This window comes from Pseudomonadota bacterium (assembly GCA_022572885.1).
Classification (GTDB): domain Bacteria; phylum Pseudomonadota; class Gammaproteobacteria; order Steroidobacterales; family MnTg04; genus MnTg04.
Map to the genome: position 1 here is coordinate 1 of JACZVC010000021.1, position 57671 is coordinate 57671.

Here is a 57671-nt window from a genome sequence, read left to right on the forward strand (position 1 = left end):
AGACCACCCAAAAACCACGAAATCGAAGGTCCGCTAACGGCCACAAGCGGCCATCCCCGGCCTCAGCCCTTTCCATGCGATTGTTCTTGGAGCCTCATAGACGGGAACTTCAGGTACGTTAGGGCGCGCCATAGCCACTCCATCGGTCCAAAGCGAAATCGCTTTGTCCACCAAACACAAAACACGATCTGAATCGCAAAAAACAAAACGGCATATCCCGTGACCGCCGCCGGTCCCAGCCAGAAGGCGTTGCCAAAGGCGAAGCCATAGAACAGCGCGCCGAACATGAAGGACCCAGATAGATAAACCGTTAACGCCATTCGTCCAGCAGCCCCGAGCGGGGCCAAAAATTGTTTCCCGCGATGGTGCTGAGCCAAAAGTGTAATGCCAGCCGCATAGCCAAGGGCTAGAACAGTGGAGCCATAGACAAATATGACATCGCCAAACAACTGCGGCACGATTGCAGCCTGCTGCTCACCGAACACCTCATAGCCTGTGGTTGCATTGAGAATCCGTTCCGCGCCCATACAGACAAGCCCAATCGGGAGGCCCCACCAGAACACCTGTCGAATAAGCTGCAAGTGTTTTGGAATGTCGTGGAATATTCGCCGCCGGCCCACATAGAGCCCAAGGAGAAACATCGCAAACCTCGCAAGACTCGACTCCGGACCTAACGGTCGGGTGAATGGATTTTCTATATAGGCATTGTCTGCCATGACCTCACGTATGGAGCCGACCGAATAAACGTGTGTTTGGCGATATTCATCCATCTCAACCGTGGCGGCTTCGAGACGGTCTGCATAGTCGGCGGTTGGTGCGGTCGGTGTTGGCTCCAGGAGCGATGTTGCAGCCCGCCCAATCGGGAATACGGCCAGCAGACAAACAGACAGGACCAATAGCAGCCTTGGCGGAACGTTCCTGAAGATCACGAGAACGAGTCCTAATTCCGCGTACTGCATCAGGATATCCCCGTCGTAGATCAACACGTGCGTGGCTCCAATGACAAAGAGGATAATCAACCTCCTGAGGTAGACCGGCGCAAACTTCGATCCACGCTCTTCAGCCTGAATCAATTGGAGTGCAAAACCGAAGCCGAACAAAAAAGAGAACAGACGCCAGGATTTTGTCTCGAAAAAGAACCGCTTCACCGACGAGGCGAACTCGTCAATAGGTTCGTTCCAGAAAAGCCCGCCACTACCGAAATTGAACATGTTTACGAGGAGCACACCGAAGAGGGCAAAGCCCCGTACCATGTCGACGGCCTCAATACGCCGCCGTGGATCGACTGGGGCCGGACTACGAGCTACTGTCTCGTTGGTGGAACTCATCGCCAATTCCTCAAGTCGATCTGGGACTTTCCGTCCCCGTCTTTAGGCGGGTTTGGCTTTATCGGTGTTGATAGTGACCTAAGTTTAGTAGCTGGATGGTACATCGGTAGCCGGTCACTAATGTCGGCTTTGGGTCGTTAGCGGCCCTTCGTGGCAATATTAGCTGAATGTCCGCTTCTGGGGGTAAAGCGGACGTTCAATTTGAGCAAAGGCCGATTTTTGACAGTCCGGTTTCGGCCAATAGCGGTCGTTCAACTATGGAGTAGCGACCGACAGTTGTGGATGATCGCCGCAGGGGTGTATGGCTTCATTCTGTGCAAGACTGTCCGGTCCCAACCTCATTCGGGGGAAGTACCACCGTGACGGGAGTACTCCGCAGAATTTTCGTAAAACCGTTGACGGTGACGGTGACCGTAACCCACACCGTAGTCGTTTTGTTGGGGTCACACCCAGGTAAGCGCAACGCGCCACTCGTTCTACCCTGCCGATTTTGCTTCACGGTGATAGTAAGGTCACAGTCGCCGCCTTCGCATAAAGGGAAATCGACAGGATCATCAACACACCCTATGTCTTCGATGCGGCATTCAGCGCAGTCATAATTTCCAAAGATATCGTATGTGCCGGGATCAACGTCCTTTAGCTGGAGCTTGAAATGGACATGAATGAACTCTGGGTCCCAGAGGACATTCCCGGACCAGCTGACATGGCCGAACGATGCGCCGGTGTCTGTGGCCCCACCGCATATGAGAACATCCGTAGCATTAATTTCGAACAGGAAGGCCTTGCCTCCTCCACTAGGGGCAGGGTCCGCGACGCAGTGTTTATGGTCTTTGTTCTTGTGGCCAATGCATTCGTGGGCCGCGGCGGGAACAGAAAAGCCTAAAAAGGCCAGCGTAGCCAATATGGCTAAAAATCGAGTTTTCATTAAATTGCCTCCTGTGACCTATTCGGTCGATGCAGTATCGGCAGCCCGGTGATCTTGGGTCCTTCGAGAGGTCTTCCATGGCTTCTCGGAGGAAGCGAGAACCCGTGGCTTTCCGTGCCACGCTTTATATTGGACAGCTTCCTTCATACGCTCATCGCCCAGAAAAATGCTTTGGAAAACCTGAAGTTTTTCCGAAGACTGCGCGTCAATCGGTTAAATTAAAGACTTAGGTCGATGTGCCTCAGCTATACTTCGTAGCTTAGTCAAACGGAACTGGGGGCCGCCATGCCTGACGGGGACGCCAACAAAGATTTTCGACTTGGAACCTGGCTGGTTCAGCCAAGCCTCAATCGTCTGTCTGACGGCGATCAGGTCGTCACAATTGAGCCCCGGGTGATGGATACGCTGGTCTGCCTGGCCAGTCGACGCGGAAAAATCCTGAGCGCCAATGAATTGCTGGACACCGTCTGGCAGGGACGCGCGCACACGGACGATACAATTTATCAGGCTGTCGTCCACCTGCGCAAAGCGCTGGGCGACGATGTCCACCAGCCACGCTATATCGAAACCATCCCAAAAAAAGGCTACCGACTGCTGGCTCCGGTCGTATTCCCCGAGGATGACGAGACCGGTAAGAGGACGGTGGCACCGCCGCGCCTGGTTCTTATATCTGCAATCGGAATCGCTGCTTTGCTCACTGGGGGCACCTACTTGCTGTGGCATCAGCAAGAAGTGACGGTTTCACAACCACATGCCGCGCCCCAGCAAACCCACCTCAAATCCATCGCGGTCCTGCCCTTCGTCGATATGAGCGACGATCGGAGCCAAGCATATCTTGGCGAAGGTATCGCGGAGGAACTGTTACATACGCTTTCGAATCTTCCCAATATCCGGGTCGCGGCACGGACGTCATCGTTTAGTTTCAAGGACAAGGACGAGGATATTCAGACGATTGGTAAAAAACTCAATGTAGACACCATACTCGAGGGCAGTGTTCGCACATCAGGCAACCGATTACGCGTTACGGCACAGCTGGTGGACGTAGCCGATGGCTATCATCTTTGGTCCGAGACCTATGAGCGGGATTTTGATGACGTGTTTGCAATACAGGAGGACATCGCGCACGCAATTTCTGACGCACTAAATATTGATATCAGCGTAGACCGTGCATCTAAACAAGTAATTACAACCAACGCCGAGGCCTACAAACGCTATATGCTCGGACGCCATCATTGGGCTAAGCGCACCGAGACATCATTTAATCGGGCGATTGATTATTTCCAGCAAGCGATTGACCTGGACCCCAGCTATGCATTGGCCTATACCGGCATGGCCGATACGTACATGGGGCTGGGAAGCTACGGGACACTGTCCTATGAAGAAATGTTGGCGAAAGCAGAGCCGGCTATTCAAAAAGCTCTTGAGCTGGGCCCAAACCTTGCCGAAGCCTACGTTTCTTTGGGCATGATGCGACAAATGGAATCCGACCATTTATTGGGCACCGGACAAGTAAGAAAAGTTGACATGGATTCTTCTGCCGCCGAAGCAGCATTTCGACGGGCCATCGAGTTGAATCCCAATCACGCAATGGCCCATGTCCGCTATGGACAGAGTCTCACCACTCAGGATCGCAAGCAGGAACGGCTGCTCATACAACAGCACGCGCTGGCGTTGGACCCATTATCGCCCTTCAACTATATCGCGGTGGCCTCGTCCCTGGGGGGACTGAAGCGCTTCCCGGAAAAAGAATTCCATCTCAAGAAAGCGATCGAGATCGATCCGGAATTCTGGTTACCGTATTCGATTCTCGCACAAGATTATTGGCTGTCCGGACAGTTAGACGAATCGGTCCGCTGGTGGAAGAGAAAGATCGATATATTATCCAACGACCCCCGGCACCAAGCAGAAGTTATCAACACGGTTAATCGCGTCTACCTTGATTTGGGCGACTACGAGGCGGCGGAAGAGTGGCTCAACCGTGCGGTGGAACGGAATCCCGATGGATGGTCGGTTATCAACTCACAGGCCCACCTGTCTCTCGCGCTTGGACAATACGCGGAAACCCACAAGCTCGTGGACAAAATGCTACAGGTCGATAACCCTCGCCGCCCCCGCGCAACCACGTTATGCCTTGTTGCCTTGTATGAAATGGTGACAGGTAATGACGAGTACGCACAGCAGCTCTATGAACAAGCCGAAGCGGCGTCAACGGCCGGCTGGGCCAGGCACCGGAACGACTTGTACTATGGGCAATTCTTGGACTTTGGATACGTTCCTGCCGTTAACCTCGCCCACCTCTATTACAAGTCAGGCGATGCCGATCGCGGCGACACCGTATTGGGACACGCGAGGGTCTATATTCAATCACAGCGAGAATCTGACGTTGACACGCCGGGACTCGACTATGTTGAGGCCGGGGCGCACGCCGTAAGCGGAGACACAGAGGAAGCTATAAGGTTTCTTCGCAAGGCCGTTGACGGTGGCTGGAGTAAACACTGGTTCGCCGAGCGCGATCCCAACTTGGTTTCGCTGTACGACGATTCGGAATTCAAGCAAATCCTCGCCGACTTGAAGGCCCGTGTCTCAGAGATGCGCGAGCGGCTGCGGTTGGCCGAGGCCGAGGAAAAACAACGGCTTTTTTCGGCAACTGAAGAATAAACTCCACCGGTAGTACAGCCTCGCAGGGATGCGCGAACGCAGTAAGGTCCTGACCTCGAATTGACCGTAAAATAATGGGTTCCAACGGGGATCACTATGTCCGCTTTGGGTCGTTAGCGGCCCCTCACAACTCTACCTCCCAACGGCCGCTTTGGGTTGCGGTTTCAACCGGTCGATGCAACATCTAATCTCTAACTATAGAGAGGCGGATGTTGTAGATGAAGTACAGACCGTACGATTTACTACAGCGAATCGCAGCCACATGTCACGCTATCCGTCTTCGGTCGGCTCGGTCTCTGCGGCAGGTTCCAGTGCCTCCGTGTCGTCGCCTTGCACCGGTTCTCCATCCTGCCGCGGATCATCAACCTGCTCGGGTTCGGTTTTCGAACCCGCATCATCGGCCTGTCCGCAGGTCCAACCCCATCCCCGGAGTTTGGCGATCAGCTCCTCGGTCTTCCTTTCGCAATAGCCGGTTTCGTTCAGGGCGCGCCAAAGCACCTGCTGTTCGCCTGGCGCCTCGGTATCCTTGTAATAATGCACCTCACAGGGAACGGTCACACCCGCTTCGTAGAAGATTTCGACACGCCTTTGCAGATCTCCATAAGTACATTGGTAGGCTTGGGGGCTTTGTCCGAGGGACAGGCCTGGTAGCATTGCCGCGAACAAGACGGCCAGGATTTTATTGCTCATGTCGGTCACCTGCATCGATTAACAACAGATTCCCAAGTGTATCAAAGTGGATGCCTTTCCGAGGCCTGATTTACGGTCGCATCGTGATTTTGTTTCCCGGACGGTCTGCACTCTTTGCTGGAAATGTCCGGTCGGGGTTGACCTCATCTTAGCCTGAAGGATCGACTTCGGGCTAAGATGAGGCCAGATTCTATTCCATGCGAATCGGAGGCTGTGCCTTTTTGATCTCGGCACGTTTTTCAATGCGACGGGCACCTTTGTTCATCTGGCTGGGGGTTACTCTTCACCTGGTCTTCTTCGTCCTGATGCTGATGGGCGTGGAACCCTTTCTGCACTTCTTTTACCTGTTCGCGTGGTGGACCTTCATTCCGGTCATCGGGGTCATCAATGCCCGGCGCGGCGGCAATTCCCTGATTGTTGGCACGAGCCAGCAACTGGCGTGGGTGACCGGCTTTTCCGTGATCGTGTGGCTGTTCTTCGAAACCTGGAATTTCTGGCTGCACAATTGGTTATACGTTGGCGTGATAGAACTGACCTGGTTGCGCTGGCTGGCTTACGCGGTCTCCTTCGCCACCGTGCTGCCGGCGATCCTCGAGGTGGACACGCTACTCGGCAACCTGGGGCTCGTCCGGCGTGTTTCCGGACCGGTGATCCGGGTTTCCCCGCGGTTGCTGAACGGCTGTGTGATAGCCGGGCTGCTGATGTTGACACTGGTCGTACTGCTGCCGCAGTACTTTTTCCCACTCTTGTGGGTGGGGATCGTTTTCATCCTCGACCCGCTGGTTTACCGGCGCGACCGTGTCGCTTCGCTGCTGGGCCAGGCAGCCAAAGGTTCCTATGCGCGCATGCTGCGGCTCATGCTGGCGGGGCTGCTGTGCGGAGTGTTGTGGGAATTCTGGAACTACTGGTCGGGCGCGAAGTGGATTTACGCGATACCGCTGTTCGATTTCTGGAAAGTGTTCGAGATGCCGTTGGCCGGCTTCCTTGGCTTCATGCCTTTTGCGCTGGAGTGCTATCTCTTCTGGCAGCTTCTGCGTCTCGCCAGGGAGACTCATGCCGCGACGGATTGGCGAATCCTGTCGATCATCGCTGCCCTGGCCGCGATTTACTGCGCGCTCGTTTTCAGCGGTATCGACAACATCACCGTGATCCGGACTTAACCGACTTGTAGCGCTTTTTGCAGGCGCGAAGGCCAGTACACGCGTCGAGTCTGGATCGACCCGGCTATTCGTCAGTTTCCGCTGGCTCCGTGGTTTTTTCTTCGTCGCCTTGCCGCAATAAATTCTCGCGCATTTTTCTGCGTTCCTCGGGATTCATTCCTCGCAAACGCTCGCGCATCTGCTGACGTCGCTCGGGTGTCATTTGCTCCATGCGCTCGCGCTTGGCGCGCTGCCGTTGCTTCACCCGTTCACGTTGCTGTGGCGACATCTGGTCCGTTCGCTGGCGCATCCGTTCATGTTGCCGGCGCATTCGCTCGCGTTTCTCCGGCGCCATCCGTTGCATATGTTGCCTCATCTGCCGACGCTGTTCCGGCGAACTTCTTTGCATTCGGTGTCGTAAAGCGTCCCGTTCCGCAGGTCGCATATTCTTGAATCGCTGTAAATTACGCCGGGCACGCTGCCGCTCAACTGGCGCCATATCTCGCCACTTCCGGAAGCGCTCTTTTGAATTTTCCCGCTGCTCGGGCGTTAACCGGGACCATCGCTTCGACCCGTCGTACAAGCGCCGACGGCGCTCCGACGGCAGCGAATCCCACTCGCCTTCAAAGCGCTGCAACAATTCCTGCTGTTCCGGCGCCAGCTCATCCCAGCGGCGGGGATCGTCCTGATCGGCAAGCGCCGTCTGCGGACAGACCAGGGCCAGCAACGCCGTCAGAAAGAGCCCCTTGCTAAACCCGCCCATTCGCCTGCGCACGTTCATCCATCAATCCCCCCGTCGTCTCACCCGGTTCGCTATCCAGCTCATCGAGCAAGAGCTCTTCTTCAAGTTCGGCCCATTCCAGGAATTCCAGGTCCCGGTAAAACTCGATACTTTCCTCCGCCACCATCAAGTCCATGCTCTCGAGCAATTCCATATCAGGCACTTCCGGCTGCGGCCAACGGTACCAGGCCAGCGCGACGACGACGCTGGCCGCTAACGCTGCTACAGCCAGCCAGGGCCTTTGATTTCCATGGGGCATCTCGAGCATCGCTTTTTCACGGGCCTGCACTAATCGGGACGTTGTTGCTTCGTCCAGCAGCTCGTCCTTGCTACGCAGCGCGGCGCGGGCTTTCTGCACGAATCTGTCTACTTTGTTTTCGGCGTCGTTCACCATGCCTCTCCAAGTTCTTCACGCAGCGTTTTCAGCGCCCGGAAGTAATGCGTTTTAACGCTACCGGCGCTGCAGCCCATCGCGGTCGCCGTCTGCTCGGTACTGAGATCTTCCAGCATGCGCAGCAGGAATGCCTGGCGTTGACGTTCCGGCAACCGCCCTATAGCCGCGTCCAGCATGCCCAGCGCCTCGTCTGCGCCAGCCCGGTTTTCCGGGCCTGGCTCCGCAGGGTCAGGCGCGGCTGCAACGGGATCCAGTCGCTGCGAGTCGTCCGCGCCCGGGTAAAGGCTCATCACCGTCCCCCGCACAGCCTGCCTGCGATACCAGTCCGTGATTCCATTATCGAGAATCCGGTAGAACAGCGGCGGCCATTCGGCCGCTGTTTTGTCCGCATAGGATCTGACCAGTTTCAGCATGGCGTCCTGCACCAGGTCCAGCGCATCGTCCGCATTCCCCGTCGAATAGCGCGCGATCCGGAAAGCCCGGCGCTCTACATCCTGCAAAAAAGACTCCATTCGCCGTCGTTGGTCCAGCTTGCCATCTCCTGAATTTACCGGGCCGGTCCCTGGCCTCCGCCACCATCCGGCAAAAGCCGTCTTTCCATTAACAGTAACGCATCCTAAGTGCTTCGGTTGACAATACGGGAGCCCCATCCAACCATAGGCCTGCGTCTGATACGGTCATACGATAGCAATACCACAAAACAACGTGCCACCTTCCTCCAATCAATCTGTCAAAGCGATGCCGGGTAACAGGCCAGTGATTTTACGAGTTGCCGTTAATGTGCCGCTAAACCGGTACTTCGATTACCTGTGCCCGGAAGGATACCCGCCGGATCGACTGCTGCCCGGCATGCGCCTCAAAGTTCCGTTCGGACGCGGCAAGACCATCGGTGTGCTGCTTGAAACTACTCGCACCAGCGAATTGCCGCTATCGCGTCTGAAACGGGCGATCGCCGTAATCGATGACGAGCCGGTTTTTGACGGGGTGTTGATGAAATTGCTGAGCTGGTCGGCGGACTATTTTCATCACCCGCCCGGGGAAGTCTTCGCGACGGCGCTGCCGGCGCTGTTGCGGGGCAGCCGGCCACTGCCATCGGCGCCCGTACACTGGCGTCCGACCGGCATGGGGCAGGCTGCGGAACCGCTCGCACGTGCGTCGCGCCAGCAGGCCCTGCTGGAACTGCTGCGCGACCACGGATCTTTGTCAGAATCCGAGTTACCGGCACTGTTCAAGGGCTGGCGCCCGAGCATGAGGGCTTTGCACGAAAAGGGGCTCGTGGAGCATCGGGAAATCGAGCACAGCGCGCCCCTTCCTTGCGGGGAACCCGCCGACGATATTTCGCTGACCGGGCCGCAACAAAAAGCGGTCGCTGAGATCGGCGCACACGATGGCCGCTTCGCGACTACCTTGCTTTTTGGCGTCACTGGCAGCGGCAAGACAGAGGTCTATCTGTCGCTGATCCGCCGCCTGTTGGCCAAGGGCCAGCAGGCGATGGTGCTGGTTCCGGAGATCGGCCTGACGCCGCAGCTCATTCAACGCTTTCACGAACGCCTGCCCGGGAAACTCGCGGTGCTGCACTCAGGACTGCCCGATGGCCAGCGACTGGAAGCGTGGCGCATGGCCCGTAGCGGTGAGGCGGCCATCGTCCTCGGCACCCGCTCGGCGGTATTCACGCCGATGTCGCGGCCGGGTTTGATCATCGTCGATGAAGAACACGATAGTTCCTTCAAGCAACAGGACGGCTTTCGCTACTCCGCGCGCGATCTGGCCATCGTCAGGGCCAGGCTGCATGGGATACCCGTCGTGCTGGGATCGGCGACCCCGTCGCTGGAGTCTTTTCACAATGCGCAGACCGGTCGTTACCACCTTTGCGAGTTGCCGGAGCGTCCTGGCAATGTTGCACAACCGGGCATGCGCATCGTCGACCTGGGCGCACATCGCGCCGACCATGGGCTGGCAACACCGAGCCTGATGACGATGCACGCGCATCTCGACCAAGGCGGCCAGGTGCTTTTATTTTTGAACCGGCGGGGCTTTGCACCGGCCTTGTTTTGCACGGAGTGCGGTTGGGTAGCCGGTTGCGGCCGCTGTGACGCGCGTATGACCGTCCACGCCGCAAACGGTCAGTTGCGTTGCCATCATTGCGATCAACGCTGCGCTATTCCGGATCGCTGTCCGCAATGCCGGGAGCAACTGATCCCGGTTGGCCAGGGAACACAGCGAGTCGAGGATTTCCTGCGCAAACAATTCCCGGGTGTCGGCGTTACCCGAATCGATCGCGACAGCACGCGCAGAAAAGGCAGCCTGACGGACAAACTGGATGAAATCAGGTCGGGTCGCTCGCGCATCCTGATTGGCACCCAGATGCTGGCCAAGGGGCATGATTTTCCGGATATCAGCCTGGTCATCATCATGGATGCAGACCAAGGCCTGTTCGGAACCGATTTCCGCTCCAGTGAAAAACTCGCCCAGACCGTGACCCAGGTTGCGGGCCGCGCCGGCAGGGCTCAGCGACCGGGCGAAGTGCTGATTCAGACGCGCTTTGCGGATCATCCATTGTTGATCGACCTGATCCGGGACGGCTATGCGGCTTTTGCCCGCGACGCACTGGCCGAACGGCGCGAGGCCGGTTGGCCCCCCTATTCACACCTGGCCCTGTTGCGCGCCGAGTCACCGAGCCAGGACGATGCGAGAATATTTCTGGAAGCGGCAAGGCGCGAGGCGGAAAAATTCTGCGATGGCGAGACCTGCCTGCTGGGTCCGGCGCCCGCGCCAATGGAGAAAAGGGCGGGCCATTTTCGTGCGCAATTGCTACTACAGGCTAGCAAGCGCAGCAGCCTTCGTAACTTACTGGGGCCATGGATAGCAAAACTGGAAAATCTGCCGCAACGGCGCAAGGTTCGCTGGTCGCTGGATGTCGACCCGGTGGATATGTTCTGAGCGGCCACCGGCCTCCTTTGGTTTATTTTTCCCGGCAAGACGTTAGACTTGCTTCCTGATTGTCAGGACCTCTGGCCCGCCCCGTGAAAAATCGAATTCAGTCTTTGTTTGTACAGGCTTTGCAACAATTGCCTGCGGAAACCCTTGAAAAAACCGGTCAGTTGACAGTCCCGGAGATCGAACGAACCCGCGATCCCGCGCATGGTGATTTTGCCTGTAACCTGGCGATGAAACTGGCCAAGCCTTGCCGGTTGAACCCACGCGACCTTGCGGCGCAATTGATCGCGGCATTGCCGGACTCTCCGCTGATCGACAAGGCCGAAATCGCCGGCCCCGGGTTCATCAATATTTATCTCTCGGCAAACGCTTATCATCAGCAGCTTCGCGACATCGTCGAGTCGGGCGATACCTACGGACGCCAGCCGTCAAGCGGCAAGAAGATCATCGTCGAATTTATTTCCGCGAACCCGACCGGACCGTTGCATGTTGGCCATGGCAGGCACGCAGCATACGGGGCCAGCCTGTCCAATCTGTTGGCGGCCGCCGGCAACGAGGTTTTCCGGGAATATTACGTCAATGATGCCGGCCGGCAGATGGCCATACTTGCCACCAGCGTCTGGCTTCGTTACCTGGAGTCTCATGGTGCGGTTTTTGGGTTTCCGCAAAACGCGTATAAAGGTGACTACATTGCGCGTATCGCCGATGACATGAAGTCAGAGTACGCGGACAAGTTTGTCTTGGATACGGCTGCCTTGTTCGCCGATATGCCCGCGGACGGTCCCGATGGCGACAAGGACCAGTTTATCGATGCGTTGATCGAGCGGGCGCGAGAGAAACTTGGTGAGCAAGGCTTCGGACAGGTACTCGATTTCGGGCTGAAAAAAATACTCGACGATATCCGTGATGACCTGGAGGAATTCGGCGTCCACATCGATCGTTGGTACGCCGAACGTGACCTGCACAGCGGCGGAACGATCGATCAAGCGTTAAAGCTGTTAAAGGCCAACGATCATGTTTACGAAGAAGGCGGTGCGATCTGGTTTCGCGCCACCGACTTTGGCGATGAGAAAGACCGGGTCGTGGTCAGGGAGAATGGCCAGAAAACTTATTTTGCCTCCGATATCGCCTACCATCTGGAAAAACGCCAGCGCGGGTTCGACCTCCTGCTTGACGTACTCGGAGCCGACCATCACGGCTACATCGCCAGGGTCCGTGCGGGATTGGAAGCGATGGGCCAGCCCGGCGAATCGCTGGAGGTCAGGCTGATGCAATTTGTTGCACTTTTCCGGGGGGGCCGGAAAGTGCAAATGTCCACCCGCTCGGGTGAGTTCGTGACCTTGCGTGAGCTGCGCAGGGAAGTCGGTAATGACGCGGCCAGGTTTTTTTATGTTTTGAGGTCGCATGACCAGCATCTGGATTTCGATCTGGAACTGGCCAAATCGCACTCCAGCGACAATCCTGTCTATTACATTCAATACGCCCACGCGAGGATCTGCAGCGTGTTGCAGCAATTGAACGACAAAGGTTTCGACTGGCAGGCAGAGCGGGCCTGGGATCACCTGGAAAGGCTGAACGAGCAGCACGAGAAGGCATTGCTCGTCAGCTTGAGCCGGTATCCCGAAGTCATAGCATTGGCCGCCCAAAACCGCGCGCCGCACACACTGGCGCATTATCTGCGGGACCTGGCCAACGATTTCCATACCTACTATAACGCGCACACTTTCTTGGTCGAAGATCAGGATCTGCGCGACGCGCGTATTGCCTTGATCGTCGCGGTACGGCAGGTTATTGCCAACGGGCTCGCAATACTGGGCGTTTCCGCCCCGGAGAGCATGTAAACAATGACAAGGGACTACAAGCGCCGTCCCAGCCGGCGCAAAAAAAAGAGCGTACAACCGCCTGGGTGGATCTGGATGCTGTTTGGGCTGGGCGTGGGTTTGTCCGTCGCAATATGGGTTTACCTGTACGACCGGCAGGTGAAGCCGCCCACGCCGCAACCGGCGGCGAGCACGCAGCAGGAACCGGCGCCCGCGAAAGCAGGACAGGGATCGAGCAACCAGCCAAAAAGGTTTTCCTTCTACGAAGTGCTGCCAAAGTTTGAAGTCGTCATTCCTGAAACGGAGTCATCGGCACGAGCAGATACGCACCCTGTTCCAATCACCGAGCCAGGTCAATACGTGTTACAGGCCGGTTCATTCAAGAACTTCGCGGATGCCGATCGCATGCAGGCGACACTGGCAATGCTGGGTCTGGAATCCCGCGTGCAGAAAGTCAGTATCGATCACGATACCTGGCACCGAGTTCGTCTCGGGCCATACAGCGACCTCGATATTCTGAACAGGAACCGGGAACTCCTGCGCCGAAACCAGATAGAAGTGATCCGGATTCGTGTTGGCGATTAGGCGGCGATGGCCGGGCAGGCTGCTGGCCTGCGCGGCGCTGCTGTGCACCGCATTGCCGGTCCCGGCCGGCGTTGGTTGTCCCGGCTCGGAATTAAAAGCCGAGCCGCTGCTTGTTATCGCCGTCGGCGATATCATGCTGGGCACCGATTTCCCGCTGAACCACTTGCCGGACGATGACGGCGTTTCTTTCTTCGAGGGGGTCAGCGAAATACTCCAGTCGGGGGATATTACTTTTGGCAATCTCGAGCAGATCCTGATGGATGGCGGAGAGCCGGCAAAAACCTGCACTGATCCGAGCGTTTGCTATTTGTTCCGAAGCCCGGCCCGCTATGCCGCACATTTGCGCAACGCCGGCTTCGATGTCATGAGCCTGGCCAACAACCATGCGCGTGATTTTGGCGAAGAGGGCCGCGATGCAAGTATGGCGGCGCTCGACAAGGCGGGGATTCTTCACTCGGGGCGCGAGGACAGTTTTGCCAGCTGGCAGGTCAACGGTCGAAAAATCGCGCTGATGGCATTTGCCCCGTTCAAGGGCTCAAGCTCGCCGCTGGGGCCCGACATAGAGCGGGCCAGAATGAACGTTTCCTCATTGGTCCAAAACCATGACATCGTCATCATCTCCCTGCATGGCGGCGGCGAAGGCGTGGACGCCAACCGGGTTCCCTTTATGGAAGAGTATTACCGTGGCGAGTTGCGCGGCGATGTGGCGGCCTTTTCACGGGCAATGATCGATATCGGCGCTGATCTTGTCCTTGGCCACGGTCCGCACGTGCCCAGGGGAATGGAAATTTACAAAGGCAGACTGATTGCCTATAGCCTTGGCAATTTTGCGACTTACTACGGTATCAGCGTCGCGGGTATGAAAGGAGTTGCGCCGATACTGATAGCCAGGCTCAGCCCCGATGGCAACCTGCTCGAAGGCCAGATTATCTCCGCGGTTCAACGACGCCCCGGCGGGCCGTATCCCGACAACAGAATGCGGGCGTTTCGGGAAATCATGAGACTGAGCAAACTGGATTTTCCGGATGGCGGCATAGAATTCCACGAAGACGGCAGCTTCACGCCGCAAAAGACCAACGACTAGTCGTCGCGGCCTTTACTGAACTCCACGCCAAGCGTGCGCAATTTGCGATATAAATGGGTCCTTTCCATGCCAACCCGTTTGGCCAGCAATCCGACCTTGCCACCGCAGAGTATCAGTTGCTGTTGCAAGTAGGCTTTCTCAAACTGCTCGCGCGCCTCACGCAACGGCAAGGCAAGGAGATCCTGCTTGACCAGCGGTTCGTTGCTGGCCGGTTGCGCGGCAATGTCATTTTCTATTTCCTCAAGACTGATTTCTTCCTCCTTGCTCATGATCAGGTGTCGCTGCACCAGGTTGCGCAGCTCCCTGACATTGCCCAGCCACGGGTAGTTGCGTAGCCGGTTCTGCGCCGCGACGCCAAATCGCCGGTATGGCAACCCCTCGCTATTGACCAGCTTATCGACGTAGTAGCGCAGCAGATCCGGCACGTCCTCGGCATATTCTCGCAGTGGCGGTACATGCAACTGGACGACGTTGAGCAGAGCAAGCAAATCGGTTCTGACCGGCCCGTTTTTTGATAAGTCAAGATTGGAATCGGCGGAACTCAACAAGCGTAACGACAACGAGATGTCGGTGTCGTTGCCGATGCGCTGAAAACTGCCCTGCTCCAGGACGCCCAGCAGCAAGGTCTGGACATCCGGGTCAAGGTCACCGAGTTCATTGATAAACAATGTGCCGCCGTTCGCTTTTTCGAACGCGCCGGCCGACACGTTACTGCCTTTCTGATTGCCAAAAAGCTTTTGTGCAGCCTGATCCGGTTGCAGGGAGCCTCCGCTGATGGTAACGAACGGCGCAGCGGCGCGCGGGCTCATGGCGTGTATATACCTGGCGAACGCCTCCCGCCCGGTGCCCGCTTCGCCAAGCAACAGCACTGGCGTGTCGTGTGGCGCCAGTTTTTGCGCCTGGTCGCGCAATGCCTTCATTTTCTTGCTCTTGCCAATCGGCGCCACCATGTCCGGCACTTTCATTTTACTGTACGGCCGGGCGCTCTGCCCCTCGTTTATCGCTCGCTCCACCGTCCTCAGGAGCTCAGCCAGAGACAAGGGTTTCTCGACAAAATCGAAGGCGCCAAGGCGGGTGGCCTCGACCGCGGTTTCCACCGAGCCGTGACCGGACATCATGACCACCGGACAAGCCAGGGGCTTGCCGTCCGACCATTCACGCAACAAGGTGATGCCATCCGTACCGGGCATCCAGATGTCCAGAAGCACAAGATCGGGCTTGTGATCGACCCAGGCCGCCCGCGCTTCGTCGGCATCGGCGGCCACCGTGACCTGGTAGCCCTCCTCGCTGAGAATTTCCTGCAACAATGTCCGGATATCCAGTTCGTCATCGACGACCAGAACCTGCGGATTACTCATGCGCTTTCTCTCCTGACCTCAACACGCCGTTGCTCCATCATGGCCTGCCGGGCCGTTTCATTAACCGGCAACAAGACTCTCACTTCCGCGCCGCCTTCTTTATAGTTGCCGGCTTCTATCCTGCCGCCGTGTTCCTCAACAAGTTTTTTGACGATGGCCAGGCCCAGGCCAGTACCCTTGGGTTTACTGGTGACATAAGGGTCAAAAACCCGACTGACCAGGTCCATCTGAAATCCCGGCCCATTGTCGCGAACCAGGATTTCCGCCACCGGACAATCGTCTTGATCGTGAAGCCGCGAAAAAACCTCTACCTTGCCGTTCGGATCACCTTCCAGTGCCTCGAAGGCGTTGCGGACCAGGTTATGCAGAATCTGCCGCAAACGCCCGGCATCCACTTCGATTTCACCGAGCTCAGGATCCAGGTTCTGCCTGATTTCCACACCCATCTCGCGCGCCCGGTATAACTCCAGCACCTCGCCGATCAGCTTGTTCAGGTTGACCTTGCTGACCTCCAGATCGGGTGCCCTGGCATATTCGCTGAAGGCATTGACCATATCCTTCATCGCCTCAACCTGCTGCACAATCGTGTGCGTGGCGCGCTCCAGAAACTGAGAGTCCTCGGCGTTCATGGTGCCCAGGTATCTTCGTCTCAGCCGCTCAGCCGAAAGCTGAATCGGGGTCAATGGATTCTTGATCTCGTGCGCCAGCCTCCGCGCCACCTCACCCCAGGCTGCGTCTCTTTGTGCCTGCAAAAGGGCTGTGATGTCGTCAAAAACCAGGACAAAACCACCAGGCTGATCGCTGCCACCGGGCAGGGGCGTGCAGGCACACATCAGGACCCGCGAACCCAGTTCCCCACGCAGGACAAACTGTTCACGCCATTCGAAATCGTTCTGGTCAAGATGGCCGCGAGTGAACTCGAGGAACTGGACAAGCAGCGGCTGCCCGATCGAAACATCTTCGAGGGTTTCGCCGACTCGCGATCCAAGCTGGGTGCCGAGAATCGCGCCGGCGGCCTCGTTGGCGGTACGGATGCGAAGCTGCTCGTCGAGGGAAATAACGCCGGTCGAGAGGCGGGCCAGAATAATCGCCAGGTTCGCCCGCTGGGACTCCACCAATTGCTGACTGCGGGCAGCGGTTTCCCGCGCTTTTCCCAGGCGGCGGGTCATATCGTTGAATGAATTAATCAGAAAACCGATTTCATCGCGGCTGGATCCCGGCGGCAACTGCGTATCGAAATCACCTTTGGCCACGGCGCGGGTACCCGCCACCAGTTGCTGAATCGGCAACACCAGGCGGTCGGCGAAGAAGATGGCGCCATATACCGCGCCCAGAAACGATAACAACAGGACCAGGGTCAAGGTCAGGGTAAAACTCTGTTTGAGCGGTTCGCGCAGATACATCAGGCCGCGGTACTTGGTATAGGTCTGGTCCACTGTATCGGCCAGACGCCCCAGTCTGGCGACCACCGGGAACTGGCCAAGCAATGCACGCTGTTGCATCAGCGGCGACTGTAGCGGGATATCGACTGCGGTTATGACCCGGTACCCCCCTTCCCCGGTCGGTTCCATCCGCACATAGGGTCTGCCTTGACCAATCTGCTGGAGCAACTCTTCGCCCGGCAGCAGCGCCTGGATATCGCGTGGCTGATCCTGGCTGGTCGCGATAATGCGCCCGCTTCGATCGACCACGGTAAGCGAAGTCGCGCCGACGGTGCGTCGCAGGCGGCCAACCACACTGACCATGCCGAGATCGGGCCAGCCAACAAGACCGGCCGCAGCCTCTTCGGTTCGCGCCAGGTACTCTCGCTTCCGAATATCGAGCACTGTCTGGGTAAGGCTCAGCGCATCCTGCAGGCCTTCTTCGACCTCGACGGTGAACCAGCTGTCGATACCGCTATTGAGAAATTGCACGGCGAAGTAATAGACCACCAGCAACGGCAGGACCACGAGGATGACGAACGACAGCAACATCCGCGCCCGCAGTCTCGAACCGGGGATGTGCCTCCTGTAATCGCGAATCAGCCGGCTGAGAGCGACGCCGATAACAACCAGCAACACCATCACGCCGACGGCATTGATAAAAAGAATCAGGCTGTGGAGTTCCCCGAAACGCTCGGAATTCTGGGCGGACTGCGCCAGCAACAACAAAGCGGCAATCCACAAGACCGCACCGACGGTCAGCAGCACCTGGAAAGCGACTCGTTTTATGGCTGCAGAGGCCATGTGTACCACTCGCTCGTCAAGCGCCAGTCGTCCAGCCAGAACGCCAGTAACTGTATCGGTGCGGGCAGGCGCCTGACATCCAGTTCAGCCTGCAGTTTCAAAATGTATTTCCTGCCGGGTTGCAGCAGCGCTTTATCGAGTATGGGCAAATTGGAAACCCGGCCCAGAAAACCCATTGCAGCCTCCAGCGAGGCAAAGGACTGCTGTCCCCCGCTGTTGAGGTTTCGAACGACATAACGATTAACCAGTGCATTGAAGTGTAGCTGGTAACGTTGCAGGAGGGTCGCCACATTGGCATCCGGAATGTAGCGGCGAACGCGGTTGACTTCGATGCGTAACTGGAAGTTCAGCTCTACTCCACTTTGCAGCGCTTCCAACGCCTGCTTGCTGAGCGGATAATTGATCCTGGCATGCAGGTAATACACCGCGTTTTCCAGTTCAGCATAAGCTGAACGAATCTCGAAGCGGGGTGTATCCCTGGCGGCATCGGCAACCCCCACAGGCAGGACGCAGCAGCAGGCCAACGCCAGGGACGCCAGCCAGACTCTATCCGGTGATGTTGTGCCGCTCACGCCCATCAGTCTGTCGCTACACTCGATTTCCTCAATACTGCGTAAAAGAACCCGTCCATTTCCCCCTCACCGGGGAATACCTGAAAACCGGGGCCCCGACCGTCGCCAAAACGGCCTCTAAGCCTATCAGATAGTGGCAATAATTCTGCATCGGAATTGCTATTCACGAAACGATCGATCTGTTTCTGGTTCTCCTGCCGAAACACCGAGCAGCTGCAATAAAGCATAAGCCCTCCACGATCCAGCGTGGACCACAATCCGTCGAGCAGAGCCTTTTGCCGGACGGCCAGATCGTCGATATCGCTGCGCCTGCGCAATAGTTTGATGTCTGGATGCCGGCGGATAACACCGCTACCGCTGCATGGAGTATCCAGCAGAATCCTTTGAAACGGTTTGCCGTCCCACCAATCACCGGGGCTCGCAGCATCCGCCGTCCGCGTCTCGGCAGCCCACCCAAGCCGCTCGAGGGTTTCGTCAACCTTGCGTAGACGCTGTGGGTCACGGTCCAGCGCAAGCAGGTCGATATCCCCGCCGGCAAGCTCCAGCAAGTGGCCCGTTTTCCCGCCCGGCGCGGCACAGGCATCCAGGACCCGCTGCCCGGCGACTGGCGCCAGCAGCTGGCTGGCCAACTGCGCCGCCCCATCCTGGACCGAAACCCGGCCTCGCCCAAAGCCTGGCAACTCGTCGACAGCGCAGGGCTTATCCAGGCGAATCCCGCCATCCACCCATGATGACAGGGTTGCTGTATGGCCACGGTCACTTAGCTCACGCAGGTAATCGCGGGCGCTGGTCTGGGTCCTGTTCACCCTGAGCCACATCGGCGCTTGCAGATTGCCACCGGCGACGATCTCTCTCCAGTGCTCCGGCCAATCCTCGCGCAAGACATCCAGCATCCAGCCCGGATGCGCGCTGGCCGCAACCGGGTCCTGATCCAACTCTGCCTCGAGCGTATCTCGCGCACGCAGGTATTTACGCAACACCCCGTTGACCAGGCCGGCAAGTCCAGGCTTACCGAGATCCCGCGTGGCATTGACTGTTTCGGACACCGCGGCATGGTCCGCTGTATCCATTATCGACAACTGGCACAGGCCTACCTGCAACAAGGCATCGATGACGCGGTCGCGGTCCCGCAATGGCCTGTCCAGCAAAAGACCGGCCAGCCGCGACAGGCGCGGTTGCCAGCGCACGCTGTGATAGACCAGCGCCTTGTACAGCGCCGCCTGCTCGACCGACGGCCCGAACCTTAACATCGCGGCATCCAGCGATCGTCCGTCGAGTACCGCGGACAGTGTCCTGGCAGAGGCTGCGCGGATCCTCGACGATTCGCTCAAACCATCACCATCGGGCTAGTACAGCCGCAGGCCACTGAGATCACAGGCGTTACAGAAATCGGCAGCAGCCTGGGGTTTGCGGCCCGGCAACTGCAGGCGCTCGGCGATCAGATCGCCGGCGACGGTCGCAATCCTGATGCCATCTTTGCTCGCGGAAACGACCGTACCCGGCGGCAAGCCACAAGCAGCCGGCAAATCGGCTTTCGCTTGCCAGATTCGCAAGCTGTGTTCCGGCTCCGTATCACCCCGGCGCCAACGGCACCATGCGATTGGCCACGCGTTGAAAGCCCTGACCATGCGCTCCAATTGCCCGGCGCCAAGACTGAAGTCCAGGCGGGCATCGCTCTTGGATATCTTGCCTGCGTAGCAAGCCTGTGCCTCATCCTGCGCCTGCGTATTGCCGTCAATGATACTCGGCAACGCCGCCATCAGCGCCGTCGCCCCCAATTCAGCCAACCGCCGATGCAAGCTGGCGCCCGTCTCATCAGGCCGAATGGCCAGCTCCCGGCTCAGATACAGCGGCCCCTCATCCAGGCCTTCGCTCATTTTCATGATGCTGACGCCGCTGCGTTCATCGCCGGCAAGAATTGCCCTTTGTATCGGCGCGGCTCCTCGCCAGCGAGGCAGCAAAGAGGCGTGGACGTTTACGCAGGCGAGTGTCGGCACTTCGAGCACGGCTTTCGGCAATAACAGGCCATAGGCGACCACGACGATCAGATCCGGCCCAAGGCCAAGCAATGTTTTCTGCACGGCGGGCAATTTAAGCGTTTTCGGTTGCTCGATTCTCAGCCCCGCAGCGATCGCGGCTTTCTTGACCGGGCTGGTGCTGATCCGGCGCCCGCGCCCGGCCGGCCGATCCGGCTGGGTATACACGGCGACTATCTCCATTGCCGAACGATCGCTGTCCGCGAGCAAAATTTCCAGGACCGGCAAGGAAAAATCGGGGGTTCCTGCAAAAATAATGCGCACGATCGGATACCTTTCGAGAAGCTGTTGCGGTGGTCAGATCACCGGTGCCTTATGCGACTGATCTCGGTCCAGGCGACGGGCCTTCTGCAGGCGTGTTCTTATTCTCTGGCGCTTCAGTTCGGACAGGTAATCGACGAACAATTTGCCATCCAGATGGTCACACTCGTGCTGTATGCAAACGGCAAGCAGACCATGTGCTTCCATCTCAACGCTATTGCCATCACGGTCCAGCGCCCTGACTGTAATGTGCTCCGCCCGTTCCACTTTTTCATAGATACCGGGTACTGACAGACAACCTTCTTCAGTGACTTCGACCCCGTCGCGAGACAGGATTTCCGGGTTGACCAATACCAGCGGCGCCGATTTGTCTTCAGATAAATCGGCAACCAGTACCCGCTGGTGCACATCGACCTGGGTGGCGGCGAGGCCAATACCCGGAGCGTCATACATGGTCTCCAGCAAATCGCCGATCAGCGTACGTATTTTTTCGTCAACCAACTCGACCGCCACCGCTTTGCGACGCAGTCGCGGGTCTGGAAACTCGAGAATTGTCAGTATCGCCATCGATATTCAGCCAAATTTTCTTGTATTTTCGTATATAATGCGACTAACTGCATGACATTATTGAAATTGATGTCGGTAATACACGACAGTTGTGTCCGCGACAGAACCGCCATGGATGGATGGGGCAAGCGTGACGCAGTTTGTTGCGTCATGGGCGTATAGCGATTATAACAGCCCAATTACCGCAACCGGCACCAGCTAGCAAAAGGATGAATGGATATGTCCCGGCCCATGCGTATCGCCCAGCAAATCTCCCTGGTCTTAATTTCCGGCAGTCTGCCACTATTGGCTGCCTGCGCCGGCAACCCTGTACCGGCCGCGCAGGCGAGTACGGCTCAATCTCCCCAACCGGTCCAGGTGGCGCAGTCCCAGCCCGTGCCCAGACCCTATGGCCAGGTCACAAGCACTGTGCCCGATCCCACACCGGTTCGGCTGGCATCGAACCACCCGGATCAGTATGAGGTGAAAAAGGGTGACACCTTGTGGGACATCTCGACGATGTTCCTGGAAGACCCATGGTTCTGGCCGGAGATCTGGTTCGTCAATGAACAAATAGAAAATCCGCATCTGATCTACCCGGGCGACATCCTGAATCTGATCTGGGTCGACGGGCGGCCAAGAATTGCAGTCACGCGGGGCGTGCAGCGCGGCGACTCGGTACGAGTTTCGCCCCGGATTCGCTACGAAGAACTGGACGAGGCAATTACCACGATCCCGTATAGCGCCATCAAGGCCTTCCTTTCCAGGCCTTCTGTGCTGTCGGCCGACCAGGTCAAAAAGATGCCATACATCCTGTCATCGAAAGACAAGCATCTGATCAGCGGCTCCGGCAACACGATCTATGCCAGGGGCTTCAGTGTCCCACCCGAGATCGGCGAAGTGTTTAATGTAATCCAGATTGGCGACGAATTGCGCGATCCAGACGACAATGTCTTGATTGGCTATGACGGTGTGTATGCGGGAGAAGCCCGTACAACGCGCACCGGCGATCCAGCGAGCCTGGTCCTGGTCACAACTACGCGAGAAGTGCTAAACGGGAACCGTTTGTTGCGCGACAACCAGACGCTGCCGTTGAATTTCTTTCCGAGCGCACCAGCTCGACAAATTGACGGCAGCATCATCAGCATACTGGATGCCATCAGCGTGACCGGCAGCAATCAGATCGTCGTAATCAATCGCGGCGCCAGGCACGGAATCGAGGAAGGCAATCTGCTAACCATTCTTCACAAGGGCGAGACGATTCGTGACCGCTTTGAAGGCGGTATATTCGACGAGAAAGTCACCTTGCCCGACGAGCAAGCCGGCACGATGATGGTGTTCAAGACCTATGATCGCATCAGTTATGCATTGATCGTCGAGGCAACCAGCGAAATCAGGAAGAACGACCTGGTTCGCAACCCCTGATACGCGGCGGAATTTCCCGCTTTCGTCCATTGGGAGACTGTGCGGGTGACCTCTATGTCCGACCCCGGCCTGTGGCTGACGCTGCTCCAGGCGCCAGGCATCGGCGCCAGAAGCGCTGCCGGACTCATCCAGCATTTCGGTAGTATCAGCAAGGTTTTCTCAGCCGGCAATCAGGATCTGCAAGCGTTGGGTATATCGGCTGAATCGCGTCGCGCTATGCGCAATCCCGATAGCGGCACCCTGGAACGCAACCTCGAGTGGCTTGGCCACGATCAAAATCATTTTCTGGCTCTCGACGACGAGGCCTATCCTGCGCTGCTGAAGGCCATCCCCGACCCGCCGATGCTGCTGTTCATCCGTGGCAATAAAGACTGCCTGGGGTTGCCTCAGCTGGCGATGGTCGGCAGTCGCAACCCAACGCCGGCGGGCCTGGATACGGCGAGAATGTTCGCCCGCCATTTGTCGGTCAGCGGTCTCGCAATTACCTCCGGACTGGCGCTGGGTATCGACAGCGCCAGCCACCACGGCGCACTGGATGCCGGTGGCGTCACGATCGCGGTCTGCGGTTGCGGGCTTGACCGGGTCTACCCGGGCGGGCAGGAATCGCTGGCGGAATCGATCATTCAAGACGGCGCGCTGATCAGCGAGTTTCCACCGGGCACCCCTCCCTCCGCGAAAAACTTTCCGCAACGAAATCGTATCGTCAGTGGCTTGTCAGTGGGCACACTGGTCGTCGAGGCGGCCAGGGCCAGCGGCTCGCTGATTACGGCCAAGCATGCAGCCGAGCAGGGCCGTGAAGTCTTTGCGGTTCCCGGATCCATACACAGCCCGCAGTCGCGAGGCTGCCATCAGCTGATTCGCCAAGGGGCGAAGCTGGTCGAATCGGCGGCCGACATATTCGAGGAGCTTGGCCCGATGGTCGGCGTCCTGGCCGGAACAGCACACCAGGACGAGCCGCAGGAACCGGCGACACCGGCGGCGGACCAGGATCAAAGTCACCAGCAGCTTCTGATTACGCTTGGCGAAGAGACACTACCCATCGATACGCTGGCGGAACGGAGCGGATTGACGGCACGTGAGGTTTCCTCCATGCTTCTCATACTGGAGCTTCAGGGTCTGGTACAAACGGCGCCTGGTGGGCGTTACTGCAAGACGACGAGGCGCTAAAGGATTTGGGAATGAGAGAAAATGTGCTCGATGTGCTGATGTACCTATTCGAGACCTACATGGACAACGACATTGAAGAAGAGCCGGACCGAAATGAGATGCGTGACGAACTGGAGCAAGCCGGTTTTGGCGACCTGGAGATTGACCGGGCGCTGGAGTGGCTGGATGGCCTGACCAGCGGCCAGGAAGCCGCGGCAAAAAGCGCTCTCACCGAGCGCGCAACCCGTATTTTCGACTCTGTAGAGTTGACCCGGCTGGATTCAAGCTGTCGTGGATTTTTGCTCTACCTGGAACAGCTGGAAATTCTTTCCACAAGCCAGCGGGAGCTGGTGATCGATCGACTAATGGCATTGGGCAACCCGGATATCGATGTCGAGCAGATAAAGTGGGTGGTCCTGATGGTGTTGTTCAGTCAGCCGGGCCAGGAGTCCGCCTATGCGCGCATGGAAGACCTGGTTTTCGATGAGGCTGCCAGCGCCCTGCATTGATTCAATGCAAGGTCACCGTATCAGTATATGCCGCGGATCGGTCGCGGTATCTTTTTTTATTCCCCCGGAAATGGCTACAATCCGCGGCGAGTCCGAATCAAGCGTTCGGCGAACGTTAACAAAGATCAAAACCAGGCATCGAACATCAAGAAATGAGTAAATACCTGATCATCGTAGAATCTCCGGCCAAGGAAAAGACCATCGAGAAGTACCTCGGTGAGGAATTCAAGGTGCTGGCCACTTATGGCCATATCCGCGATTTAATATCAAAAGACGGTGCGGTTGATCCTGCCGAAGGTTTCAGCATGACCTATGAGGCCATCGACCGGAACAAGAAGCATGTCGACGCGATAGCAAAGGCATTGAAAAAAGCCGACGCGCTCTACCTGGCGACCGACCCCGATCGCGAGGGAGAAGCGATCTCCTGGCATCTTTATGAATTGCTCAAAGAACGCAACGCGCTGAACGGCAAGCCGGTTTACCGCGTCGTTTTCCACGAGATTACAAAAAACGCGGTGCGCGAGGCGATCGAGAACCCGCGCGATCTGGATTTCAATTTGATAAACGCGCAGCAAGCCCGCCGGGCGCTGGACCACCTGGTCGGTTTTAATCTGTCGCCGTTGTTGTGGAAAAAAATCCGTCCGAAGTTGTCTGCCGGCCGCGTACAAAGTCCGGCGCTTAGATTAATCGTAGAACGTGAAAAAGAGATTGATGCGTTCAACCCACGCGAATACTGGACTGTCGCAGCATCGCTGAGCAAGGAGCAACAAGATTTCACTGCCCGGCTCACCGAGTACAACGGCGAGAAAATCGAGCAGTTCAGCATCACCGGGCAGCAGCAGGCCGGCGGCATCGGGGCCGCATTGACTACCGCGGCCAATGGCCGGCTCAGCGTGCTCCAGGTGGACAGCAAACAGCGCAAACGAAACCCGGCGCCGCCGTTCACCACCTCGACACTGCAACAGGATGCCTCGCGAAAACTCGGTTTTGGTGCGCAGCGAACCATGCGCGCGGCACAAAAGCTGTACGAGGGTCTGGATATAGGCGATGGGCAGGTTGGCCTGATTACCTATATGCGTACTGACTCGGTCAATCTCGCCAGCGAGGCGATCGATGGGTTGCGAACGGTAATTTCAGAAAAATATGGCAAGGACCAGGTGCCCGGTCAGGCGCGCCTGTACAAGACCAAATCGAAAAATGCGCAGGAAGCGCACGAAGCGATACGGCCGGCCAACCCGCAGGTTCTGCCGGAACATCTTGCGGGCAGAGTCGAGGATGATCAGCTAAAACTTTATCGCCTCATTTGGCAGCGCACATTGGCGTGTCAGATGGTGCACGCGGTTTACGACACGCTGGCAGTCGACCTGGCAGCCGGAAACAGCCCCAGCCCGGTCGGCCGCTTCAGAGCCAATGGCTCGGTGCTGGTGCAGCCGGGATTCTTGGCGGTCTATCATGAAGGCCGCGAAAACTCCGTGGACGAACAAGACCGGTTGTTGCCGCCGCTGGCCGAAGGCGATGTAGTGAAATTGCTGGAGATAACCCGCGACCAGCATTTCACAGAGCCAAAGCCACGCTACAGCGAGGCCAGCCTGGTCAAGGAACTGGAAGAATATGGCATTGGCCGTCCATCGACTTATGCCAGCATTATTTCCACGCTGCAACGCAGAGAGTATGTGGAAATCGATCGCCGCCGGTTTTTCCCGACCGACATCGGAAAAATCGTCAGCGACTTTTTGACGGCCCATTTCGAGCAGTATGTTGACTATGACTTCACCGCCAACATGGAAGACGATCTCGATGCTATTTCCCGGGGTGAGAAACAGTGGGTGCCGTTGCTGGAGAGTTTCTGGGCCCCGTTCAAAAAGCGGGTCGCGGAAAAGGAGGAATCGGTAAGCCGGGCCGATACGTTGAAAAAACGGATACTCGGGACCGACCCCAAGAGCGGTCGCGAGGTCAGTGTTCGCATGGGCAGGTACGGGCCGTTCGCGCAAATCGGTACGCGCGAGGAAGAAGACAAGCCGAAATTCGCCGGTCTTCGCAAAGAACAAAGCCTGGACACCATTGTCCTGGAAGATGCGCTCGAGCTTTTCAAATTACCGCGCGACCTCGGTGAAACACCGGAGGGAGAACCGATGTCGGTCAGTATCGGCCGCTTCGGTCCCTATGTGCGTTATGGCGGGAAATTTGTCTCCCTCAAAAAAGACGACGACCCATACACGATCGCACACGAGCGTGCGCTGGAACTGGTTCGGGACAAGAAAGAATACGATGCCAACAGGCTGATCCAGGATTTTCCGGACCACGGAATACAGATTCTGAACGGCCGGTGGGGTCCATATATCACCGACAAATCCAAAAACGCGAAGGTTCCCAAAGACCAGGACCCGAAGGCACTGACGCTGGAAGAATGTCAGACTCTGCTGGCCGAAGCGCCAGTCAAGGGCGCGCGCAAGAAGGCCACGGCCAAGAAAAGCGGCGAAAAAAAACCCCCGGCGAAAAAGAAAACCAAAAAGAAGCAGGCCGCGAAACAGCAAACGGACAAAAAGATAACGGCCACAGGCCAGGGCGATGATTAGCCAGCACACTCTGCGCCGGGCGACCAGGGTGCTTGCAGCAGGTGGAATCATTGCCTACCCGACCGAAGGCGTCTTTGGCCTTGGTTGCCTGCCGGAAAACGCCATCGCCATCCAGCGCATACTGGAAATGAAAAACCGCAAGCCAAACCTTGGTTTTATCCTCGTGGCCTCATCCATCGATCAACTCCTGCCGTATATCGGCCAGTTTGGCGACAAAACCCTGGCCCGCCTTCTTGCGCGGGAAAATTCGCCGGTGACCTGGGTGGTTGCCGCCAGTGCAGAGGCGCCCCGGTGGATCACCGGCGACCGCGATACCATCGCCGTCCGCATCAGCCAGCACCCGATAGTACGAGCCCTGTGCGAAGCGGCTGATTCAGCCCTGGTATCCACCAGCGCCAATATTTCCGGCCGCCCGCCGGCATCAAGCCGGCTCGCGGTGCAACGAATGTTCGGCGACCTGGTTGACATGATCACGCCCGGCGAGACCGGCGGCCTTGGCGGGCCAACCGAATTGCGCGATGCTGGTACCGGAAAAGTGCTGCGCGCGGGACCATAATAATGAAAAGCGATATCGATGCAGTTATCGACTACCTGAGATCTTTGCAGGACGATATCTGTGCCGGGCTGGAGAAACTGGATGGCAAATCGCATTTTGCCGAGGATCGCTGGGAAAGAGGCGGGCATGGCGGTGGCGGCGTGACCCGCGTCATGAAAGACGGCGATGTGTTCGAGCAAGCCGGCGTCAATTTTTCTCATGTGACGGGCGAGGGCCTCCCGAAATCGGCGACGGCGCTACGGCCGGAGCTGGCAGGCGCCAGTTTTCAGGCCACCGGCGTCTCCCTTGTCATACACCCGAAGAACCCATATGTGCCCACCAGTCATGCCAATGTCCGCTACTTCCAGGCTGCGCAACCGGATGGAGAAATTGTCTGGTGGTTTGGCGGCGGATTCGATCTGACCCCGTATTACCCATACCATGAAGATGTTGTTCAATGGCACCGGCAGGCCAAAGCCGCCTGCGAACCGTTTGGCAAAGAGGTATATCCGCGCTTCAAGAAATGGTGCGATGAGTATTTTTATCTGCCGCACCGCAACGAGACGCGCGGCGCGGGGGGGTTGTTTTTCGACGATTTGAACGAATGGGATTTCGACACCAGTTTTGCTTTTCTGCGCAGTATCGGCAACAGCTATCTTCAAGCCTACGCCCCGATCGTCGAACGACGCAAAAATCATCAGTACGGTGAACGTGAGCGCCAGTTCCAACTCTACCGCCGGGGCCGTTACGTGGAATTCAACCTGGTTTATGACCGCGGCACTTTGTTTGGCTTGCAGTCCGGCGGCCGTACCGAATCCATCCTGATGTCGTTGCCGCCGCTGGTGCGCTGGGCCTATGACTGGAAACCGGATCCGGGCAGCCCCGAACTCGATTTGTACGAGAATTACCTGAGGCCGCGCGCCTGGCTGGGAGAATATACAGATGACTGAGCTGACTCCTTTTCACCTGGCGTTTACCGTCGACGATATAGAACAGGCCAAAGCCTTTTACACCGGCGTCCTGGGATGCTCGCTCGGGCGCACGGATACCCGGTGGATGGATTTCAACCTGCACGGCCATCAGATCACCGCGCACCTGGCTATATCAAGGAATGCCGAAGCGAGCAACCCGGTCGATGGCGACCAGGTGCCGGTACCCCACTTCGGCCTGATTTTGCCGTGGCCGGAATGGGAGGAAATGGCGGAGCGCATTCGCCAGTCCGGGGTTTCATTCCTGATCGAGCCACGGATTCGATTCCAGGGTCGACCCGGTGAACAAGGTACCTTCTTTGTTCGCGACCCGGCAGGAAACGCCCTGGAATTCAAAAGTTTTCGCGACCACGATAAAATCTTTGCACGCAGCTGAAGGGACTACGCAAGGCGTCAAGTCCTTTCCACGGAGGAGATGGAAATGGCAATACATGCCACGATGGCGACCAATTACCGTTGCCCGAAATGCAGCCGTAATAGTTATTCCACCGGCGAGATTCGAGCAGCCGGCGGCTTCTGGAGCAAAATCTTTGATGTGCAAGGTGCAAAATTTACCACTGTCACCTGTGATAACTGCAAATACACGGATCTTTATAAGGCCGATAGCAGCATGTTGGGGAATATTTTCGACCTTTTCACTAACTAGCTTTAAGCGATTTAAAGCTAGCGGAGACCAGTTATGGCCTGGATAAATGAGATTGAAGAGCAGGATGCCGATGGCGAACTGCGCACGGTTTATGACGAGTTGCTGAAAAGCCGCGGCAAACTGGCCAATATTCTGCAGGTACAAAGCCTCAACCCGGGCGCGCTGAAAACCCATGTCGATTTATACCTGCATCTGATGTTTGCCAAAGCGGGTCTGAGTCGAAAGGAGCGTGAAGCTATTGCGGTGGTTGTTTCTGCCAATAACGAATGCGCCTATTGTGTAAATCATCACTACGAACCACTCGCCCGCTACGAAAAGGACGAGCAGGTTTTGTCAAATATCCGCAACGCGGACGCGCTGGACACCCTGGACGACCGGCTTGCCGGGATCTTGCAACATGCCGCGAAACTCACGACGGACCCGCACCAGGTTAGCGCTGACGATGTACAGAAACTGCGCGATCTCGGTCTGTCGGATCGCGATATCCTGGATATCACGCTGATCACCGCCTATTTCAATTTCGTTAACCGGATAGCGCTGGGACTGGGTGTGACCTACAGCGAGGAAGAGATCCAGGGATATGAAAGCTGAGCCAGGAGTTTGCGGAATGGCGGCACGCCGCCCTTTTTTAATCGCGATTCTTCAGGGATTTTCCGGCCAGCGTTTTTAGTAAAGCCCGGGCCAGTTCTTCGGCGCGGCCATGTTCGCGAACTGGCATCATCTCCGCCGCTTCCACCTGGTAGACCCGCGCGTGCATATTTCCTCTTTTCGCCGAGACCGTAAACCAGGCAAAGGCTTCCGGTGGGTCCAGGGTATAACCGGTACGAGTGACCATTCCGCGCGGTAACAGGAAGGTCCTGCCGAGGTATAACTGACTTGCAGGGTCGTCTTGCCAGGCAGAAAGTTCGAGCATAATGCGCGCATTGTCCATCGCAACGAAGAAGAACGGTTCGTCGCGCCGCGCTTCGGCAAGCATATAAGCCGCAACCGCATTCCCCTGGTCGACCATTAACCGCAGGAGCGGCGTTGACTTGCGCCGCAATGACAATGCCGCGCTGGTCAGGTTGCCGATGTCATTAGGTCTGTGCTGTCCCCAGCGTTCATCCACGAGCATGATGTAAAGTTCGGCCAGATGGTGCATCGCACGGCCGTCGCCGGCATCGGCCGCCCGGCGGTAAAGTGTAACCGCCTTGGCGACATCGAAGTACAACGACTGGTAATACTTGCCTGATGGAAGGCGGTGAAAGGCCGGGTCATGCAACAGGCCAAGCAAGTAACAGGCATCGGGATCGCCGGCGTTTGCCAGTTTGTCGATCTCCGATATTGCCTTGTCGTAATCCATTTCATTGAATGCGGCCCAGCCTTCCGCAATATCGGAAAATGCCCGGCCAGGAAAAGCCAGAACGAAGAGAAAGAATATTGTGGCGACGTAATTGGTGAGTCGCCTTCTTGTTTCAGCCGTATTCATGTCGGGTTTTCGTTGCTCGCTTGCATATTGACATTCGACCTGGCTAAAAGTTGCTGTCCCTCCATTGCGTCCGGTGTCCTAACTGATCCGTCAAAAGCCTGAATTCTGAACCGTCACCAACATATATAGGAAATAAATCACCAGCAGGAACACCCCTTCAGATCGCTCAAGCTGGCGCCTGGAAATGACCAGTGGGATCAGGATCAAAGAAACCGCCAGCATGACCACCAGGTCAGGCCATTGGATCGCCCCCATGTGCAAAGGCCCGACCAGCGCGCTGATACCGACGATGGCAAGTATATTAAAGATATTGGAGCCAACCGCGTTGCCTATCGCTATATCGCCTTGCCGCCGGTATGACGCCAGCATCGCGGTAGCGAGTTCCGGCAGACTGGTCCCAATGGCGATGACTGTAAGAGCAATAAGCGCTGGCGCTATCTTGAAGCTTTGCGCCAGTTCGACCGCGGTGTCGACCAACATCGAGCCGCCGAAAATCAGCATCCCCATGCCAACGACCACCAGCAGTATTTCTTTCCACCAGGCCAGCAGGTTATCCCGTACGACTGTGCCGAATTCATCCTGGATTTTTTTCTGCTCGCTGCGCGCCAAATAGATCGAAAAGAAAATATATGCGGCGATTCCGCTTACCAGGAAGACTCCATCAAGTGCCGAAATCACGCCGTCCATCAATACGAGAATCAACAGCGCACTACAAAAAATCATTACCGGGATATCCAGTCGCACCAACTGAGACTGAATGTTGATCGGCCGAACGAGCGCCGCCGCGCCCAGTACCAAGGCAATATTGCAGATGTTGGAACCCACGGCGCTGCCGATGGCCATGTCGCCAAGACCTCGATATGCAGATTCGACGCCGACCGCAAGCTCGGGGCTGCTGGTGCCAAAAGCGACAATGGTCAGGCCAGCCACCAACGGTGTAATCCCGAGCCGCAGGCCGATCGACGTCGCGCCACGCACGAGGAGATCCGCGCCGAACAACAACAGCACCAGGCCGACGCTGAAAAGAAAAAGCAGTGTGACCACTAGGCCCCGTCCGGTTTATGACCGAATGCGGATGATTTCTTGGCCAGACCGAACGGCAAACACGACCGCATTTTTTTGCTTATCAGCATGCGGGGATTTTAGCATGCTGTCATGGCGCGCACTGTTGCGGGAATATACTGATTTTGATCCCTGCATTCTGCCGGACCCGGGCTATTGTCGCGAGGCAAGTGGGAATCGAGCCAGGATTTTCGATCATTCCAGGCAAATAGCGATCCTGCCCATCGGTCTCACTACCTGGCGAGCTCCGCACCGAGACCGGCCAGCACCGCCGCATAAACCTCAATTGCATCCCATAGATTCTGTATGCGCAGATTCTCGTTCGGGCTATGCTGGTTATTGTCATGGTTCGCCATGGGCAGCATTACGATGGGTACGCCAAGCCCTTGCCGAATCACGTGCAGCGGCAGGCTGCCGCCCATCGTCTGCATTCTGATCAGTTCGCCGCCCCGCGCCTGCAGCAGAATCCGGCTCAGGGCCCGCGCACGAGGATCATTCATGTCCATCCAGACAGCCGGGTAACCTGATTCCCGCCACTCGACCAGCGCGACCTTCTCATGCTGCCCCAATGTTTGCGAATCCGGTGGTTCCCGCACTATGGTATAGCCTTGTTTCCGGATATGGGCATCGACCAGCGCCTGCACTTTTTCGGGCGTGAGATCCGGGACCAGGCGAAATCCCAGCGATACGGTGGCCTGATCCACGATCGCGTTGCGTGCTGTCTTGCCCACGCCGCCGGCACTGATTCCCCGGACATTGATCGCCGGATTCATGATCAGTCTCTCAAGACGCTGACCATTACCCTCCGTCCATCCCAGGGCGAGGTCTTTTCGCAATAACGCGTCGACCGGTGGAGCCACTGCGATCGCGGCCAAGGCTTCCGCGCTTGGCTCAGCTACCGCATCGGCAAATCCGTCGACCAGAATTTCCCCATCCGGGGCACGCATGCTGGCCAGCAGATGCACCAGCATCATGACCGGGTTTGGCGCCCAGTTCCCGTAATGCCCGCTGTGCAATTGGCGCAAAGGGCCATAGACGGTGACATCTGCCGCGGTCATTCCGCGCACGCCAAAACTGACCAGTTGCCGGCGGGTCTGGTGCACCGGCCCATCGCAGAACAACCAGAAATCGGCCTGCAACAGGTCCGCGTGCCGCCGAATCATGTCCGCAAGATGAGGCGAGCCGGCTTCTTCTTCGCCATCGAAAAAGAATTTGAGATTGACCGAAACGGGAATATCCGCCGCCGACAGCGCATCGATTGCGCTCAGTAGGCCAATGATCGGCGCTTTGTCGTCACCGGCCGAGCGCGCGTACAGACGCCATTCGCCGGGGATTTCGACTGGCAAGGAAGCAAGATCGACTGTTGCCGCATGGTCTTCGAGTCTTCCTTTGCGCAGCACCGGCTGCCAGGGATCGGACGCCCACAACTCACGTTGCACAGGCTGGCCATCGTAGTGGGCGTAAATGAGTACCGTATGCGCAGCACCCCGGTTCAATTCGCCAAAAACAACCGGCGGGCTGCCCGGCGCTTCCAGCAGACGTGACTCGATGCCTCGTCGCCGCATCATCCCCATAATGAACTCGGCATTGCGACGCATATCAACGTGATTCGACGCTACGTTCCGCAGAGCCAGCAAATCCGCAAACTCACGGATGATGCGGGTCTGGTTGGCGCTGCTGTGGGTCCGTGCCGCAGCTACGGCCTGGACGACCAGCGACTCGGAGCCTTCTGTCCCCGCCATCGCAGGCGGGCAGAAAATCAACAGTGCGCTACACAGCCAGTGCTTTGCATTCCCGATAACGAAAACAAGCTGTTTCATGATCGTTAACCATCCCGATGGCCTGCATATGTGCGTAAATAATGGTGCTGCCAACAAACTTGAAGCCCCTCTTTTTCAGGTCTTTCGACAATTCGTCCGATTGAACGGATGTCACCGGCAGCTGTGCCGAGGTTTTCCAGCGATTTTGAATCGGTTTGCCGCCAACGAAATCCCAGATGTAGCGGTCGAAGCTGGCAAACTCTTTTTGTACGGCCAGGAACGCCTTTGCATTGCTTACCGCCGATCTGACCTTGAGCCGGTTTCTGATTATCGCCGGGTCGGCCAGGAGTTTCTCGATTTTTACATCATCGTACCGGGCAATCTTGTTGGGGTCGAAGTTGTCGAATGCCTTGCGGTAACCATCGCGCTTTTTCAAAATGATCTCCCAGCTCAGGCCCGCCTGCGCGCCCTCCAGCACCAGAAATTCGAAATGCAGCCGATCATCGTGTACCGGCACACCCCATTCCCGATCGTGGTAGGCGTGAAAGATATCCTTTTGCGCCCACTTGCACCTGGTGTCTTGTTGCTTTTTCCCCGCCATAAAAATCGCTTTTGAAATCTGTGAATAATGGTGCCGCTCTGTAAGAGTAGTCCGGGTAACAGGGTCTGGCTAGCGCGGTTTCATTATTTCTCCGGCAAAAATAAAAAGGCCCGCTTGCGCGGGCCTTGATAGAATTCCGAAGAATTCCATGCAGTGTTATGAACGCGTTACAGCGACTCGCCGCATTTGCCTTCGCCACACTTGCCTTCTTCACCTTTGTCTTCTTCACCTTTGTCTTCTTCACCTTCGTCTTCACCGCAGCTTCCTTCGTCGCCTTTATCCTCGCCACAGCTGCCTTCGTCGCCTTTATCTTCGCCGCAGCTGCCTTCGTCGCCTTTACCTTCACCGATATCGGCAACCATGTAGCCGGCACTCAGCGCGCTCGCCATGAACGGGCTGTTGTCGGCACTCGCGGTGCCAGCGAAAGCGAACGAAGACGCCAGCGCGACGCCAACGGCTATAGCCAGAGGTTTCTTTAATTCAGACATGATGCAGGTCTCCTTAGTATCCCATAGGGAATTAACGGCCTTTCCGGCCTTTATTATCCGCTTCGAATGTGATTCAGAGCGGCCTCAAAGTAGCATAGACCCCGGACCGAAATGCCGCCACTGTCTGAATTTTGCGACAAGTGGAGATTAATCGGAGCCGGGCGGTCTCAGACCGCTGGTACACATTGTTGCGCGGCGGATTCATTGAAGCCCATATAGAGCGGGAAGAGTGCCTAACCACAAAAAACCAGATCCATACCACCATTACTCAATCGCCCAGTCGGGCTTAATCAACTAGACAGGGCCTCGGCCAAAAAAATTACACGCTGATACGATCAAATATCCCAGCGCAGCGATTGCACAATCGGCTCGGACACCTCTTCGAGATCTCTTTCCTCGCCGCCAATAATAGCAATACTGCCTACGGCCGCGGGCAAAATGGTTCCGAAAAAGCCTTGCTCCGAGAAACTTGTTGGCCCGGCGACTTCCAGATCGGGCAATATCATCACCGTTACCGGTCCTTTCTCTCCCTGGACCACCAGGTGGGGTACCAGCCGGCCTCGGAAAATGCAGCTACGCGCATAGGAAACCCTGGCTACACCATCAGGCATCGTCATCCTCGACCTTCGAAGTACCGCCTCCAGCCGTTGATACGGCACGCGTTCATCGGTAGACACCAGGGAGATCTGCTCATGCCGCAGATGAGCAAGCAAATCCTGTGCAATGTCGCCATGCGGCGCGCTCCACCAGCTTAACAGCCCCACGCCCAGTCCTAGGACCAGGCTCGCGGCAAGTCCGATCCACTCCCGGCCCTGGGCGGGCACCGGGTAGGAACCTCCGCGATCCACTCCGTGATCCGCAATGAACGGGACACGCAGCGCCAGGACCAGCCTGCGGTCAAAATCCTGAACTCGAGCCGCAAAACGGGCGCATGCCGGACAAGCCTGCCGGTGCGCCAGCAATTGCTGGTCCTGGCAGGCGGGGTCAGCGCCAAACTGTTTGCGAAATTCCAGGCAATTCATAACTGGTGACTCATTCCTCAAAAGATTTCATCAGCATCTTGCGAGCCCGGTACAGCCTCGTTAGCACCGCGCCTTGTTTGATTTCCATCAGCCCGGCGATCTCTTGCGTGCTGAATCCCATCAAAACCTGCAAAACCAGGGGTTCGCGATAACCGGGCTCGAGTCTGCTCATCGCCTCCCTGAGGTCTGCCAGATCCGTATCCGGCGTATTCGCGATCAATCCCTTTTCAGCCGGTGTCAAATCATCGATATCCTGAGTGGGATGCCGCTTCCTTTCATACATCCTGGCATTTTCCCGCCGCAAAATGGTGATCAGCCAGTAGCGGGCTGCCGATTCGTCCCTGAGGCTGTCGAAAGAGCGCCATGCCCTCAGCAAGGTCTCCTGGACCAGGTCCTGGGCGATCGAATGATCACGGCAAAGCCAGTAAGCAAATCGGAACAGGTCCCCCTCGTGGGTTCGCGTCATGTTCTCAAATCTGCGGTGTCTGGATTCCTCGGTATTTTCCTGCTTCATATATTCAGACCGGAGACATTGATTGATTATTACCGGGGTTTTGGCCAATTTTTTGGACAGGCCGCCCTTTTCGGGCGAAAATCTACCCTATCTCTTGACGAGTAAGGAATCCAGCATGGCCAGTACAATCAGAGGCCGATTCCCCGGCACACGAATGCGACGGATGCGGCGAGATGATTTCAGCCGCCGGCTGATGCGCGAATGCTCACTGAGTTCTGCGGATCTGATTTGTCCGCTGTTTGTTACCGAAGGAAATAAACAGTCACAACCGATACTCTCGATGCCCGGCGTGGACCGTCTCAGTATCGATCTGGCAGTCGAAAAAAGCCGGGAACTGGCCGATCTCGGCGTACCGGCAGTGGTCCTGTTTCCGGTCGTCGAAAACGATGGCAAGAGTCTGGACGGCAAGGAGGCCAGCAATCCAGGCGGCCTGGTTCAGCGCTGCATCAAGGCATTGAAAGTTGCTCTCCCGGAGCTCGGGGTCATTACGGATGTAGCGCTCGATCCATACACTACGCACGGACAAGACGGCGTTATCGATGACTACGGTTACGTTGTCAACGATGAGACTGTGGCAATCCTGGTTCGCCAGGCACTGTCGCACGTAGAGGCCGGGGCCGACGTGGTATCGCCGTCCGACATGATGGACGGGCGGATAGGCGCAATCCGGCAGGCGCTCGAAGCCGAAGGCCATCACACGACAAAGATTCTTGCCTATTCGGCAAAATACGCATCGTCTTTTTATGGCCCCTTTCGCGATGCCGTGGGTTCGGCGGACAATCTTGCCGGTGGCAACAAGTACACCTACCAGATGGATCCGGCCAATATCAATGAAGCACTGCGCGAGGTCGCGCTTGATCTGGAAGAAGGCGCCGACATGGTTATGGTCAAGCCCGGAATGCCCTACCTGGACGTCGTTCGAAGGGTAAAGGACGAGTTTGGCGTGCCCACATTTGTCTACCAGGTAAGCGGTGAGTACGCGATGCTCAAAGCGGCGTCCCAGGCCGGCTGGCTGGATGAAGAATCAGTGGTTATGGAGACCCTGCTGTCGTTCAAAAGAGCTGGCGCGGACGGTATATTGACGTATTATGCCGGCCAGGCCGCACGCTGGCTCAACCAATAACCATACATGCGAAAACCAGGGGGCTAGGATGGCAAATTACCTGTCGGGGATATTCGGTTCATCTCCGGTCGCGCCGTTGCAGCAACATATGGATATCGCCTACCGCTGCGCGAGACAATTGATACCGCTGTTCGAAGCGGTGGCCAAAAATGACTGGGCTTCCGTCGAGGAATCTCGCCAAATCATCCGCGACCTGGAAAGCGAAGCCGATGAAATGAAACAGGAAATTCGCTCCAGTCTGCCAAAAAGCCTGTTTATGCCGGTACCCAGGGAAGACCTGCTCGAATTGCTGCTGGTTCAGGACCGGGTTGCCAATCGCGCAAAGGACGTTTCGGGGCTGGTGGTCGGGCGAAAAATGGAGTTGCCCGAACCTATAGCGGAACTTTTCATCAAGTTTGTTCGCTGCAGCGTCGCTGCAGCCAAGCAAGCGCGCAAAAGCGTCCGTGAACTCGATGAGCTGTTTGAGACCGGCTTTCGCGGCGCCGAAGCCAAGCTGGTCGGGTCGATGGTCGCGGAACTCGACCGGCTCGAATCAGAGTCCGACCAGTTGCAGACCGAACTGCGCGCAGGACTTTTCAAACTTGAGTCCGAGCTGCCACCAATCAATGTGATGTTCCTGTACAAAATTATCGATCTGACCGGTGAAGTCGCCGATTATGCCGAGCGCGTGGGCCGGCGTCTCGAATTGCTGCTGGCGCATTAATCATGGCAGATATGCATATTTATATTGGCCTGGCGGCCATCTTTGGTTTGTTCATGGCCTGGGGAATCGGCGCAAACGATGTCGCAAATGCCATGGCGACATCGGTCGGATCCAAAGCGCTGACCATCAAGCAGGCAATTTTCGTCGCCGCCATTTTTGAATTTACCGGCGCCGTGCTGGCCGGCGGCGAAGTCACATCGACCATCCGCAAAGGCATTATCGATGCGGCCAGTGTATCGGATTCCCCAGAGTTATTGATTTACGGCATGCTGGCGTCCCTGGCGGCCGCCGGATGCTGGCTGTCGATTGCGTCAAAAATGGGCTGGCCGGTTTCCACAACCCATTCGATCGTTGGAGCGATCGTTGGTTTCGCGGTGGTCGGTTTAGGCATAGACGCCGTTCATTGGGGCACGATCGGCCAGATCGTAGTCAGCTGGGTTGTCACGCCCATGATCGCAGGCTTTGTTGCCTACTTGATCTACAACAGTGTTCAATGGCTGATTATTGGACGGGAAAACCCGCTGGAAAGAGCGCGCCGCTATGTTCCCGTGTACATATTTCTGGCGGGTTTCACGATTACGCTGGTCACGATTTTCAAAGGCCTGAAACACGCCGGCCTGTCGCTGAGTACGCAACAGGCCTACTTGGTGGCGACCGTCTTCGGCATTCTTATTGCGCTCATCGGTAAGTTTTTCATCGACCGGATCCAGGTCGACGAGAAAGCAGATCGCGAGTTCCACTTCGCAACGGTCGAAAAAGTATTCGGTGTCCTCATGATCGTTACGGCCTGCGGGATGGCTTTTGCCCATGGATCGAATGACGTGGCCAACGCGGTCGGGCCGGTTGCCGCCGTTATCAGCATCGCCAAGTCCGGCGTCGTCGGGCAGCAATCCCCATTGCCGTTGGCAGTCTTGGTTCTCGGTGGTATCGGAATCGTTGTCGGCCTGGCAACTTTCGGAAGACACGTCATCGCAACCGTCGGCAGTAAAATAATCCATCTCACCCCAAGCCGCGGTTTTGCCGCAGAGCTTGCCGCTGCGTCCACTATTGTCATGGCCTCCGGCACCGGAATGCCCATATCGACGACCCAGACCCTCGTTGGCGCGATCCTTGGCGTCGGGATGGCCCGCGGTATTACTGCGATCAATCTCGCGGTGGTGAGCCGGATATTCATATCCTGGGTAATCACGATTCCTGCTGGCGCGATTCTGGCGATTATTTTCTTCTACATACTGAAGGCTGTATTGTAATCGACCCGCTTTTTGGTGCGAACAATGGAAAACGAGAGCGAGACAGACCAATATGGCGTAATGGGTCACCCGGTGGCTCACAGCATGTCACCGTTCATCCATGGTGTTTTTGCCAGACAGACGGACCAGAAGATTTCCTATCGGCTGCTTGATGTCATACCGGAGAAATTCGCAGCCGAAGTCAGAAAATTCGCTGCCCAGGGCGGTAAGGGGCTCAATATTACGGTCCCACACAAGGTCGCGGCTTTCGAAATTACCGAAACCAATACGCGCCGTGCAGAAGCCGCACGCTCCGCCAACACCCTGGTGCTGGGCGAGGATGGAGAAATCCTGGCAGACAATACCGATGGCGCCGGTCTCGTTACCGACCTGGTTGAGAATCTCAATTTCAAACTGGAAGACCGCCGGATCCTGATTCTGGGTGCCGGCGGTGCGGTAAGGGGCTTGCTTGGGCCTGTTATCGCGCAGAATCCGAAACTGGTAGTGATTGCCAACCGTACGCCGAACAACGCCCTCGAATTGGTTGACGAACTCGGGATATCCAGCTTTGTTGAGACCACCGGTCTGGACGAATTAACCGACAATACTTTTCATCTGATTATCAACGGAACCTCCGCCAATCTTTTTGACAAGCGACCACCAATATCGGCCGACCTGTTTACCCGGCATACCCTTTGTTATGACCTTAATTACGGCAGACAAGAAACGCCGTTTACGCGCTGGGCGGCACAAAACGGGGCCCGCGCCACGATGGGCTGGGGTATGCTGGTGGAACAGGCTGCGGAATCTTTCTATATGTGGCGAGGCGTAAAACCGAACACTATCCCGGTCCTCCAATCCCTGCTCAAACGACCCTGACGCACAACTTGGCTCCTAGTCCGGCTTATTCATGAATAATACGGGCTAGCGCATCGTTACCAGTTCCTCTGCGCTGGTCGGGTGAATGGCGACGGTGTTGTCAAAATCTTCTTTTGTGGCGCCCATGCCGACGGCGACAGAAAACCCCTGCATCATTTCGTCGGCGCCAACGCCAATAATGTGGACACCGACGACTTTCTCATGCTCGCCGGCAGTGATCAATTTCATCGCGGCACGACCCTTGCTCTGCAAAACCGCGTAATACATCGGCACGAATGCAGAGTGATACACCTGCACAATATCCCCATATTCCGCCCGTGCCTCGGCCTCGGTCAGACCCACGGTCCCGATCGGCGGGTGGCTGAACACAACCGTCGCGATGTTGCTGTAATCCAGGTGCCGGTCGTGCTGGTTATCGAACAAGCGGTCAGCGAGACGGCGTCCGGCTGCAATAGCGACCGGCGTTAAACTCACCCGCCCGGTGACATCGCCAATGGCGTAAATGCGCTCGGCGCCGGTGTTTTGAAAATCGTCAACCAGCACGAATCCTCTGCCATCGACATCGACGCCCGCCTTGTGCAGAGCCAGATGCTGGGTATTCGGATTGCGACCGACTGCCCACAACAGGCAATCGAAATCATTGAACACTCGCCCATCGCTGGTTTCCAGGAAAAGCCCGCCCTGCTCGGTACCCGCTTTCGACGGTATCGCCTCGGTGACGACCGTTATGCCGTCTTTCGCCATGGCCTCGCCAAGTTCCTGCTGAATCATGTCGTCGAAGTTACGCAACACGCCATCGAAGCGGACAAACATACTGACTTCCGACCCAAGCGCGCGAAACATGGCCGCCAGTTCAACCGCTACATAGCCACTGCCAACGACTGCAACCCTTTCAGGCCGTTCCTCGAGTTCGAAAAACCCGTCCGAAGTAATACCGTACTCGGCACCGGGGATCTCGGGCCGCGCCGGGTAGCCGCCGGTAGCAATGACGACGTGTTTACCCTGGTAGGTTTTTCCGCCCGCGGAAATTGCATGGGGCCCGGTGAATCTTCCGTTTTCGGCAATATGGGTGACGCCTTTAGCCTCGATGTTTTTGGCGTATATCGAATTCAGCCGCGCAACATATGCATCGCGCCTGGTTTTTATCGCACCCCAGTCATGGCGCCAGGAATCCAGGTCAAAGCCATAGTCGCTTGCATCGGCCAGACCATGCGCCAGTGCCGCGGTACTCCACATGACTTTTTTCGGCACACAGCCGACGTTAACGCAGGTGCCGCCGAGCGGTTTGGGTTCGAAAACCGCAACGCTGGCGCCGTAATCGGCTGCGCGTTGCGCTGCTGCCAGGCCGCCGCTGCCGCCGCCAATGACCAGCAGGTCAAAATTCAAAGACATGAACTGCTCCTCAAAAAAGCGTCAGGCACAATGATATACTGATTGCACATTCCTGACGGCGTATCAAAATGATCGGTCTGGTTATTTTTCTCTCGGTTGTTCTCGTCCTGTTGTTGTATTTCACGAAAATCTACAACAACCTCGTATCGCTCAGGGAAAACGTCAAGAAAGCCTGGTCCAATATTGACGTACTCCTCAAGCAACGGCACGACGAATTGCCAAAACTGGTTGAAACCTGCAAGCGGTACATGCAATTCGAGCAGGAAACGCTGGAACGGGTCATGCAGGCGCGAGCGGCTGTAGCGACTGCCCGCGAGCAGGGAGATGTCGCCGGAGTGGGTGCCGCCGAAGGAGCCCTGCGCATGGGCCTCGGCAAGCTGTTTGCAGTGGTCGAAAACTACCCGGAACTGAAAGCCGACCAGGGTTTCGAACACCTGCGCCAGCGGATCACCGGGATCGAGGAATCGATCGCCGACCGCAGGGAATTTTATAACGACGGCGTCAATCTGAATAATGTTCGCATTGCCCAGATTCCCGATGTCATCATCGCCGGCATGTTCGGTTTCAAAGGGGCCGAGTTGCTCGAATACAGCGAGGCAGAGACCGCCGATGTCGATATGAAGGAGCTGTTCGAATAGCTTCATGAACCTGCCCGGCCTGACTGAAATTACAGCCCAGGTCCAGGCCTGGGATGCGGCCGAGTTTTGGTTCTGGTCTCTGGCCGCGCTGGGTTTTTCGGCGCTGAGTTTCATCAAGGCCTTCAAGGGCCTGCACAAATCCAGGCTGCTGGAAGATACGCCAACGTCACTGATTCGTTCCGCCAGCCAGGGTTACGTTGAATTTGAAGGCACCGGCAGGCGACTTGACGGCGAACCGGTTATCGCGCCGCTGACCGGAACCGCCTGCACCTGGTGGTCCTTTACGATTGAGGAGCGCAAGACCTACCGCGTCAACAAGACCCGCCATACACACTGGCAAACCATCAACAGTGGCAGCAGCGATGCGTTGTTCGAACTCGAAGACACCTCCGGTCGCTGCATAGTCGACCCCGAAGGCGCCGAGGTATTCCCCAGCGCTACCCAGAGCTGGCGCGGGAGCAATGCATGGCCAGAAAAGCACGGGCGCGGAGTTTTCGGTCGTTATCGCTATACCGAGAGACGAATGCATACCGGCGATCCCTTGCTCGTCATCGGCTACCTGACCACCCACCGGGCAGCGGAAACTACCAATTTTGCCGAGGAAGTGCGCGTATTGCTGGCCGACTGGAAGTCCCGCCAGAGCATGCTGGTCAGGCTTTACGATAAGGACAACGATGGTGTCCTGGATCTCAGGGAATGGGAAGAAGCCCGCCGGGAAGCTGAGGCGCAGGTTCGCAGGGAGAGCGCCGAGGAGTTTCGCCACCCGGGCATTGCGGTGATTGGCGCACCACCCGATGACCGCAGCTTCCTGATGGCGGCGAAGAACCAGGCACAAGTCATCAAGCACTATCGGCGGGGCGCGGTTTTCGGGCTCAGCCTGTTCTTCCTGTTGCTGGCTGTGGGCGTCACGTTGATCAGTATGCGGCTGGGCTGAATCCATGACTCCAGCCTGCTAAGATTCACCGATTTTGCGGCTGTTGCCACGCATGAGATCAATCGACATCGTCACCCAGAAACAGAGCAGTTATTCGGGTCTGCCCATTTTTTCTTCACTAAAGGCCGAAAAAGTAGTGCCTGCGGTCCGTGAAATGCTCGCAGACGCCCGCGAGAAACTGGAGATGATTCGCCAGGCGGAACCCGGCTGGGAAACCACGGTGCTGCCGCTGGAGCTACTCAATCATCAGATTTCAAGAGCCTGGTCGCCGGTCAGCCACATGAACAGCGTAGTCAATACGCCCGAGTTGCGCCAGGCCTACAACCAGTGCCTGCCGTTGCTAAGCGATTTTTTTACTCAACTCGGTCAGGACCAGCTCCTCTACCAGGCCTATTGCAAGACCGAGCGGGATGACGAAGATCTGAGCGCGGAACAAAGGCAGGTACTAAAACTCGCGATTCAGGACTTTCGCCTGGGCGGCGTTGGTCTGGAACGCGACAAGCAACTGTTGTTTGCGGAGAACACCAGCAAGCTGGCGACACTGCAATCCAGATTCGAGGAAAACCTGCTCGATGCCGGTAATGCCTGGAAAAGGCAGATCAGCGATCCGGCTATTGTTGCCGGTCTGCCTGCCAGCCTGCTGGAATCGGCCGCAGCGACCGCTCGCGATAATAATGTCGATGGCTGGCTGTTGCGGCTGGACCAGCCGACCTACCATGCCGTTATGAGCCACGCGGACAACCGTGAGTTGCGGGAAGCATTTTACGAGGCCTGGGTTACCAGGGCATCCGACCAGGGACCGCATGCGGGACGCTGGGACAACTTCGAAATCATGGAAGAAATCATGGGCCTGCGACATGCGAACGCCCGCCTGCTCGATTTCGATAATTTCGCCGCTTACTCGATGACGCCAAAAATGGCGGATTCGGTTGCGGAAGTTTCTTCTTTCCTCACCGACCTCGCGCAGAAATCAGCCCGCCGAGGCAAGGAAGAATTAGCGGAGCTGGTGGATTTTGCCGGAAAACCACTGGCGGCATGGGATCTCGCTTATTACAGCGAGAAACTGAAGCAATCACGCTGCGGAATCTCTGAGGAAGAACTGCGGCCTTATTTCCCGGTCGATCGCGTCCTGCCAGGTTTGTACTCGCTCGCAACCCGCTTGTTTGGAATTCACCTGGAGCCCCGTAACGACATCGATACCTGGCACGACGACACCGTCTTTTACGAGCTGCGCGCCGCGGATGGCGAGCTTATCGGTGGCCTCTACGTTGACCTGTACGCTCGGCCCGCCAAGCGCGGCGGCGCGTGGATGGATGAGTGCATCGGCCGAGTCAGGATCCGCCAGGTCTGCGAGCAGCCGGTAGCCTACCTGGTCTGCAACTTTATGCCGCCGCTGAACGGGCGCCCGGCGTTACTCACGCATTCCGATGTAGTCACATTATTCCACGAGTTTGGCCATGCTTTGCATCACCTGCTGACACAGGCGAGTTACCCAAGCGTAGCCGGTATCAATGGGGTCCCGTGGGACGCTGTCGAACTCCCCAGCCAACTGATGGAGAACTTCGCCTGGGAACCCGAGGTGCTGTCGATGATTTCCGGTCATTGCGAGACAGGTGAACCGCTGACTCAGAATATCGTTGACCGCTTGCTCGGCAGCCGGCAATTCCAGTCGGGTTTGCAAATGCTGCGGCAGCTCGAGTTCGCGATCTTCGACTTGCGCCTTCATGCCGACTATGACCCGGCCAGGGGGGCGAGAATCCTGGAAACACTACGCGATGTACGCGACGAAATTTCCATCGTCCCCGTGCCGGACTGGAACCGTTTTGCCAGCGGCTTTTCCCATGTCTTCGCGGGCGGCTACGCCGCTGGCTATTACAGTTATAAATGGGCCGAAGTCCTGGCGGCAGACGCTTACGCAGCATTTGGCGAAGAAGGATTATTCAATCATGAGGTTGCCGACCGATACCGTCAAAGCATTCTTGCCCAGGGTGGCGCCAGGGGAGCGATGGAAAATTTTGTCGCCTTTCGTGGCCGGCCACCCCGCCCCGACGCGCTGCTTGAGCAGGCAGGAATTTTAGATCATGCGGCAGCACCGAGCTGAATTCGGATGAAGATCAGTACCTGGAATGTCAATTCCCTGCGGGTCCGGATAGAGCATGTTTGCGACTGGTTGCAGGAAAATCAGCCTGACGTGCTTGCTTTGCAGGAACTCAAAATCACCAACGACCTGTTCCCTTTCGAGCAGATTGCGGAAAGTGGTTACCGGGCAGTTGCCAACGGCCAAAAGACCTACAACGGTGTGGCGATCCTCAGCCGCGAAGAGCCGGTTGACCTGGTCCACGAGTTACCGGATTTCGAGGATCAACAGCGCAGGGTACTGGCGGCTACAATTGGTGATTACAGGGTAATCAATTTGTATGTACCCAATGGCCAGATCGTAGACTCGGACAAATACAAATACAAACTGAACTGGCTTGACGCGCTGCATGACTTTTTGCAGGAGCAGATTTCCATGTTCCCGAATCTTGTGGTTCTGGGTGATTTCAATATTGCCCCCGACGACCGGGATGTACACGATCCGGAAGGCTGGCAAGGAAATGTCCTGGTCAGCGACAAGGAGCGCAATGCGCTGAAAAAGATTCTCGACCTGGGAATGGTGGATACCTTCCGTCAATTCGAGCAGGCGGAGAATATTTTCAGCTGGTGGGATTACCGTGCCGGCGCTTTCAGGCGCAATCGGGGTCTTCGAATCGACCTGGTGCTTGCCAGTAAAAGCCTGGCCGGGAAATGCCTTTCCTGCGATGTCGATATTGAGCCACGGACCCTGGAACGCCCATCCGACCACGCGCCGGTGAGTGCCGTTTTCAGCGCCAAACCTTCAATCTGGCCCCGGAAAGTGTGAACTGCGTCACAAAATAATCGCCTACTGCTGCTCTTTTCCCCTATTTACGCTTCATCGGTTGATGTATACGACCACCTTTAATTAGACTCAGATAGTCTTTAGGCCCGAAACCGGGTTTTGAAGCAGGCGAGCGTCACCAATATGCAGCCATACAGACAAAGCGATTACGATGTAACGAACACAGTGCAGGTCAGTTCGCCGGCAGCCGTAACGACGGCGGTGTTTGAGACGCTCGCCAAGGCATTCCCCGACGAGGATTTTATTCATGCACGCCAGGCGTACGTGGATTTCGAAAGGCTGTTTACCGGAAAGTGGCCCGGCTTCCTTGGCTGCGACACGGTTTATCACGATATTCAACACACGCTGGATATGTCGCTGGCAGTTGCGAGAATTCTCACTGGCCATGATCTGAGTGTTCCGTCAGATGAGCGCCTTGGCGCCAGGCGGGTGGAGCTTGGCATTATCGTCGCGCTTTTTCACGATGCCGGCTTCATCCGGAAAGATAAAGAAAATACGATTTATCGTCATGGGGCCGAACTGACTCAGTCGCATGTTGGGCGCAGCGCTGAACTTCTGAAATCATATCTGCCAACCATCGGCCTGGCAAACCAGGCGGAATTGGCCAGCGTTATTGTCCATTTCACCGGTTATGAAATTCCACTTGATGAAATCCAGGTCGACGATCCTCTGGACATGAGACTGGGTCATCTGGTCGCGACCGGGGACATGATTGCGCAAATGGCAGATCGTTGTTACCTGGAAAAATGCCGGGATCGCCTGTTCCCGGAATTTGTGCTGGGTGGCGTCAATTTGCTGGACAGCGACGGGCCTGACGAGCCTGACTGGACACCCGAGGAGTTGCTGCGCCGAACCCCGATGTTCTTCGACCAGGTAATGAAGGAGCGCCTGGACGGCACATTTAACAGTGGCTACAAATACCTGGAAGTGCTTTTTGAGGGAAAAAATCCATACCTGGAGTCGATCAAGCAGAGCATCGATTATCTCCAGCACATTATCGATACCGGGAAATGGGACCTGCTAAGACGCGAGCCGCCGGTTTTTTCCTGGCAACCGGATGAGGACGACGCGATCACCGTCATCCAGAAACTAGCGGCCGCAGATCTCAAGAAACTCGCTCGTTAGCAGTCTGTGATATTCGCCATCAGGGAGGGTCACTGACATTCAGTACGTATTGTGAAAATATTTCCGCCAGCTGCCCCGAAATAATATCCAGACCCAGCACATCGCTGCCGGCCAACGCCTCTTTCAGGATCTCTACAGTCATGGATTGCAACGCCTGCACCGACACCGGCGCAAAACTCAGATGCCACGGTTCGCGTTGAACACCATCATTGGACCCCGTGTAGGGCCGATAGAAATCGGTCTCCGGCAGGCGCCTTTCGAGCCACTCGCCTAGCTTCCAGAACACGCCGTCGCTTGCGAACTCCTCTTTTACCAACCGAACCCGGTAGCCTTCGGGAACCGCGGCCCGGTCGATAATATCCAGCTCGCTACCCCAGTGATGCCTGCTCGCGCCAGGCAAAGCCGACCAACGAAGAATGGCTGTCACCAGTTCACCCTTGTTCAGCACTGAGTGTTCCAGCTCGATGCCGTCTGCATCGAACAGCGGTCGCTCGCCCCTGTATTTCGCATTCCAGATTTCAAGTTGTGTTTTGAAGGTTCGAAAAGCGCTGACCGCTTCCAGTTCTATGCCGTCATCGGCCGCCATCGCTGTCAACGCCAGAAATGCCTGTGCCGCCAGCGGGTGAAGCTGCATGCCCAGTTCCTCAACCGGCAGCACGTGGCTGTCCTTTTGGCCCGTCAATTGTGCGGCAGTTAGCATCCGGTCAGCCCGCGTGCGCAGTCAAGGTTCCATCGCGGTAATCGCGCATGGCCTGCTCGACCTCCTCGCGCGTGTTCATCACGAAAGGTCCTTGCTGTACAACAGGCTCTCCCGTTGGTATTGCCGAGAGGAACAAAATACCCGCCCCCTGATCACCGGCTTCGACCCGCCAGTGATCGCCATCGCCAAGCAATGCTGCCCGCCACCGAGCCACGCTGCTGGCCTGGCCAGGCTCTCCCGAGTGTACCTGCCCGTCATAAACATAGAAAAAAGCGTTGCGATCGGGCGCCACCTCACATTCGAATACCTCACCGGGCACCAGTTGCATATCGAAAAAATCGACAGCGGTCGCATTGCCGGCTACCGCGCCAACCGTCCGTTTGTCCTCAGATCCGAAATGGCCGGCGATAATTTTCGCCATACCCCCACCTGGCAAACGGACTTGCGGTATGTCTTCCGGCTTGATATCGCGATAGCTGGCCGGCGCCATTTTCAACGAACCGGGCAGGTTGATCCATAACTGGAATCCGCGTAGCAAACCATCCTGTTGCTGCGGCATCTCGGAATGAATAATACCACCGGCCGCATTCATCCATTGCACCGCCCCCGGTCCCAGCTCACCCCGGTTTCCCATGTGATCCTCATGCAGCATGCGACCAGCCAGCATATAGGTAACCGTTTCAAAACCCCGGTGCGGGTGCGACGGGAAACCTCCAATGTAGTCATCCGGATCGTCGGAGTTGAATTCGTCGAGCAGGAGAAAGGGATCCAGGCGCGCCCACTGGGACTGGCCCAGGCTGCGCCGCAATCTGACACCGGCGCCGTCACTGGTCTCCAGCGCGGTTATGACTCTTTTTACCGGTTTGATGCTCATAAATGATCGTGGTTCGCCAGCGCAAACATGGCTTGCCACTTCCTGCGAGGATAGTTGATAGGGAGTCGAATGTCGTCATATATTGGCCAATTCAACGGTCCCTTTCGGCAGGGGTTTTGTACCGCAAAGCCGAAATCCTCGGCGGCGCCACGGGTCACAAATAGACAGGAGGCCCTTCATGGTCAATATCGCTCGGTTTTTAACGCTGGTTTCGATTTCTCTAATTGTTCTGCTGCCCGTTACTGCCGCACAAGACCTCGGCCAACCCGGCGAACCGCCGGCCGCGGGCGGTGTACCGATGACACTGGACAGAATAGATGAACTGGTCAGGCGCATCGATGCGGATGCCATTCGCAACGGCAATTCGTGGCAAATCAACTACCGGGATATGCCCATTTATGTGATCGCCGACGATAACGCCGACCGGATTCGCATTGTGGCGCCGGTTACTAATGCGGCGATCCTGAGCGAAGGGCAACTGCTCCGCCTGATGCAGGCGAATTACGAGTCCGCACTGGACGCCCGTTACGCGATCGCACAAGGCACGTTATGGGGCGCATTCATTCATCCCTTATCGATCCTCGACGAACGGGAGTTTTTTTCGGGAATGGGGCAAACGATGTCGCTGGTGGTCACCTATGGGACGACTTTTTCATCCGGTGCACTGACCTTTAGCGGAGGCGATTATTACGACGACGGTGAAGACCCGGATGAAACGGATGTCTTTGGCGACATAATGGAAAAAGGAGAGCAGATATAGCCCGGTGGCGGAGCAAAATGAACCGCTAGAAATACCGCTGAATTTTTTTGACGCGCCGGTTGAAAGCTTTGGTACGCGTTTTCGGGTTGTTATCGACCGGCGACGGCAGTGTGGCTGCCAGCTCGATGGCCTGCCAGTTGGAAAGTCTGGATGCGGGAATTCCCCAGTAATAACGAGCGGCCGCATCGACGCCGTAGATGCCGCGGCCAAACTCGGCGACATTGATGTAGTGTTCGAGTATGCGCTTCTTGCTCAGGCTTCTTTCCATGCCGATCGTCAGAACCAGCTCGTGCCATTTGCGCAGGGGATTACGTGAGGGGCTAAAAAAAACATTTTTTACTGTTTGCTGGGAAATCGTGCTGGCACCGTATACCAGACGCTTCTCGGAAAGGTTGTATTCCATGGCTTCCTTGAGCGCATCGATATCCACGCCCTGGTGAGAGTAAAAGTTGGCATCCTCGGCAACGATCAATGCACGAATCATGGCGCGCGGCACAATTTCGATGCGGACCGGGTTCCAGCGGAGTCTGGGCCAGTCTTTATGGCGGTGTCGCTCGAATTCATAACTGCTGATGAAACTGGATCTTTGAATCGGGCCTTCCGCATATAAATCCCAATCCGGCCAAATGCCGATCAGGTAACCCAGGTCCATGATGATCAGTATAGGCACTACCCGGATGCCGATGCGCAGCATGCGGATGACGAATGGAATGCGAAAAAACGCAGGAAACTTTTTCGATCTTCTCAAAACATTCTCCGCAAGCCGGATCGGGTCTGAGACACACTTGCATTGGCCGAAAACCACTTCAACGACCTGTGTCCCGTCGCAAGGTCCTGCGGATCGCCTGGCAAAACGCCGATACGATCAGAATTGCGCACGAAGGCTTACCCGCTAAACGCTGGCACCATGGTTAATCTACTGGCGGAAACCCAGCGCGGGCCTTGCTTTCAAGCGCTTCAAGCCACAGCTGGTGGTACTTCTGCATTATGTTCGGCATGAATATATTTCCGAGCCTTGCCAGCCAACCGTGTTGCGTCTCCTCGGTAAATACGCGGCATCCACGATGGAAAATAGGTCGTATTTGACCGCGGCGGAGCCATCGCCAAGAACCCGCCCCCGCGCTAGCTCGGCGCAAGTGACGTGCGTTGTAGCGTCGAAGTAGCGACACGACACTACGGCTTGACGCTCTGTGACTCGCAGTCGACCCGCTTCATGGGAAAATCGACTGTTCTGATTCCACCTTCGACCTCACCCTCAATCCTCGCCACGAGATTTCCCTCGGCTTTCAGGCTATAAATGATTCGCTGAGGAAAGTCGTGAGCAAGATTTTCAAAGATGACTTCACCATCAGACAGCCGCACCATGAGGAAGGTTGCCTCGGCCTGTCCCGAAGGATTGGCAATGTACTCGATCCCGCCAGCCGCGGTTTCGCGAATCCGCAAGAACTCGTACGCCACTGTCCTGGAGTTTTTGACCGTTCGGCTAACACCGAGCAAAGTTTTGCCAGCGGGAACGGTCCATTGCTCGCCCGAGCCGGCCTCCCCCCGAACACTCGCCCAACACCCGGCCAACCAAGCTAGATCCTCGACAGAAACCGGCTCCTGTGCTGACGTTACCGAGGGAAGGCCCACAATCAAAGAGACCACTAAAGCGATGCAGACTTTCATTTGCTGCCTCCAATGCATGGATCGTCGGCTAACCTTGTGGTCGGGGTCGCAAAATATCAAGGTGCGCCTATAAAGCCGAACAGAGACAAGACGTTCGTGAGCATAGCCCATTTTCCGAAGATAGTGCTGCTGCGCCCGGAAGATGTCTGTTTGGCGATTTTCTTGTGCAAGCAAGAAAAATGACGGGTAGGTTTGCTCGCTTCATTGACTGGCTATGCTGCATTTAGCTTCTTGACCTTTATACCCTTCTTGTCTTTCTTGGTAACCCAAAGATCGTACTGCGATTGCTGAGCTAGCCAACTTTCCGGAGATGTATCGAACGCCATAGATAGCCTCAGCGCCATTTCTGCGCTAATACCGGCTCGACCATTAAGGATCGATGACAGAGTCTTTCTACTGACACCCAGACCTGCCGCCGCTTCCGTGACACTCAGGCCCAATGGCTCGATACATAGTTTGCGAATTACCTCACCGGGGTGAGGTGGGTTGTACATTTGCATAGACATATCAATGGTAGTCCTCGTAACCAATGTCGGTCACTTCTGTTCCGTCAAACTTGAAAGTGACTCTCCAGTTTCCACTCACTCGGACGGACCAGCGACCGCGATACTTTCCCGTCAATCGATGCAAATGCAGGCCGGGCAAATCCATATCCCGTGGCGTTGTCGCTGCACCGAGCCGACCTAGAATTAGCCTCAGACGCGGGGCATGGGCCGCCTGGATCCCAGATTTTATTCCTTTCAAAAAGAATCGCTCCAGGCCTTTGTGTCTAAAGCTTTGGATCACGGGGCGTAGCGTAACCTATTACGTTACGCGTTACAACCCATGGAGACCGCATAACGACCTGCATGCGCTGGTTAGGGGGCTCGCCATCAAGCCTGCTACGGACCAAAAGCACAGCTAATGGCACCATTAGTAGCTGACCGGACCAAGCGGCAAGAATGGACCTCCAGAGAGAGGCAAAGTGTGGGTTTCCTACCCAACTCCAATTCCAGAACAAGAAGGTTGGTACGACCGCGAAGAGCGTGTAAATTAGCAATCGCCGCGGACGTAGCAAACAGAGTAAAAGGGCTACTGGCAAGGACAAAACAACAGTAATCAGCAAGTCTTGAACCCACATAAAGACATCCAGCCAGAAGCCGTCACCGACCACGTCAACCGCCCACTGCAGCGTACCCAGGCCGGCGACCCTAGCGAATATCCCCACCGCATAAAAAATAAGTATTGAGCCGAGGAATCCGATCGTTGCGGCTGCGATTGAGTTTACGATTAGGCGGTTAGTCGTGGCCACAAGAACTCCCTAACTGTTAATTCTATGGGCGGAGCAATATAACACCGTTAAATCGTGGATTAGAAGCGTCTGCGCTTTATCTACCTCAGACCGATGTTTATGCGGTGCTGTTGCCTTATTCGACGGTAACTGATTTCGCCAGGTTGCGTGGCTGATCGATGTCGGTGCCCTTTAATACGGCCGCGTGATAGGACAGCAGTTGCAGCGGTAGCGTATAAACAATGGGCGCCTGCATCTCCTCGACATGTGCGGGCATGGTCAGCACGGTAACGCCGGGTTCTGATTTGAAACCGGCATCTGGATCGGCGAAAACAAACAATTCACCGCCGCGTGCGCGAACTTCCTGCAGGTTCGATTTCAGTTTTTCCAGTAATTCGTTGTTTGGCGCGACTGTAACAACAGGCATGTCGTCATCCACCAACGCGAGCGGTCCGTGTTTAAGCTCGCCGGCCGGATAGGCTTCGGCGTGGATATAGGATATCTCCTTGAGCTTCAGCGCCCCTTCCATCGCGATCGGGTGTTGGATGCCGCGGCCAAGGAAAAGTGCGTGATGCTTGTCGGCGAATCGCTTGGCCAGTTGCTTGATTTCCCCGTCGAGTTCAAGCGTCTGTTTTAGCAGGTCGGGGAGTTGTGTCAGTTGCCCGATCAGTTTTTGCTCGGCGTCCGCATCGAGCGCGCCACCACGGCCCAGCGCGATAGCCAGTAGCGCGAGCGCCGTCAGTTGGGTCGTAAATGCCTTGGTGGATGCAACGCCGATTTCTGGCCCGGCCCGCGTCATCAACACCAGGTCGGACTCGCGGATCAATGAACTTTCGGCCACGTTACAAATGGCGAGGTGGGCAAGGTAGCCTTTTTTCTTCGCCGCCCGCAGGGCTTCCAGTGTATCGAGCGTTTCTCCGGATTGTGAGATAGTCACGAACAATGTGTTGTCTGAAACGACCGCATCGCGATAGCGGTATTCGCTGGCGATATCAACGCTGCATGGCAAGCGGCAAATCTGCTCGATCTGGTAGCGGGCCACCAGGCCGGCATGATAACTGGTGCCACAGGCAATGATGTGTACGGCCCGGGTCTTCCTGAATACTTCATGCGCCTTTAGGCCGAACGCCTGTTCCAGCAAATGGCCGCCGGCGACCCGTTCAGCCAGTGTATTGGCCACCGCCTCTGGCTGCTCGAAAATCTCCTTGAGCATGAAGTGGCGATACTGTCCTTTGTCCATGGCGTCTGCGCTGAGTTGGCTTTCCCGTACCGGCCGGTCAGGACCATTTCCTTCATTGTCGAGAACCTTCACCGACGCGCGGGTGATTTCGGCGACATCGCCATCCTCGAGAAATATAAAGCGGCGCGTTTCCGGCAACAGTGCGGCCACATCAGAAGCCACATAGTTTTCACCGTTCCCCAAGCCGAGCACGACCGGCGTGCCGCAACGGGCGGCAATCAAGCGGTCGGGAAACTTGCTGCTGATAATTACCAGGGCATAAGCGCCAACCAGTTCGGCTACCGTCGCACGAACCGCGGAAAGCAGATCGTTATTTTTCCGGAGATGAAAATCGATGCGATGGGCGACAACCTCGGTATCCGTCTCCGATTCGAATTCATAGCCAGCAGCGAGCAACTCCTGCTTCAGGGACAGGTAGTTTTCGATTATGCCATTGTGAACGATCGATAAATGATCGCCCGAACTCTGTGGGTGCGCGTTGACCTCGTTCGGTTCGCCATGGGTTGCCCAACGTGTATGTGAAATCCCGATAGTACCTAGCATCGGGTTTTCATCGAGCCCGTTCTGCAAGGCCTGCACCTTGCCTACTCGACGCAGACGATGCATTTTCTTTTTTTCATCGACCACCGCTATCCCGGCCGAATCGTAGCCACGGTACTCCAATCGGCGCAGCCCCTCCATTAGGATGGGAACGACGTCTCTTTCGGCGATTGCTCCAACGATGCCGCACATACGATTCTTCGCTATTCCCTGGCTTTCTTCCGTGGGCTCTTCCAGCCCTTGACTATCGTCTGCCTGCTGCGCGCCACCGTCAGTTCATTCGCTGGGGCGCTCTTGCAGATCGTGGAGCCAGCACCGATGGTTGCGCCTTTCTCCAGGGTTAGCGGTGCAACCAGTTCGACACCGGAACCGATAAACACATCGTCCTCTATGATCGTCTTGAATTTATTCGCGCCATCGTAATTGCAGGTAATCGTTCCTGCACCGACGTTTACGCGCTCGCCGATCTCGGTGTCGCCGATATAGCTAAGGTGATTGACCTTGCTGCCTTTGCCGATATGGCTTCTTTTGACTTCGACGAAGTTGCCCAGCTTTGCCGATGCTTCCAGCACTGTCCCGGGCCGGACCCTGGCAAACGGGCCCAGTTCGCAGGACTCGCCAATCTCTGCATCTTCGATAACCGTATTCGCATGCACTTTGCAGCCAGTACCAAGTTTTGAATTTCGGATAATGACGTTCGGGCCGATGCTGACGCCATTACCCAACTCAACGTCGCCTTCGAAAATCGCATTGATATCGATGACCACATCACGGCCGCAACTGAGCTTGCCGCGCACATCCACACGCGCCGGGTCAAGCAGGGTCACACCATTGCGCATCAGGCCGGCAGCCTTTTCAGCACGATTCGCCGACTCGAGCTCAGCCAGTTGTTGTTTGTCGTTCACGCCCATTACCTCGATTTCACGCTTAGCGATCAGTATGTCTACCGGGTATCGATCCGCCACCGCCATCGCGATGACATCGGTCAGATAATATTCGCCTTGCGAGTTGTCGTTCCCCAGTTTTTCCAGCCAGTTCCTCAGATGCCTGGCCGGACAAGCCAGTATGCCAGTATTGACCTCGCATACCGTTAATTCGGTCTCATTGGCTTCTTTTTGTTCGACGATTTTTTGTGCCTGGCCTTGGCCGTTCCTGATTATCCGGCCATACCCGGTCGGGTCGGTCAGCATCACGCTGAGCAAGGCCAGCGCTCCCGAACCGGCTTTTTCCAGCAATTCCGTCAGGGTAGCTTCTCTGATCAGCGGAACGTCTCCGTACAGGACCAGGACTACACTGTCATCTGCGATTCCCGACATTGCCTGGGTGACCGCATGGCCGGTGCCCAGTTGCTGCGCCTGCAAAATCCATTCGACCGGCCAGTCTGCCAGGGCCTGCGGGACTTGGTGGCCGCCATACCCGTAAACAACGTACACCGCCTCGGCATCCAGACCGCCACTGCGCTCCAACACATGCTCCAGCAACGGCCGGCCCGCCAAAGGCTGGAGAACCTTCGGCAGTTCAGATGTCATGCGGGTGCCTTGTCCAGCGGCCAGGATGACGATATCCACCGGCATCAGCTTCCATTCAATGAGAAACTGTAATCATACCCTGCCAACTGCTGGATCGCAGAAAATTGGTCATAAGTCATGGGCTTATGGAGGATTTCTGGCGGTCACTTTTCCCAGGCGATGGCTTTGAACTCGAAATCGCGACGAGTTGGGTTGACCACGCAAAACCGCTGACCGGTCGGCGCCTCCATTACCCACCAGCGCCTTACTTTGGCAATTCGCTTCGCACCGAGTTTTTCCAGGCGGTCGACTTCGGCCTCGATATCATCGGTCTCGATGTCCAGGTGCAAACGACTGGAGTGACTGACTTTTTGAACTTCGATGTGCACCTCGTCGTCCGGCGTTTCCAGCATGGCATAGTCTTTTTCAGCCGGATCGTCACTGCATGACCTGGCGTAACCAAGCGCTTTGCTCCAGAACTCGGCAGCGGCGTCCAGGTCGTCGGTATCGCAATCGATGATAAATCCGGCCAGACGGCTGTGGTGCATGGTTTTGTCCTCTCAGTTCAGCGTGTGTTTGCCGGTGTATTGTCCGCTAGCATCCTGCCGGCGACTTCCTTCAGGAGTTTAACGGCTACCATCGCCGTCATGTCGTTGATATCGCGCCTCGGGTTGTAACAGACGATATCCGCCCCGATGACCGTCCCCGCCATGCGATGAATAATGTCGATCAGCATCCTGACCGACATACCCCCCGGCTCATGATGTGAGACGCCGGGAGCATAAGCCGGGTCAAGGACATCCATGTCTATCGTCAGGTAAAACGGGCCTGAGAAATCGGGTGCAAAAGACGATGGATCAAAATTCCTCATTTCCCAGGTTTCTACGCCGAATCGTTTCGCCTGCTCTTTCTGATGTGCGTTCTGGGCTCTGATCCCGACCTGCACCAGGCGGGAGGCCAAACGATTCTCCATGATCCGGGCGAACGGACAGGCATTAGACAGAGGATTACCGTCATATTCGTCATACAGATCCGGATGCGCGTCGAAGTGCAAAATACCGACCGGTCCGTGCCTGGCATGAATCGCCCGCATGATTGGATAAGTGATGGCATGGTCACCACCCAGGCTCAGCGGCAGCGCACCGTTGTCGAGAATTTCGGCAATATGTTTCTCGATTTCCATCAAAGCGTCTGGGCCGGACCCGATTTCGCGATCACCCAAGTCAACGAAACGGGAATTCTCATTCAGATCAACCCCCAATTCCGATGCCAGGTTCGCCGATCCGTTATGCATTACCTCACGAATCTTCGCCGGCGCCTCAGCAGGCCCTTTCATGAAAGACGAATTTGAGTCCGAACAGAGTCCAATTAGCGCAACATCATTTTTTTTCAATGGGCCCTCCAATCGAAAACAGGCCGGTCATCCCGACCGCGAGTGATAAATCGAGTTCAACGGCAAAGAAACAGAGTGAGGAACGAGCCGGGCTTTCGTCATTCGAGTGCACTTGCCATCTCAGGCGGTATTGAACAGTCAAACATAACCAGCCTCCTTGTATCTTCGATAGCCTGCCGTCGTTAGTTCTGCAAGCTCCCTAAACAACTCTTGATCTGGTGACTTGAAATTGAAACAGGATTTTCCTTGCATCCTCCGCTTAAGCTCAGGCGAAATACCCGAAAGTAATTCTGAAAAAACGTAGACGGGCATTAAATGATAACTAACATAACTTTTTGTGATCCGCACCGCACCGAAAAACATAGGCTGTTTATTTTTCATAATGTACTTGGTATCGAGATGAAAGTTACCCGGTTCGTTTTTTACCAACACCAACTCACCAGCAAACTCCGTCATTATGTTTTTCAGATTTTCGAACACGTCTTGAAATCTTGTGCCTTCACTCATCGTTTAACTACCTTACATTCTGGTCTTCTCTGGCACCTAATACCGTGATCAGCGGCCGGCGCTAAGTCAAATATCGGACCCCGCATGCCGTTTTAAATCTGAAGTTTTTAAATTACGGCAAATCGATTGTCTATTGCCCTAGCCGAAATCACGCCAGTGCCGCTTCCCCTCGAGCGCCTTTTGATATT

57 protein-coding genes and 1 riboswitch (1 of these 58 running past the window's edge) are annotated in these 57671 nt (G+C 56.5%); of the genes, 25 read left to right on the forward strand and 32 right to left on the reverse strand.

Translation table 11 applies throughout. The features are described 5' to 3' along the window. Positions 1 to 62: 62 nt before the first annotated feature. Positions 63 to 1328 carry a DUF418 domain-containing protein gene (locus IIA05_08880; protein ID MCH9027213.1) on the reverse strand — a complete coding sequence of 422 codons (1266 nt, stop codon included), beginning with the start codon at positions 1326 to 1328 and terminating at the stop codon, positions 63 to 65. Continuing rightward, positions 1327 to 1395, reverse strand: a riboswitch (cyclic di-GMP riboswitch). Its footprint overlaps the gene before it by 2 nt. A 240-nt stretch (positions 1396 to 1635) precedes the next feature. Next, positions 1636 to 2253 carry a hypothetical protein gene (locus tag IIA05_08885; GenBank protein ID MCH9027214.1) on the reverse strand — a complete coding sequence of 206 codons (618 nt, stop codon included), beginning with the start codon at positions 2251 to 2253 and terminating at the stop codon, positions 1636 to 1638. A 396-nt stretch (positions 2254 to 2649) separates the two neighbouring features. Between IIA05_08885 and IIA05_08890 the strand changes: the two genes are divergently transcribed. Further along, on the forward strand, positions 2650 to 4911 hold the full coding sequence (locus tag IIA05_08890) for a winged helix-turn-helix domain-containing protein (GenBank protein MCH9027215.1): 2262 nt from the start codon (positions 2650 to 2652) through the stop codon (positions 4909 to 4911). 270 nt (positions 4912 to 5181) lie between these two features. Here the strand turns inward: IIA05_08890 and IIA05_08895 are convergent, their stop codons facing one another. Next, positions 5182 to 5601, reverse strand: coding sequence for a hypothetical protein (locus tag IIA05_08895; GenBank protein MCH9027216.1), 420 nt, complete (start codon positions 5599 to 5601; stop codon positions 5182 to 5184). A 242-nt stretch (positions 5602 to 5843) separates the two neighbouring features. Here IIA05_08895 and IIA05_08900 point away from each other — a divergent pair, with 242 nt between their 5' ends. Next, positions 5844 to 6761 carry a hypothetical protein gene (locus IIA05_08900; GenBank protein MCH9027217.1) on the forward strand — a complete coding sequence of 306 codons (918 nt, stop codon included), beginning with the start codon at positions 5844 to 5846 and terminating at the stop codon, positions 6759 to 6761. A gap of 64 nt (positions 6762 to 6825) precedes the next feature. Here IIA05_08900 and IIA05_08905 read toward each other — a convergent pair whose 3' ends face one another. From IIA05_08905 to IIA05_08915, 3 genes are read right to left on the reverse strand one after another with little or no spacing between them, the layout of a single operon-like run. After that, a complete protein-coding gene (locus tag IIA05_08905) occupies positions 6826 to 7521 on the reverse strand; it encodes a DUF3106 domain-containing protein (protein ID MCH9027218.1) in 696 nt (231 codons plus the stop codon). Continuing rightward, positions 7490 to 7912, reverse strand: coding sequence for a hypothetical protein (locus tag IIA05_08910; protein ID MCH9027219.1), 423 nt, complete (start codon positions 7910 to 7912; stop codon positions 7490 to 7492). The genes IIA05_08905 and IIA05_08910 overlap by 32 nt, the downstream gene beginning before the upstream one ends. Then, a complete protein-coding gene (locus IIA05_08915) occupies positions 7909 to 8427 on the reverse strand; it encodes an RNA polymerase sigma factor (protein ID MCH9027220.1) in 519 nt (172 codons plus the stop codon). Before IIA05_08915 ends, IIA05_08910 begins: the two co-directional genes overlap by 4 nt. 226 nt (positions 8428 to 8653) lie before the next feature. On the opposite strand from IIA05_08915, the gene IIA05_08920 reads away from it, so the two are divergent. The 4 genes from IIA05_08920 to IIA05_08935 all read left to right on the forward strand — a co-directional run bounded on the left by IIA05_08920 (position 8654) and on the right by IIA05_08935 (position 14341). Beyond that, on the forward strand, positions 8654 to 10855 hold the full coding sequence (locus tag IIA05_08920) for a primosomal protein N' (protein ID MCH9027221.1): 2202 nt from the start codon (positions 8654 to 8656) through the stop codon (positions 10853 to 10855). Positions 10856 to 10938: 83 nt separating this feature from the next. Then, positions 10939 to 12693 carry an arginine--tRNA ligase gene (locus IIA05_08925; protein ID MCH9027222.1) on the forward strand — a complete coding sequence of 585 codons (1755 nt, stop codon included), beginning with the start codon at positions 10939 to 10941 and terminating at the stop codon, positions 12691 to 12693. A 3-nt stretch (positions 12694 to 12696) separates the two neighbouring features. Continuing rightward, positions 12697 to 13257, forward strand: a complete 561-nt coding sequence (locus IIA05_08930; protein MCH9027223.1) for an SPOR domain-containing protein — start codon at positions 12697 to 12699, stop codon at positions 13255 to 13257. After that, positions 13244 to 14341 carry a CapA family protein gene (locus IIA05_08935; GenBank protein ID MCH9027224.1) on the forward strand — a complete coding sequence of 366 codons (1098 nt, stop codon included), beginning with the start codon at positions 13244 to 13246 and terminating at the stop codon, positions 14339 to 14341. Before IIA05_08930 ends, IIA05_08935 begins: the two co-directional genes overlap by 14 nt. Here IIA05_08935 and IIA05_08940 read toward each other — a convergent pair. From IIA05_08940 to def, 6 genes are read right to left on the reverse strand one after another with little or no spacing between them, the layout of a single operon-like run. Beyond that, on the reverse strand, positions 14338 to 15699 hold the full coding sequence (locus tag IIA05_08940; GenBank protein ID MCH9027225.1) for a sigma-54-dependent Fis family transcriptional regulator: 1362 nt from the start codon (positions 15697 to 15699) through the stop codon (positions 14338 to 14340). The two genes, IIA05_08935 and IIA05_08940, sit on opposite strands and share 4 nt — an antisense overlap. Next, positions 15696 to 17924 (reverse strand): HAMP domain-containing protein, encoded by a 2229-nt coding sequence (locus IIA05_08945; protein ID MCH9027226.1) that lies wholly within the window; start codon positions 17922 to 17924, stop codon positions 15696 to 15698. Before IIA05_08945 ends, IIA05_08940 begins: the two co-directional genes overlap by 4 nt. Beyond that, positions 17906 to 18496, reverse strand: a complete 591-nt coding sequence (locus IIA05_08950) for a DUF4390 domain-containing protein (protein ID MCH9027227.1) — start codon at positions 18494 to 18496, stop codon at positions 17906 to 17908. Before IIA05_08950 ends, IIA05_08945 begins: the two co-directional genes overlap by 19 nt. 5 nt (positions 18497 to 18501) lie before the next feature. Further along, positions 18502 to 19827, reverse strand: coding sequence for a 16S rRNA (cytosine(967)-C(5))-methyltransferase RsmB (gene rsmB / locus IIA05_08955; protein ID MCH9027228.1), 1326 nt, complete (start codon positions 19825 to 19827; stop codon positions 18502 to 18504). A gap of 15 nt (positions 19828 to 19842) precedes the next feature. Beyond that, positions 19843 to 20799, reverse strand: a complete 957-nt coding sequence (locus tag IIA05_08960; GenBank protein MCH9027229.1) for a methionyl-tRNA formyltransferase — start codon at positions 20797 to 20799, stop codon at positions 19843 to 19845. A gap of 30 nt (positions 20800 to 20829) precedes the next feature. Continuing rightward, positions 20830 to 21360: a peptide deformylase gene (def, locus tag IIA05_08965; GenBank protein ID MCH9027230.1), complete on the reverse strand. Its 531-nt coding sequence runs from the start codon at positions 21358 to 21360 to the stop codon at positions 20830 to 20832. A 219-nt stretch (positions 21361 to 21579) separates the two neighbouring features. Between def and IIA05_08970 the strand changes: the two genes are divergently transcribed. The 9 genes from IIA05_08970 to IIA05_09010 all read left to right on the forward strand — a co-directional run bounded on the left by IIA05_08970 (position 21580) and on the right by IIA05_09010 (position 29756). Continuing rightward, positions 21580 to 22764: a LysM peptidoglycan-binding domain-containing protein gene (locus IIA05_08970; protein MCH9027231.1), complete on the forward strand. Its 1185-nt coding sequence runs from the start codon at positions 21580 to 21582 to the stop codon at positions 22762 to 22764. Between the two features lie 54 nt (positions 22765 to 22818). Further along, positions 22819 to 23931 (forward strand): DNA-protecting protein DprA, encoded by a 1113-nt coding sequence (gene dprA / locus IIA05_08975; GenBank protein MCH9027232.1) that lies wholly within the window; start codon positions 22819 to 22821, stop codon positions 23929 to 23931. Between the two features lie 11 nt (positions 23932 to 23942). Then, on the forward strand, positions 23943 to 24419 hold the full coding sequence (locus tag IIA05_08980) for a DUF494 domain-containing protein (protein MCH9027233.1): 477 nt from the start codon (positions 23943 to 23945) through the stop codon (positions 24417 to 24419). A 152-nt stretch (positions 24420 to 24571) separates the two neighbouring features. Beyond that, positions 24572 to 26995, forward strand: coding sequence for a DNA topoisomerase I (locus IIA05_08985; protein MCH9027234.1), 2424 nt, complete (start codon positions 24572 to 24574; stop codon positions 26993 to 26995). Beyond that, positions 26988 to 27551: a Sua5/YciO/YrdC/YwlC family protein gene (locus IIA05_08990; GenBank protein ID MCH9027235.1), complete on the forward strand. Its 564-nt coding sequence runs from the start codon at positions 26988 to 26990 to the stop codon at positions 27549 to 27551. Before IIA05_08985 ends, IIA05_08990 begins: the two co-directional genes overlap by 8 nt. Positions 27552 to 27553: 2 nt before the next feature. Beyond that, positions 27554 to 28480, forward strand: coding sequence for an oxygen-dependent coproporphyrinogen oxidase (gene hemF / locus IIA05_08995; protein MCH9027236.1), 927 nt, complete (start codon positions 27554 to 27556; stop codon positions 28478 to 28480). Next, positions 28473 to 28895, forward strand: coding sequence for a VOC family protein (locus IIA05_09000; protein ID MCH9027237.1), 423 nt, complete (start codon positions 28473 to 28475; stop codon positions 28893 to 28895). The genes hemF and IIA05_09000 overlap by 8 nt, the downstream gene beginning before the upstream one ends. A 45-nt stretch (positions 28896 to 28940) precedes the next feature. After that, complete coding sequence (locus IIA05_09005) at positions 28941 to 29165, forward strand: zinc ribbon domain-containing protein (GenBank protein ID MCH9027238.1); 225 nt, start codon at positions 28941 to 28943, stop codon at positions 29163 to 29165. Positions 29166 to 29198: 33 nt separating this feature from the next. Next, entirely contained in the window at positions 29199 to 29756 is a 558-nt protein-coding gene (locus IIA05_09010; protein MCH9027239.1) for a peroxidase-related enzyme, read from the forward strand. Between the two features lie 37 nt (positions 29757 to 29793). On the opposite strand, the gene IIA05_09015 is transcribed toward IIA05_09010, so the two are convergent. The 7 genes from IIA05_09015 to IIA05_09045 all read right to left on the reverse strand — a co-directional run bounded on the left by IIA05_09015 (position 29794) and on the right by IIA05_09045 (position 36080). Continuing rightward, positions 29794 to 30633: a sel1 repeat family protein gene (locus tag IIA05_09015; GenBank protein ID MCH9027240.1), complete on the reverse strand. Its 840-nt coding sequence runs from the start codon at positions 30631 to 30633 to the stop codon at positions 29794 to 29796. A 90-nt stretch (positions 30634 to 30723) separates the two neighbouring features. Then, on the reverse strand, positions 30724 to 31677 hold the full coding sequence (locus IIA05_09020) for a calcium/sodium antiporter (protein MCH9027241.1): 954 nt from the start codon (positions 31675 to 31677) through the stop codon (positions 30724 to 30726). Positions 31678 to 31928: 251 nt separating this feature from the next. Next, a complete protein-coding gene (locus IIA05_09025; GenBank protein ID MCH9027242.1) occupies positions 31929 to 33515 on the reverse strand; it encodes a M20/M25/M40 family metallo-hydrolase in 1587 nt (528 codons plus the stop codon). After that, positions 33466 to 34056 (reverse strand): DNA-3-methyladenine glycosylase I, encoded by a 591-nt coding sequence (locus IIA05_09030; GenBank protein ID MCH9027243.1) that lies wholly within the window; start codon positions 34054 to 34056, stop codon positions 33466 to 33468. The genes IIA05_09025 and IIA05_09030 overlap by 50 nt, the downstream gene beginning before the upstream one ends. Before the next feature lie 167 nt (positions 34057 to 34223). Then, positions 34224 to 34544, reverse strand: coding sequence for a hypothetical protein (locus IIA05_09035; protein ID MCH9027244.1), 321 nt, complete (start codon positions 34542 to 34544; stop codon positions 34224 to 34226). Between the two features lie 335 nt (positions 34545 to 34879). Next, on the reverse strand, positions 34880 to 35566 hold the full coding sequence (locus tag IIA05_09040; protein MCH9027245.1) for a DUF3379 family protein: 687 nt from the start codon (positions 35564 to 35566) through the stop codon (positions 34880 to 34882). Between the two features lie 10 nt (positions 35567 to 35576). Next, positions 35577 to 36080, reverse strand: a complete 504-nt coding sequence (locus tag IIA05_09045; protein ID MCH9027246.1) for a sigma-70 family RNA polymerase sigma factor — start codon at positions 36078 to 36080, stop codon at positions 35577 to 35579. 115 nt (positions 36081 to 36195) lie between these two features. Here IIA05_09045 and hemB point away from each other — a divergent pair, with 115 nt between their 5' ends. Genes hemB through aroE form a run of 4 tightly spaced genes read left to right on the forward strand, consistent with a single transcriptional unit; the run spans position 36196 to position 40014 of the window. Further along, entirely contained in the window at positions 36196 to 37203 is a 1008-nt protein-coding gene (hemB, locus tag IIA05_09050) for a porphobilinogen synthase (GenBank protein MCH9027247.1), read from the forward strand. Positions 37204 to 37231: 28 nt separating this feature from the next. After that, entirely contained in the window at positions 37232 to 37906 is a 675-nt protein-coding gene (locus tag IIA05_09055) for a TIGR00153 family protein (GenBank protein ID MCH9027248.1), read from the forward strand. Between the two features lie 2 nt (positions 37907 to 37908). Then, entirely contained in the window at positions 37909 to 39156 is a 1248-nt protein-coding gene (locus tag IIA05_09060; protein MCH9027249.1) for an inorganic phosphate transporter, read from the forward strand. Positions 39157 to 39180: 24 nt separating this feature from the next. Then, a complete protein-coding gene (gene aroE, locus IIA05_09065; GenBank protein MCH9027250.1) occupies positions 39181 to 40014 on the forward strand; it encodes a shikimate dehydrogenase in 834 nt (277 codons plus the stop codon). A gap of 45 nt (positions 40015 to 40059) precedes the next feature. Here the strand turns inward: aroE and gorA are convergent, their stop codons facing one another. Further along, positions 40060 to 41406 carry a glutathione-disulfide reductase gene (gene gorA / locus IIA05_09070; protein MCH9027251.1) on the reverse strand — a complete coding sequence of 449 codons (1347 nt, stop codon included), beginning with the start codon at positions 41404 to 41406 and terminating at the stop codon, positions 40060 to 40062. A gap of 68 nt (positions 41407 to 41474) precedes the next feature. Here gorA and IIA05_09075 point away from each other — a divergent pair, with 68 nt between their 5' ends. The 5 genes from IIA05_09075 to IIA05_09095 all read left to right on the forward strand — a co-directional run bounded on the left by IIA05_09075 (position 41475) and on the right by IIA05_09095 (position 47023). Next, a complete protein-coding gene (locus IIA05_09075; GenBank protein MCH9027252.1) occupies positions 41475 to 42044 on the forward strand; it encodes a LemA family protein in 570 nt (189 codons plus the stop codon). A gap of 4 nt (positions 42045 to 42048) precedes the next feature. Next, on the forward strand, positions 42049 to 42978 hold the full coding sequence (locus IIA05_09080; protein ID MCH9027253.1) for a hypothetical protein: 930 nt from the start codon (positions 42049 to 42051) through the stop codon (positions 42976 to 42978). A 52-nt stretch (positions 42979 to 43030) separates the two neighbouring features. Then, complete coding sequence (locus tag IIA05_09085) at positions 43031 to 45079, forward strand: M3 family metallopeptidase (protein ID MCH9027254.1); 2049 nt, start codon at positions 43031 to 43033, stop codon at positions 45077 to 45079. Between the two features lie 6 nt (positions 45080 to 45085). Further along, complete coding sequence (gene xth / locus IIA05_09090) at positions 45086 to 45880, forward strand: exodeoxyribonuclease III (GenBank protein MCH9027255.1); 795 nt, start codon at positions 45086 to 45088, stop codon at positions 45878 to 45880. 141 nt (positions 45881 to 46021) lie between these two features. Further along, positions 46022 to 47023: an HD domain-containing protein gene (locus tag IIA05_09095; protein MCH9027256.1), complete on the forward strand. Its 1002-nt coding sequence runs from the start codon at positions 46022 to 46024 to the stop codon at positions 47021 to 47023. Positions 47024 to 47042: 19 nt separating this feature from the next. Here IIA05_09095 and IIA05_09100 read toward each other — a convergent pair whose 3' ends face one another. Together IIA05_09100 and IIA05_09105 are read right to left on the reverse strand one after the other, a co-directional pair. Beyond that, entirely contained in the window at positions 47043 to 47723 is a 681-nt protein-coding gene (locus tag IIA05_09100) for a M15 family metallopeptidase (GenBank protein MCH9027257.1), read from the reverse strand. A gap of 4 nt (positions 47724 to 47727) precedes the next feature. Then, a complete protein-coding gene (locus tag IIA05_09105; protein MCH9027258.1) occupies positions 47728 to 48597 on the reverse strand; it encodes a pirin family protein in 870 nt (289 codons plus the stop codon). Between the two features lie 178 nt (positions 48598 to 48775). Between IIA05_09105 and IIA05_09110 the strand changes: the two genes are divergently transcribed. Next, positions 48776 to 49357, forward strand: coding sequence for a hypothetical protein (locus IIA05_09110; GenBank protein ID MCH9027259.1), 582 nt, complete (start codon positions 48776 to 48778; stop codon positions 49355 to 49357). Positions 49358 to 49382: 25 nt separating this feature from the next. On the opposite strand, the gene mtgA is transcribed toward IIA05_09110, so the two are convergent. From mtgA to IIA05_09160, 10 genes are all read right to left on the reverse strand, one after another. Continuing rightward, the gene (mtgA, locus tag IIA05_09115; GenBank protein ID MCH9027260.1) at positions 49383 to 50105 is read right to left on the reverse strand and encodes a monofunctional biosynthetic peptidoglycan transglycosylase; all 723 of its coding nucleotides are present in this window, start codon (positions 50103 to 50105) and stop codon (positions 49383 to 49385) included. Positions 50106 to 50530: 425 nt separating this feature from the next. Further along, positions 50531 to 51025 carry a hypothetical protein gene (locus tag IIA05_09120; protein MCH9027261.1) on the reverse strand — a complete coding sequence of 165 codons (495 nt, stop codon included), beginning with the start codon at positions 51023 to 51025 and terminating at the stop codon, positions 50531 to 50533. A gap of 212 nt (positions 51026 to 51237) precedes the next feature. Further along, complete coding sequence (locus IIA05_09125; protein MCH9027262.1) at positions 51238 to 51525, reverse strand: HigA family addiction module antidote protein; 288 nt, start codon at positions 51523 to 51525, stop codon at positions 51238 to 51240. Between the two features lie 7 nt (positions 51526 to 51532). After that, positions 51533 to 51811 (reverse strand): type II toxin-antitoxin system RelE/ParE family toxin, encoded by a 279-nt coding sequence (locus tag IIA05_09130; GenBank protein ID MCH9027263.1) that lies wholly within the window; start codon positions 51809 to 51811, stop codon positions 51533 to 51535. A gap of 620 nt (positions 51812 to 52431) precedes the next feature. Next, positions 52432 to 54267 carry a glutamine--fructose-6-phosphate transaminase (isomerizing) gene (gene glmS, locus IIA05_09135; protein MCH9027264.1) on the reverse strand — a complete coding sequence of 612 codons (1836 nt, stop codon included), beginning with the start codon at positions 54265 to 54267 and terminating at the stop codon, positions 52432 to 52434. 11 nt (positions 54268 to 54278) lie between these two features. Then, the gene (gene glmU / locus IIA05_09140) at positions 54279 to 55643 is read right to left on the reverse strand and encodes a bifunctional UDP-N-acetylglucosamine diphosphorylase/glucosamine-1-phosphate N-acetyltransferase GlmU (GenBank protein ID MCH9027265.1); all 1365 of its coding nucleotides are present in this window, start codon (positions 55641 to 55643) and stop codon (positions 54279 to 54281) included. 104 nt (positions 55644 to 55747) lie between these two features. Further along, positions 55748 to 56131 carry a VOC family protein gene (locus IIA05_09145; protein ID MCH9027266.1) on the reverse strand — a complete coding sequence of 128 codons (384 nt, stop codon included), beginning with the start codon at positions 56129 to 56131 and terminating at the stop codon, positions 55748 to 55750. A 17-nt stretch (positions 56132 to 56148) separates the two neighbouring features. Next, positions 56149 to 56988 (reverse strand): agmatinase, encoded by an 840-nt coding sequence (speB, locus tag IIA05_09150; GenBank protein MCH9027267.1) that lies wholly within the window; start codon positions 56986 to 56988, stop codon positions 56149 to 56151. Positions 56989 to 57114: 126 nt separating this feature from the next. Further along, positions 57115 to 57483, reverse strand: coding sequence for a hypothetical protein (locus tag IIA05_09155; protein MCH9027268.1), 369 nt, complete (start codon positions 57481 to 57483; stop codon positions 57115 to 57117). A 138-nt stretch (positions 57484 to 57621) separates the two neighbouring features. Further along, positions 57622 to 57671: the 3' end of a hypothetical protein gene (locus tag IIA05_09160; protein MCH9027269.1), read on the reverse strand. 163 nt of this gene lie beyond the right edge of the window; 50 of the gene's 213 nt are visible here — the last part of the coding sequence; its start codon lies off the right edge, out of view; the stop codon is at positions 57622 to 57624.

Bases quoted from the DNA above. Each gene is read 5' to 3' on its own strand.
- IIA05_08880 (MCH9027213.1), bottom strand. From the start codon at position 1,328: ATGAGTTCCACCAACGAGACAGTAGCTCGTAGTCCGGCCCCAGTCGAT.
- IIA05_08885 (MCH9027214.1), bottom strand. From the start codon at position 2,253: ATGAAAACTCGATTTTTAGCCATATTGGCTACGCTGGCCTTTTTAGGC.
- IIA05_08890 (MCH9027215.1), top strand. From the start codon at position 2,650: ATGGATACGCTGGTCTGCCTGGCCAGTCGACGCGGAAAAATCCTGAGC.
- IIA05_08895 (MCH9027216.1), bottom strand. From the start codon at position 5,601: ATGAGCAATAAAATCCTGGCCGTCTTGTTCGCGGCAATGCTACCAGGC.
- IIA05_08900 (MCH9027217.1), top strand. From the start codon at position 5,844: ATGCGACGGGCACCTTTGTTCATCTGGCTGGGGGTTACTCTTCACCTG.
- IIA05_08905 (MCH9027218.1), bottom strand. From the start codon at position 7,521: ATGAACGTGCGCAGGCGAATGGGCGGGTTTAGCAAGGGGCTCTTTCTG.
- IIA05_08915 (MCH9027220.1), bottom strand. From the start codon at position 8,427: ATGGAGTCTTTTTTGCAGGATGTAGAGCGCCGGGCTTTCCGGATCGCG.
- IIA05_08920 (MCH9027221.1), top strand. From the start codon at position 8,654: ATGCCGGGTAACAGGCCAGTGATTTTACGAGTTGCCGTTAATGTGCCG.
- IIA05_08930 (MCH9027223.1), top strand. From the start codon at position 12,697: ATGACAAGGGACTACAAGCGCCGTCCCAGCCGGCGCAAAAAAAAGAGC.
- IIA05_08940 (MCH9027225.1), bottom strand. From the start codon at position 15,699: ATGAGTAATCCGCAGGTTCTGGTCGTCGATGACGAACTGGATATCCGG.
- IIA05_08945 (MCH9027226.1), bottom strand. From the start codon at position 17,924: ATGGCCTCTGCAGCCATAAAACGAGTCGCTTTCCAGGTGCTGCTGACC.
- def (MCH9027230.1), bottom strand. From the start codon at position 21,360: ATGGCGATACTGACAATTCTCGAGTTTCCAGACCCGCGACTGCGTCGC.
- IIA05_08970 (MCH9027231.1), top strand. From the start codon at position 21,580: ATGTCCCGGCCCATGCGTATCGCCCAGCAAATCTCCCTGGTCTTAATT.
- dprA (MCH9027232.1), top strand. From the start codon at position 22,819: ATGTCCGACCCCGGCCTGTGGCTGACGCTGCTCCAGGCGCCAGGCATC.
- IIA05_08980 (MCH9027233.1), top strand. From the start codon at position 23,943: ATGAGAGAAAATGTGCTCGATGTGCTGATGTACCTATTCGAGACCTAC.
- IIA05_08985 (MCH9027234.1), top strand. From the start codon at position 24,572: ATGAGTAAATACCTGATCATCGTAGAATCTCCGGCCAAGGAAAAGACC.
- IIA05_08990 (MCH9027235.1), top strand. From the start codon at position 26,988: ATGATTAGCCAGCACACTCTGCGCCGGGCGACCAGGGTGCTTGCAGCA.
- hemF (MCH9027236.1), top strand. From the start codon at position 27,554: ATGAAAAGCGATATCGATGCAGTTATCGACTACCTGAGATCTTTGCAG.
- IIA05_09000 (MCH9027237.1), top strand. From the start codon at position 28,473: ATGACTGAGCTGACTCCTTTTCACCTGGCGTTTACCGTCGACGATATA.
- IIA05_09005 (MCH9027238.1), top strand. From the start codon at position 28,941: ATGGCAATACATGCCACGATGGCGACCAATTACCGTTGCCCGAAATGC.
- IIA05_09010 (MCH9027239.1), top strand. From the start codon at position 29,199: ATGGCCTGGATAAATGAGATTGAAGAGCAGGATGCCGATGGCGAACTG.
- IIA05_09015 (MCH9027240.1), bottom strand. From the start codon at position 30,633: ATGAATACGGCTGAAACAAGAAGGCGACTCACCAATTACGTCGCCACA.
- IIA05_09025 (MCH9027242.1), bottom strand. From the start codon at position 33,515: ATGAAACAGCTTGTTTTCGTTATCGGGAATGCAAAGCACTGGCTGTGT.
- IIA05_09030 (MCH9027243.1), bottom strand. From the start codon at position 34,056: ATGGCGGGGAAAAAGCAACAAGACACCAGGTGCAAGTGGGCGCAAAAG.
- IIA05_09035 (MCH9027244.1), bottom strand. From the start codon at position 34,544: ATGTCTGAATTAAAGAAACCTCTGGCTATAGCCGTTGGCGTCGCGCTG.
- IIA05_09040 (MCH9027245.1), bottom strand. From the start codon at position 35,566: ATGAATTGCCTGGAATTTCGCAAACAGTTTGGCGCTGACCCCGCCTGC.
- IIA05_09045 (MCH9027246.1), bottom strand. From the start codon at position 36,080: ATGAAGCAGGAAAATACCGAGGAATCCAGACACCGCAGATTTGAGAAC.
- hemB (MCH9027247.1), top strand. From the start codon at position 36,196: ATGGCCAGTACAATCAGAGGCCGATTCCCCGGCACACGAATGCGACGG.
- IIA05_09055 (MCH9027248.1), top strand. From the start codon at position 37,232: ATGGCAAATTACCTGTCGGGGATATTCGGTTCATCTCCGGTCGCGCCG.
- IIA05_09060 (MCH9027249.1), top strand. From the start codon at position 37,909: ATGGCAGATATGCATATTTATATTGGCCTGGCGGCCATCTTTGGTTTG.
- aroE (MCH9027250.1), top strand. From the start codon at position 39,181: ATGGAAAACGAGAGCGAGACAGACCAATATGGCGTAATGGGTCACCCG.
- gorA (MCH9027251.1), bottom strand. From the start codon at position 41,406: ATGTCTTTGAATTTTGACCTGCTGGTCATTGGCGGCGGCAGCGGCGGC.
- IIA05_09075 (MCH9027252.1), top strand. From the start codon at position 41,475: ATGATCGGTCTGGTTATTTTTCTCTCGGTTGTTCTCGTCCTGTTGTTG.
- IIA05_09080 (MCH9027253.1), top strand. From the start codon at position 42,049: ATGAACCTGCCCGGCCTGACTGAAATTACAGCCCAGGTCCAGGCCTGG.
- IIA05_09085 (MCH9027254.1), top strand. From the start codon at position 43,031: ATGAGATCAATCGACATCGTCACCCAGAAACAGAGCAGTTATTCGGGT.
- xth (MCH9027255.1), top strand. From the start codon at position 45,086: ATGAAGATCAGTACCTGGAATGTCAATTCCCTGCGGGTCCGGATAGAG.
- IIA05_09095 (MCH9027256.1), top strand. From the start codon at position 46,022: ATGCAGCCATACAGACAAAGCGATTACGATGTAACGAACACAGTGCAG.
- IIA05_09100 (MCH9027257.1), bottom strand. From the start codon at position 47,723: ATGCTAACTGCCGCACAATTGACGGGCCAAAAGGACAGCCACGTGCTG.
- IIA05_09105 (MCH9027258.1), bottom strand. From the start codon at position 48,597: ATGAGCATCAAACCGGTAAAAAGAGTCATAACCGCGCTGGAGACCAGT.
- IIA05_09110 (MCH9027259.1), top strand. From the start codon at position 48,776: ATGGTCAATATCGCTCGGTTTTTAACGCTGGTTTCGATTTCTCTAATT.
- IIA05_09120 (MCH9027261.1), bottom strand. From the start codon at position 51,025: ATGAAAGTCTGCATCGCTTTAGTGGTCTCTTTGATTGTGGGCCTTCCC.
- IIA05_09125 (MCH9027262.1), bottom strand. From the start codon at position 51,525: ATGCAAATGTACAACCCACCTCACCCCGGTGAGGTAATTCGCAAACTA.
- glmS (MCH9027264.1), bottom strand. From the start codon at position 54,267: ATGTGCGGCATCGTTGGAGCAATCGCCGAAAGAGACGTCGTTCCCATC.
- IIA05_09145 (MCH9027266.1), bottom strand. From the start codon at position 56,131: ATGCACCACAGCCGTCTGGCCGGATTTATCATCGATTGCGATACCGAC.
- IIA05_09155 (MCH9027268.1), bottom strand. From the start codon at position 57,483: ATGAGTGAAGGCACAAGATTTCAAGACGTGTTCGAAAATCTGAAAAAC.